The sequence below is a fragment of the Devosia lacusdianchii genome, from assembly GCF_022429625.1.
Lineage (GTDB): Bacteria > Pseudomonadota > Alphaproteobacteria > Rhizobiales > Devosiaceae > Devosia > Devosia lacusdianchii.
This window is the reverse complement of record NZ_CP092483.1, coordinates 4,102,299-4,156,866: the sequence shown is the minus strand read 5'-3', so window position 1 is coordinate 4,156,866 and position 54,568 is coordinate 4,102,299. Positions and strand designations below refer to the sequence as shown.

Genomic DNA, 54,568 nt, shown 5'->3' with positions numbered 1-54,568 from the left:
TCAGCAACCGTTCGGAACGGCTCGAAGGCGAATATGATGCCAGTTTCGGCATCGACATGATCCGGCTGGCGGTCAGCTCGGTGGCCGAGCTCGACGCGGTCCAGCTCGGGGCGTTTTCACACCAGGGTGTCGCCGAGGATCTCGACCAGCTCAACGACCGGATGAGCAGCCGGCTGGGGTCGCTGGCGGTGCTGAAGACGCAAATGGTGGCGAGCCACATTCCGGAGCGGGCGGCACGGCTGGTGCCGGTGCTGGTTGCCAATGATCATGGCGGCAATGGCATGCGGCCCGATCTGATGCGTCCGCTGCGCCTGTTGCCGGTTCCCGAACCCGTGGCCATCAATGCCGAAGTGCCGCATGGCCTGCCGGCCTCGATGATCTGGCGGCGCGACAACTACCGGTTGCTCAAGGCATCGGGGCCCGAACGCCTGGGAGCCGAATGGTGGCGTACCGGCCAGCGCCTGCAATTGGTGCCGCCCGAGCCGCCCCGGAAGGACGAACCACCGCCCTATATCCCCAAGCTACCGCTCTTTGATGCCGATGCGGTGACGCGCGACTATTACATGGTCGAGGATGCGGAAGGCCGCAGGTTCTGGATCTATCGGCAGGGCTTCCATCGCGACGATGAACCGGCGAGCTGGTACCTGCATGGGGTTTTCTCATGAACCAGGTTGTCCAGCTGATCCAGCCGGCCAGGCCCCGCGCCCAGCCGCCGCCATCGACAGTCGCTTATGCGGAACTGGTATCGACCACCAATTTTTCCTTTCTGCGCGGCGGTTCCCACCCCGAGGAAATGGTCACTGCAGCCATGCATATGGGGCTGACAGCCTTCGGCGTCACCGACCGCAACAGCTTTGCCGGGGTGGTGCGCGGCTATGTGGTGGCGCGGGACCGGGACACGTCGCTTTTCCCCGATTTCCGTTATCTGGTCGGTGTCCGGCTCTGCTTTGCCGACGGCACGCCTGACATCATTGCCTATCCAACCAACCGGGTGGCGTACGGCCGGCTGTGCAAGCTGCTCACCGTGGGCAATCAGCGCGGCGAGAAGGGCAGTCCAAAACTGTTCTTCAACGATCTCTTCGGCTCAGGCGACCCTGCATCGGAAACCGAGCAGGGGCCGCCGGAAAATTATGCGCAGGACCAGCTGTTCATCCTCATGCCCGACGAGGCCGATTGGGGCCTGACTGAACGGACGCTGGATATGCTTGCCACCAAGGCGCCAGATCGCGTCTGGGTTGCCGCTGCGCCGCGCTTCGACGGGCAGGATCGGGCCCGGCTCAATCGACTCGACGGGCTAGCCAAGCGCCACCGCGCCGCACTGCTTGCCACCAATGATGTGCTTTACCACGAGCCGGACCGGCGCATCGTGCAGGACGTGGTGACCTGCATCCGCGAGCATCTCACGCTTGAAGCCGCCGGCTGGCAACTTGCCGCCAATGCCGAGCGCCACCTCAAGCCGGCAGCGGAAATGGCTGACCTGTTCAAGGACTATCCCAATGCCATCAGCGAAACCCAGGGCTTCATCGCCCGCATCGGCTTTTCGCTCGATCAGCTCAAATACAATTATCCCGAAGAGACCATCGGCAATGGTGAGACGGCGCAGCAGACGTTGGAGCGGCTGACCTGGGCGGGGGCGGTGAAACGGTTTCCCGAAGGGGTGCCGGACGCGATCAAACGCTCGATCTGGTCCGAACTCTGCCTCATTGGTTACAAGGGTTATGCGGCCTATTTTCTGACGGTGCATGACATCGTCATGTATGCACGCCATGAGCGCAAGATCATGTGTCAGGGTCGCGGGTCGGCCGCCAATTCGACGGTCTGCTTCTGCCTCGAGATCACCGAAGTCAATCCAACGACGGCCAACCTGGTCTTCGGCCGGTTCATCTCGACCGAACGTGACGAGCCGCCCGATATCGACGTCGATTTCGAGCATGAGCGGCGCGAAGAGGTGATGCAATATGTCTACAAAAAATACGGCGGCAAACGCACCGGGTTGACGGCCAACGTCATCTCCTATCGCTCAAAGAGCGCCATTCGCGAGACGGCCAAGGTGTTCGGCGTGTCGGACGACACCGTAGCCGCGCTTAACCAGCTGCACTGGGGTTGGGGTTCAAAACTGGGCCTCGCCGAAATGACCAAGATCAAGCTGAGCCCGGACGACCCCGTCCTGGCGCAAATGTTCGAAGTGATCAAAGTCCTGCGCGGTTTTCCCCGTCACCTTTCACAGCATGTCGGTGGCTTCGTCATTACCCGCGACTCGCTGGAAAGTCTGGTGCCCATTGGCAAGACAGCCATGGATAGCCGCATGATTATCGAATGGAACAAGGACGATATCGACGCCTTGGCCATCCTCAAGGTCGACGTGCTGGCGCTGGGCATGCTGAGCTGCCTACGGCGTGCTTTCGAACTGATGCAGGTCCATTACGGCAAGAAACCCGTGCTGACCGAGCTTCTGGCTGAAGAGAATGGGGCGGGCCCGTTCGCCCGGGAACGCGTCTATGCCATGACGCATCGCGCTGACACGATCGGGGTCTTCCAGATCGAGAGCCGGGCGCAGATGTCGATGCTGCCTCGCCTCAAGCCCAAGGAATTTTATGACCTTGTCATCGAGGTCGCCATCGTGCGGCCCGGCCCGATCCAAGGTGGCATGGTGCATCCCTATCTGAAGCGGCGCGATGGATCGGAGCCATGGAAGGCAAAACCCGGAGACCGGCTTGATGCCGTGCTTGAGCGGACCCTCGGTATCCCGTTGTTCCAGGAGCAGGCCATGCAGATGGCCATAGTGGGCGCAGGGTTTTCGGCTGGTGAGGCCGATCAACTTCGGCGCGCCATGGCGGCCTGGCGGCGGACCGGAAAGATCGAAATCTTCGAGAAGCGCTTCATCGAAGGCATGACCGCCAACGGCAAATATCCGCTCGAATTCGCCCAACGCTGCTTTGCCCAGATCAAGGGCTTTGCCGAATACGGTTTTCCCGAAAGTCACGCGGCATCATTTGCGCTGCTCGTCTACGCCTCCTGCTGGCTTAAATGCCATTATCCAGATGTGTTCGCCTGTGCGCTGCTCAACAGCCAGCCAATGGGCTTTTATGCACCCAGCCAGATCATCCGCGATGCCATCGAGCACGGGGTGGAGGTGCGGTCGATTGACGTCAACCTGTCCGATCTCGAATGCGTGCTCGAAAACAGCCTAAGCGAAGACGGCGAGACGCGCATGGCGCGCGACCACCTATGGCCGCAGCATTTCGAGATGGCGGACGACATCCATTCCAACAAGGCAATGCGCCTGGGGTTTTCCCAAGCCGTCGGCCTGCCGGAGGCCGATATCAACGTCATCGTCGCCCGGCGTGGGCACGGTTACGATTCAGTGCGCGATCTGTGGCTGCGCACCGGCATATCCATCGCCACGCTCGAAAAGCTGGCTCGGGCAGATGCCTTTGCCTCGCTCGGCCTCTCCCGGCGCGAGGCGCTGTGGGCGGTCAAGGGTCTGATCGGCACGCATGGGGCCGATACCTTGCCGCTGTTCGAGGCGGCCGGACGGGTCAAGACCGAGGCCGATATCGAGGCCGATTTGCCCAGAATGCTGCCGGGCGAAGAGGTCATCCACGATTATTCGACCCTGTCCTTTTCGCTCAAGGGGCACCCGCTGCAATTCATCCGGCCACTGCTCGATGCTCGCCGCACTACGCGGTCGGATCAGCTCATGGCAGTCAAGCCAGGCAGTCGCATCGAGGTGGCCGGGCTGGTGCTGGTGCGGCAGCGGCCGGGCACGGCAAGCGGGGTGATCTTTGCCACGCTCGAGGATGAAATGGGCATTGCCAATATTGTCATCTGGCCGAAAGTGTTCGAAGCCAATCGCAAGACCATTCTGGGCTCCCGCATGCTGGCGGTGCGTGGTCAGTTGCAGCGCGAGGGTCTGGTCATCCACATCATTGCCGAGCAATTGACCGACATGACCGGCCATCTGCTCGATCTGGCGCATGGCCATGATATCGGGGAACGGATACTGGCGCGCGGCGACGAGGGACGATCGGACCCAGAGCCGGGGCGCGACCGGCAGGCGTTGCGCGAAATCGAAAGAGCCCGCCGGCAGGCCTATGCGGCTTTGCCGGGCGGGCGCAATTTCCACTAAGGGGTTAGACTAGAATCTTGTCGATGGTCTGGGCCAGCGCAATATCCTTGCTGCTCAACCCCTTGGCATCATGGGTGGTGAGCCGGATGGTGACCGTGTTGTAGACATTGGACCATTCGGGGTGGTGCGCTGCCTTTTCGGCTGCCAGTGCGACGCGGGTCATGAAGGCAAACGCCTCGGAAAAATTCTTGAACTTGAAAACGTGGCCGATGGCGTCCGCAGCTTCGTCGTAGACCCAGCCATTGAGGCCGGCCAGCCCCGTTTCGCGTTCTTTAGCGCTCAGCTTCTCAACCATTTGGCACCTGTTCAATCACTTCTGAAAGCCTCTTGCCTAGCCCGGCAAAGCGACGCTTCCGTGGCGGGTTCATCTGCCGAACCACCCATAGCGATCCGATAATTTCCGGCCTCCGTTAAGTCCATGTTTACCTTCCGGGAGAGAAGCTTATCGCCATACGGACTGTTTCCGTCACCCGGCAAGGCGTTCTTAATGCCTCGCGCGCTTCTATCGGGTGTAAAACTGAGGACTTGCGGGTGTTCACCTCGGCCCGAAAAACTATGCCAGCCATCGACTATGTGTCGATTATCCGTTCGGTCTATGCCGACCGGCGGGCGATGCTGGCTGCCGCCAGCGGCACGGCGCTTGCCGCAGGTCTCAGCGCCTACAAATCCCAGTCCTTGCCCCTGCTTGCCATTGCCGTGGCCTTCATCCTTATCGGCATGCTGCGCTACGCTGATGCACGTGCCTTCCTGCGCGCCGCCATCGACAGCGACGATGCCGAGGCTGCCGAGCATTGGGAAAACCGCGCGGTGGTCAGCGGCGCCATGGCGGGCACCGTCTACGGTGCCTGGTGTTTCATCTCCATGGTCATCGTCAAGGACCCTTTTGCCGAGCTGACCAGCGCCACGCTGACGACGGCCGCCATGGTCGGCGTGGTCGCGCGCAATTTTGGGCTGGATCGCCTCGTCACCATTCAGATGGTGCTGGTCATCATCCCCTTGTCGCTCGGCTATGCGCTGCATGGCGATCTCTACCATATCGTGCTGGCCGCCTTGCTCGGGGTCATGCTCGCCAGCTTTCGTAAGCTGGCCGCTGATACCCGCTCCATCCTGCTTAGCGCCGTGCATGGCCGCGTCGAGGCGTCGCGGCTTGCCGCCGAACTGGATATAGCGCTGACCACGCTCGAGCATGGCCTGTGCATGCTCGACGAACGGGGTGTGATATCGATCGCCAACGAGCGGGCCGTACGGCTTTTCGCCTTGCTGGGACTGACCAATCTGATTGGAATGCCGTTGGCCACGGTCCTCAACACCCTGGGCGACGAGGGGCATCTGCCCAGAACCTCGGTCGATCGTTTGCTCGATATGGTCGGGCGGGGCACTTCAGGCAAAGTTCTGCTCTGCCTGCCTGCGGGGCGCTATTACGAAGTGACAGTCAGCTCGCGACAAGAGCGCAGCGTCCTCCTGTTCGAAGATATCAGCGAGCGCGTCGCATCCGAAGAGCGCATCAATTTCATGGCGCGGCACGATACGCTGACGGGCCTGCCCAACCGAACCTATTTCGGCGAACTTGCTGTAGAAGATCTCGAGGCGCGAGCGGGCCAGGCCAACGAGCGCACCGTGTCGCTGATGATCATCGACGTCGACGACTTCAAGCATGTGAATGACACGTTCGGGCACATTGTGGGGGACGAACTGCTGATGCAGGTTGCCCTGCGCCTGCGCCGGACGCTGCCGCCCGAAGCGGTGCTGGCGCGGCTGGGCGGCGACGAATTCATCATCTATCGGGGCGCGGTCGAGAATGCCCAGCAGGCTGAGGCCGACGCGGAAATCATCTTGGGCGCGTTCACCGCCCCGTTCCTGCTGGATGGGTTGACCCTGGTCGCCAATGTCAGCATCGGGCTCGTTACCAGCACCGCGGCGCAGGATGGGCTCGACGATCTGATGACCAAGGCCGACCTGGCGCTGTATTCGGCCAAGGGCGATGGCAAGGCCAAAAGCCAGATCTTCCACGCGCAGATGGATATCGACTACCATTATCGCCAGCGGCTCAAGGCCGACCTGCGCGAAGCCGTGCGTCGGGGCGATCTCACGCTCGCCTTCCAGCCGCTGCTCGATATCGCCACGCGCAAGGTCGTGAGTTGCGAGGCGCTGGCGCGCTGGAATCATCCAGAGCTTGGCAGCATACCGCCCTCGACCTTCATTCCGCTCGCCGAGGAAATGGGTCTCATCTCCGACATCACCGCCTGGGTGATCGAGCAGGCGGCGCTCCATTGCAGCCGTTGGCCGGGCGATGTCAGCGTCGCCGTCAACGTTTCGGCGCGCGATTTCCGCGGCGCCGATCTCGTCGGGCTGGTCGAGGCGGCGCTGCTAGCGGCCAACCTTGCCCCGGATCGCTTCGAGGTTGAGGTCACCGAGACCGCTGTCATCGAGGAGCGCGAGATCGCCAATCGCGTGCTCGAAGCCCTGGCGGCCAAGGGCGTGGCCATCGCGCTTGATGACTTCGGCACCGGCTATTCGTCGCTGAGCTACCTGCACTCGCTGCCATTCGCCAAGCTCAAGATCGACCGGTCCTTCGTCAACGATATCGCCACCAGCCCGCGCGCCTTGCGGCTGCTGGCCAATGTGGCGCAGCTGGGCCGCGATCTCGACCTCACGGTTATCGCCGAAGGGGTGGAAACCGAGGATCAGCTCGACATCATGGTTGCCCATACCAAGGTGCAGCAGGTGCAGGGTTACTTCTTCAGCCGGCCGCTGCCGGAGCGGGATATTGCCGAGCTGATCGGCCGCCTCAACGCCAGACAGCCCCAAACTGCGGCAAATCGGCGGCATGGTTAATCAGCGTTAACCTATTCATCCTACGTGAAAATCCGACCCTGACGCGGATGCAGGCACCCGGGTGGCCCGCTTTTTTCAATGCCATATGCCTAACAAGAGGTTAATATCCCAATCGACTGCGGGGACCTTTTGTAATGAGTGCGGCAACCCAAACGAATGGCGCGACGTCACAATTTGCGCTGACTCTGATCGATTTGCTCGATCGGGTGCAATATCGTCGCGTGTCGGTGGATGAGCAATTCGATCCGGTTTACCGGCTGCGCTACGAGGCGTATCGGCGGGAAGAATTCATCCCCGCCAATTCTCAGCAAATCACGCGCGACATCTATGACGAGGCGCCGAACTGCTACTGCTTCGGCGTCTATATCGACGACAAGCTGGTGAGTTCTATCCGTCTGCACTACACCACATCCGAGCAGCGGACATCGCCCAGCCTGGGCATCTGGCCCGATGTGCTGGGCGGCATTCTGGATCGGGGCGATACCTATCTCGATCCCAGCCGCTTCACCGCCGACCGCGATGCGACGCTGGCATTTCCGGCTCTGCCCTACCTGACTCTTCGGATCGGCGTCATGGCCAGCAAGCATTTCGGCGCGAGCTATTGCCTTTCCTCCGTTCGACCCGAGCATGCCCCGTTCTACAAAAGGGTGTTCGGTTCGACCCAATTGGCGGGCGAGGGACGTTGGGGCGAACTGGCCTTCCCAGTCTGCCTCTACGCGACCTATCTGCCGGTCACTTATTCACGCATTGTCGAGCGCTACCCGTTCTTCATGTCGACACCCGAGGAACGCGAAAGCCTGTTCGGCGCAGAACCCCGCCCGATACGCGCCATAGCGCCGACCGCACGGCAGGCCCATCGCCTGCAACTCGTGGGCGAGCGCACCTATTATGGATCGGCAATGTCGGGAGATGGTGCCGCATAGGTGACTCGAACACCTGACCCCATCATTACGAATGATGTGCTCTACCAACTGAGCTAATGCGGCAACGGGTGGCCTTTTACGTGGGGTTTGGGGCCGGTGCAAGAGGCAAGGGGGCTTCGATGGGCAATTGTGGTTGACTTGGCTGGGCCTGACGAGCCGAGAGCGTCATCGGCACTTTCCATTCGAAGGCGTCAAGGCGACCGGTAACGGGCGAAATGGGCTCCCATTCGTCGCTGACGAGACCATCTGCCGTCCAGGCGGGGTCGCGCGCGGCGCGAACAGCACGAGCGAGCCATTCTCGCGCCTTGCCCTGGTCGCCGCTCTGGCCTTCCTCGATTTCGGCCATCAGGCTGGCGACACCCTGGGTCGCGTCGGCACCGGCAAACGGCGCCAGGGCGGCGCGCGCCAAGGGCCAGTCATAGGCATCGATGGCAGCGCGGGCCAGGGCCATGCCGGCGGCCCGATGCGGCGGCGGCGTCTCGATGATTTCGCCCAGGCGCTTGAGCCGGTCGACCGCTGAGGCTCCGGGTTGGGCGCGCGCATAGAGCGCGGCGACATCGGGATGGCCGGTAGCGCGCCAGATACGGCGCAAAAGGCTCATCGCCTTGCGCGTCTCGCCTCGATCGATATGGATGCGCGCCGCGATGAGCGCGGCCGGTACGAAATCGGGCAAGAGCTTCAATGCCGTAAGGGCATGGTCGAGTGCGGCCAGCGGTGTGGTGGTTTCGGCCTCGCGGGCGCGGGCGGTTTCGATTACTGCCTGGCGGCGGCGCTTGCGGGCGCGTTCCTCGCGGCTTGATGCCTGCTCCACATTGACCATGGCAACGGCATCGGCCCATTGCCCGCGCCGGGTCAGGTCGTCGAACACGGCGTCGGCGGCCCAGCCGCTATTGGGCGCCAGCGCCAGCGCCTTGCGGGCAAAGGTCAGCGCCGCTTCGGGCCGTTGCTGGGCGCGGGCCTGATCGTAAAGACCAGTCAAAGCCGCTACGGCGGTTTTCTCGCTGGCGATCAGCGCCCGGTAGTGTTCGCGGGCCGCCGGCATGTCGCCCAGGGCCAGATCGGCACGCGCCTCGAGCAGCTTGGCTGCGGCATTCGCGGGCAGCCGCGCCTGCGCTTCGCGCGCCAGCGAGCGGGCCCGGGCCGGATCGCCGGCCTGCAGCGCCACGATAGCATCGGACAGCGCCTCAACGCCCTGCTCGCGCCGGCGCTCGCGACCACGGCGCGCCATGGCGCGCGGGGCCGAAAGAACACGCCGGACGATTGCCCAGATAGCGATGACGACGATGGCGACGAGAATGAACAGGAAGATGGCGGCGCCCAGCCGCGGCTGCATGCGATAGCCCGCTGCCTCCAGGGTCAGCGTACCGGGCAACGAAATGAGCCAGGCCGCCAGGGCGGCGACAATGAGGCTGCCGGTTATCCAAGAGGCGAGGCGGATCATGGATTGACCTCGCCGGAGAGGGCCTCAACGCGCAGGGTTTCGAGGAAGCGTCCGGCTTCCGCCTGCGTCGCGACCAGGGCTGGCACATCCTCGGCAGCAGTCAGCATCGGGGCGGGAAGGGCGGCGAGCAGGGTTTCGGCCTCGGCGAAATCGCGGCGGGCAATGGCGCCCTCCAGCCGGGAGACTACGGCTTCAGGCGTATCGCCCTCGATTTCGCCGGTGGGGCGCAGCGCGATGGCGTTGCGGAACCAGTCCAGGGCTCCATCCTGCCATTGCGCGTCGGGATTGGCCGGACGACCAGCCAGAATGGCGGGCAGCACCGCCTCGAATCGGCGGGCGATGGCATCTGGGCGCACAATGCCGCCGGCCGCGCCATTGGCGATCGCGGTGGGAATGGCCGCATCGGGCGAGGCGGCCCTCAGGGCGGCCAATTCGGTTTCGTAGGGGCGGCCGGTGGCGAAGGCTGTTTCAAAGCCTGACAGGATCAGCGGCAATTGCAGGACGGCACCAATATCGCTGGGCTGTCCGGCCAGGGCGGCGCTGGTTTCGCCCACGGTGGTGTCGAGCGTGCGCAGCCCGGCCTCGGCAGTGCCAACGCGGGCCGCGAGTTCATCGAGCCGCGTAGTCAGGGCCACGAGTTCGGTGCGCAGGGCCTCGGCAGCGCCGGTATCGGCGGCCGGCGTGGGCTGGTCCGCCAGCGCTTCGATTCGCTCGCCAAGCGCGGCGATATCGGCCTCGACGCCGCTCAGGTCGGTCGGCTCAGCGCCTGCCGTAGCGGCGGGCGCGGCGGTTTCGAGGGCGCCGATGCGCTGGTTGAGGGCGGCGAGTTCGCTCTGCGTGGTCTGGGTAACGGTTTCGAGCTCGGGTATGGCGCTGGCGAATTGCGCCAGACGAGGGTCAGCCGGCGAGGGCGTGGTTGGTGGTGCCGGCCACAGGCCGAGCCAGGCGAGACCGTAGGCGGCCGCGAGGCCAAGCACGCCCCCGGCCAGAGTCGCAACATAGGGAAAGGCGGTGCTGGCGGTCGGAGCAGCCGCAGGCTTTTCAGCGGGTTTGAAGGTCTCGGCCGGCTTGGGCTTGGGTTCTGGCTTGGTGGGATCGGCAGCCGAATCGCGGGCCTTGAGATCGAGCACAGGCGGCCGGACGGCGCCGGATTTGGTCTCGCTCGTCTTGCCATCGGCAGGCTTGGGATCGGTGCCCTTGGTATCGGCCATTCCAGGGTTCCTCTTATTGGGGGCCGATCATGACCCAGTTTGCTCGCGCGCAAAAGCCAAAGCGAGCGCCATCATAGCCTCTTCGTCAGGGCGGTCGGCCAGGCTGATGCGATTGAAATGGGCCTCCAGCAGCGGTTCGGCCACTGCTTCGGAGAGGCACAGCATGGCGATGCGGCGGCGCTGGGCCGTGTCGAGCCCGGCCGCGAGGCGCGCAAAGATTTCGGCCGTACGGCGGGAATAGGCCAGCACGGCGGTGGTGCCGCCATTTGCCAGATTGGCTAATATTGGCTCCGGCAGAGCGTCGATGGCGACCATGTCGTAGATCTTGGCTGTCGCGACCATAATGCCAAGCGGCGCCAGCGCCTTGGCGAGATCTGCGCTCTGATGGCGCCCGGCTGGGTAGAAGACCGGCCCGCGCATGCGCGATATCGCCATGGCATTGACCAGGTCCTGCAAGGCGCCAGCGGCGCTGCTGACGCGGATGAACCCGGCCTCTTTCGCTTCGCGGGCGGTGCGGTCACCGACGGCAAAAACCGGCAGATGCAGATACTGCGCGGTCGCGCCGCGATCGGCCAGCGAGCGGATGGCGTTGGCACTGGTCACCACCATGGCGGTAAAGCCGTCAGGGGGCGGCAGGCTGGCCTGCAGCGTCTCGCGCGTCATCAGCGGCACCGCATCGGCGGTGATGTCGAGCGCGCGCAGCCGCGCCAAGGTCGATTGGCCGTCCGGCTCGGGACGTGTCACCAGCATGCGGGTCATGAATTGGCCGCCCATTGCGCCAGCCATTCGGTACCGGCCTGGGCGATTAGGTCATCGCCCACCTTCTTGCCCAGCGCTTCGGCGTCGCTGCCGCTGGCCATGCTGTCGAAGGCGGTTTTGCCGTCGAGGCTCAGGATCTGGCCGCGCAGGGTCAGCATGCCGTTTTCGAGGCGGCTCAGGGCCCCGACCGGGGTGCGGCAGGAACCATCGAGCACGGCCAGCATGGCGCGTTCGGCGGTGATGGCGGTGTGGGTCGGGGCATGGTCGAGCGCAGCGACCAAATCAGACGCCCGCGCATCGTCGGAGCGCACGGCGATGCCGATGGCGCCCTGGGCCGGCGCCGGCATGAAGATTTCGGGATCGAGCAGGGCGGTGGCGCGATGGCCCTCGCCCAGGCGATTGAGCCCGGCAATGGCCAACATGGTCGCGTCGGCGACGCCGTCGAGCAGCTTTTGCAGGCGCGTGCCGACATTGCCGCGGAAGGGCACGATCACCAAATCAGGGCGCTGGCGCAGAACCTGCGCGGCGCGGCGGATGGAGGAGGTGCCGAATTTGGCGCGCTCGGCCAGATGGTCGATACTCTGTACCTTCACCGACATGAACGCGTCGCGCACATCCTCGCGTTCGAGGAAAGCGGCGAGGCGCAGGCCGTCGGGCATGCGGGTGGCCACGTCCTTGCTGGAATGGACGCCGATATCGACCTCGCCGGCCAGCATGGCCTCGTCGATTTCCTTGGTGAACAGGCCCTTGCCGCCGATTTCGGTGAGGCTGGCATTGCTGGCCTGACTGCGGTCGCCGCCGGTGGCGATGACCGAGATGGCGATATCATCCTCTGCCACGCCATGCGCCTGGGCCAGGAGGCCGCGCACCAGTCTTGCCTGCGTCAGCGCCAGCGGGCTACCGCGTGTTCCGATCCGGGCGAAAGGGGCTGGCGATTGCAATCTGTAAACGTCCTATAGTAGGCAGAGCCACCCCTGAGGGAGTAACCAGTTCGTCGTGACCGGGCAAGCGCAAGCCACTATCCTTGGCATAGAGACCAGCTGCGACGAAACCGCGGCCGCCATCGTCGTGCGCGATCAATCCGGCAAATCCTCGATTCGTTCCAATGTGGTGCGAAGCCAGCTCGATGAACATGCGGCATTCGGCGGCGTAGTGCCCGAACTGGCCGCGCGGGCCCATGTTACCTATCTTGATCATATCATCGCGCAAGCCTGTCGCGAGGCGGGGGTAACGCTCGACGAGGTCGACGCCATTGCAGCGACGGCGGGACCGGGGCTGATCGGGGGCGTGCTGGTGGGGCTCACCACGGCCAAAGCGCTGTCGGCGGCGCTGGACAAGCCGTTGATCGCGGTCAACCACCTCGAAGCCCATGCCCTGACGGCGCGTCTTACCAATGGGGTCGCGTTTCCGTATCTGATGCTGCTGGTCTCGGGCGGGCACAGCCAGTTCGTGCTGGTCCGCGGGGTCGGCGATTATGAGCGGTGGGGCACGACGATCGACGACGCCTTGGGCGAGGCCTTCGACAAGGTCGCCAAGCTGCTGAGCCTCGGTCATCCGGGCGGCCCGGCGGTGGAACGGATCGCCATGTCGGGTGACCCCAAGCGGTTCAAATTTCCGCGCCCGCTGTTGCGCGAAGCGCGGCTCGATTTTTCCTTTTCCGGGCTCAAGACCGCGGTGCGGCTACAAGCCGAAGCGCTGGCACCGCTCAGCGACCAGGATGTGGCCGATATATCAGCCAGCTTTCAGGCTGCGGTGGCCGAGATCGTCGCGGTGCGCGCCGGGCAGGCGCTGGTGCGGTTCGCGGACGAATTGCCCGGCATTGTGCCGCAACTGGTGGTGGCGGGCGGTGTGGCCGCCAACCGGACCATAGCGACAGCATTGGAAGCGGTGTGCATCAAAGCCAGTGCCACGCTGGTCGTGCCGCCGATCGCGCTCTGCACCGATAATGGCGCCATGGTCGCCTGGGCTGGGGCCGAGCGGTTTGCGCTGGGTGCCACTGATAAGCTCGACTTCACCGCCCGGCCGCGCTGGCCGCTCGACCTTGAGGACATGAAGATTGCACCCGATGCCGCTTGAAACCGTCAGCGTCATTGGCGGCGGGGCCTGGGGAACGGCTCTCGCCCAAGCTGCGGCCATGGCGGGCCGTAGTGTATCGCTGGTGGCGCGCGATGCGGCGCAAGTGGACGAGATCAATGCCCGCCACACCAATGGCCGCTATCTCGGCGATCAGGCCCTGCATGCATCGATCCGGGCAAGCACCGCCGCGAGTGGCGCTGATTTCATCATCCTCGCTGTGCCCGCGCAGTCGAGCCGCGCTGCGCTCGGCGATATCGATCCGGCCCTGCTGGCCGGCCGGCCGGTGATCCTCTCGGCCAAGGGGCTCGAGACCGGCACGCTTGACCGGCAGAGCGAGATTCTTGCGGACATGGCGCCCGATGCCGTGCCGTTCGTGCTTTCCGGCCCCAGCTTTGCCGCCGATGTCGCAGCTGGAAGGCCGACGGCCGTGACGCTCGCCGGCGACGACGCCGAGGCGACCTCGGCGCTGGCTGCTGCGCTTGCCGGCCCCAGCTTCCGGCCCTATGCCGCCGATGACCGGATCGGCGTTGAGGTCGCCGGCGCGCTCAAGAATGTCTATGCGCTGGCTTGCGGCGCGGTGGAGGGCGCAGAGCTCGGTGCCTCGGCGCGCTCGGCGCTGATCGCGCGCGCCTATGCCGAAATGGCGCGCATGGTTTCGGCCATGGGTGGTTCGGCGACAACGCTTACGGGCCTTGCCGGGCTAGGCGACCTGACGCTGACCTGCACTTCGGTGCAGTCGCGCAATTATCAGTTCGGCATGGCGCTCGGGCGTGGCGAAACGGTCGAGGCCATCCTGGCTTCCGGCGCCAAGCTGGCCGAGGGCGTCGCCACGACGCCGGTGGCCGACGCGCTGGCCAGGAGCCTCCACGTCGAGGCGCCCCTCATCGCGGCAGTGCAGGCCGTTCTCAGCCGCAAAGCCGATATTGCCACAGTCGTGGCGGGACTGATGTCTCGCCCGCTCAAACGGGAGGACTAGACCCCATGCCGCTTTACGCCGTCATCGCCCAGGACCAGCCCAATGGGGTGGAGCACCGCATGGCCGTGCGTCCGGCCCATCTCGACCATCTCAAGACGCTGGGCGACAAGCTCGTTTTCGCCGGTCCCTTCCTGGGCGACGACGAAAAGCCAACCGGTTCACTTGTCGTGATCGAGGCAGCCAGCCTCGCCGATGCCCAGGCCATGGCGGCGGCCGATCCTTTCGTCAAGGAGAAGGTCTTTGCCTCCTACGAGGTCAAGCGGTGGAACTGGGGTATCAACAATCCGGAAAAGCGGGGGCAGTAAAATGGCCTATTGGCTGATGAAATCGGAGCCCGATGTCTTCTCGTTCGACGACATGGTGGCCAAGACCAAACGGGGCGAGCCCGAGCAGTGGCATGGCGTGCGCAATTACACGGCGCGCAACAATATGATGGCTATGCAGCTTGGCGATCTGGCCTTTTTCTACCACTCCAATATCGGCAAGGAGATCGTGGGCATCATCAAGGTGATCGCCCTGGCCCATCCTGATTCCACCGCCGAGCCCAACGATAACGGCAAGATCGTTTGGCAGTGCGTCGATGTCGAAGCGGTCAAGCCCCTGCCCAAGCCGGTGACGCTGGCAACGGTCAAGGCGACGCCCGAACTGGCCGAGCTGGAGCTGGTCAAGTATTCGCGCCTGTCGGTCTCCAAGGTCAGCGAAGACGAATGGAACCTGATCTGCAAGATGGGTGGGCTCTGATCCAGCTTCCGGCGCAGGCCGAGCAGCGCTAATCTCTCCCGGCGCATCCGCGCATGGGGGAGATTTGAGAATGTCGCACTTTGCCGTCAACTGGCTGGCCGTCGTGCTGGCAACCGTTGCCAGCTTCGCCTTTGGTGCCGCCTGGTACATGATCCTGTCCAAGCAATGGCTTGCCGCCATTGGCAAGACTAAGGAGACCATGAGCAGCGACTATACGCCGTTCATCTGGTCGGCTGTGCTGCTCTTCGTCATGGCCTATTTCATCGCCCTGCTGACGCCGGCCCTGTTGGGCGCCAACACGGTCGGCAATGGCCTACTGGTCGGCGCGCATATGTGGCTGGGCTTCGTCATCACGGCGATGATCATCAATCACCGCTATGAAGGCGCGCCATGGTCACGAACCGTGATCGATGGCGGCTACCTGCTCGGGGTGCTGCTGATCGACGGCGTCGTCATCGGGCTGTTCGGCTAGGCTAGCCTAGCTTTCCACGACGATCGGCGGCACGTGTTTGGGTTCGCCGGTCGCCGCATATTTGTTGAGCAGCGATACCTGGCTGATCGAGAAGAGCACGGTCAGGGGCATCACGCCCCAGACCTTGAAGTTGACCCAGATATCGGACGAAAAATTCCGCCATAGCACTTCGTTGATCACGGCCAGGACGAGGAAGAACACGCCCCAGTTCAGCGTCAGCTTGCTCCAGCCCTCTTCGCGCAGCTTGTAGACATCGCCGAAGACATATTTGAGCAGCGACTGCCGAAACAGCAGACCACCCAGCAGGGTCACGCCAAACAGCGTGTTGACGATGGTGGGCTTGACCATGAACAGCGTCTCGTCGCCATAGGCGATGGAGAGCCCGCCAAAGATCAGCGCGCCGATTAGGGTGACGATCGGCATGATGGCGACGCGGCGGAAGATGAACCAGCTGATCGCCAATGAAAGCGCCAGCACCGGCATGAACACGGCCGTCGCGAAAATCAGCGGTTTGCCGCTGAACCATTCGTTCAACATCGGGCTGGCCGCCAGGATCGCCTCGCCACGGAAATTGGCGATGAAGAAAACGATCAGCGGCGCGACCTCCAGGCCCATCTTGATGAGCTGGGGGCGCAGCTCGTCCCAATTGATCTCGGGTTCGGCGGCTTTCTCGGTCATGGCAATCGGTCTCAAAGCAGTATTGGCGCAATGTGAGCGCTAGCGCCCCCGCTTGCAAGGCCGGGATAGGCCGCAAGCGTGGTGAGATTGCGGCTGAGCTAGTCCTGACCGGCGATAGCCCTGGCGAAATCGCTGGCGGTGAAGGGTTCGAGATCGCCCACGCTTTCGCCGACGCCGATGAAATGCACAGGCAGGCCGAATTTTTTGGCGATGGCGACAAGGATGCCGCCACGCGCCGTGCCGTCGAGCTTGGTCATGACCAGCCCGGTGACGCCTGCGCGCTGGCCGAAGATTTCCACTTGCTTGAGCGCGTTCTGCCCCGTGGTGGCGTCGAGCGTCAGCAGCGTCGCATGTGGCGCTGAAGGGTCGACCTTCTTGATGACACGGATGACTTTCTCGAGTTCGTTCATCAGCTCGTCGCGGTTCTGCAGGCGGCCGGCGGTATCGATGATCAACACATCGCGAGCTTCCGCCGTTGCCTGGGTCACAGCATCGAAGGCGAGGCCAGACGCATCAGCGCCGGCCGGGCGCGAGATGACAGGCGCATTGGTGCGCTGGCCCCAGATCTGGAGCTGTTCGATCGCCGCAGCACGGAAAGTGTCGCCGGCCGCCAGCATGACCGACTTGCCCTCGGTTGCCAGCTTCTGCGCCAGCTTGCCGATGGTGGTGGTCTTGCCCGAGCCGTTGACGCCGATCATAAGGATGACGAAGGGTTTGTGCGCGCCATCGATCACCAGCGGTCGCGCCACGGGGCCAAGCACCTTTTCGACCTCGGCGGCCAGCACGGCGCGGACATCGTCGCCTGAGACGTCGCGATCGAAGCGATCGCGACGCAGTGTCTCGGTAATTGCCGTGGCCGTCTCGATGCCGAGATCGGCCTGGATCAATACGTCCTCGAGCTCGTCCAACGTGGCGTTGTCGAGCTTGCGCTTGGTGAACACCGAAGTGATCGAGCCGGTGAGCTGGTCCGACGAGCGCTTGAGGCCGGAGGCGAGGCGGGTGAACCAGCCCTGGCGCGGGGGCTCGGCAACGACTTCGACCACGGCCGGCGGATCGATCGGCAGAACGACGATTTCGGGCTCTGGTTTTGGCGCGACGTCGGCGAGAGCGGCCTGCTCCTCGATCTCCTCGACATAGTCCGGCGTGGTTTCAGGCGGGCCGGGCAGGGGCACGTCCTCGGGTTCCGGCTGCGGCGCTGGCACGGGTGGAACCGGGGTCGGCTCGACCGGCTGTGGCGGTGGAGCAGGCTGTTCCGGCACGGCCTCGGGCGGCGCCGGCGGCTGCACCACCGGCGTGTCGCCACCAAACAGGCGCTTGAAGAAACCCGGCTTCTTGTCGGTCATTTATTTGCCTTCAGGTCCATGCCACGACCTCGTCCTTCGACAAGCTCAGGATGAGGTCTACCGGGTGGCTCGCTATAAGAATAGCCGTCATGGTGAGCCTGTCGAAACACGAGGGCGTGGCCCGCTCAAGCCGCTTCACGCAACGCTTCGCCCACGAGGCCGTCGGCGGTGACACCATTGATGCGAACTGCCAGCAATTCGCTAGGTTGCGCGCCGGGCACGGCGACAGGCAGGAACTGTTCGGTGCGGCCGATGCCGTCATGCTCGATCAGGACGTTTTCGATATGGCCGACCCGGCTGGCCAGCAGCTTTTCCAGCTGCATGCTGCCAGCATGCCGCAGGATTGCTGCGCGATTTCTGGCCGTCTGCTTGTCGACCTGCGGCATGCGCGCGGCGGGCGTGCCCTGGCGCGGCGAATAGGGGAAGATGTGGAGGTAGGTGAGGTCGGCTTCGGTGACGATCCGCAGCGTGTTCTCGAACATGGCGTCGGTTTCGGTGGGGAAGCCGGCGATGATATCAGCGCCGAACACCATGTCGGGGCGCAGGGCGCGCAGCTTGGCGACGATGCCCAGCGCATCGTCGCGGCTGTGACGACGCTTCATGCGCTTGAGGACCATGTCGTCGCCCGATTGCAGGCTGAGATGCAGGTGCGGCATCAGCCGGCGATCGGTCGCCACCGCATCGTAGAGCGCTTCGTCGGCTTCGATCGAGTCGATCGAGGAAATACGCAGCCGGGGCAGGTCGGGCACGTGGCGCAGGATGGCCTGGGTCAGTTTGCCCAAAGTCGGGGTGCCGGGGAGGTCGGGGCCGTAGGAGGTGATGTCGACGCCGGTCAGCACCACTTCGCGGTAGCCATTGGCAACGAGCTTCTTAACCTGCTCGACCACCAGGCCCATCGGCACCGAGCGTGAGGGGCCACGGCCGAAGGGGATGATGCAGAAAGTGCAGCGGTGGTCGCAGCCGTTCTGCACCTGCACGAAGGCGCGAGCGCGCCCGTCCATGCCTTCGATCAGGTGCCCGGCGGTTTCCCGCACGCTCATGATGTCGTTGACTTGCACCTTATCGTTGAGCGGCGTGCCGAACACGACAGGGTTGTAGCTCTCGGCCTTGAGCTTATCGGCATTGCCGATGACGAGATCGACTTCGGGCATGTCGCCAAAACTGCGCGCCTCGGTCTGGGCGGCACAGCCGGTGACGATGATGCGGGCTTCCGGATTATCGCGCCGCGCTTTGCGCACCGCCTGCTTGGCCTGGCGCACGGCCTCTGATGTCACGGCGCAGGTGTTGACGATGATGGCGTTGTCGAGCCCGGCCTTGAGGGCCTCAACCTTCATCACCTCGGCTTCATAGGCGTTGAGCCGGCAGCCGAATGTCAGGGTCTCGACAGCCATCAGGCCGCGACCTCGTTGCGGGCCCAGAGGCCGGAGGCGGGGTCGAGTGTGCCGGTCCATTCGAGCTCGGAGGGGCCGGTGAGCACGACATGGTCGTCATCACGCCACTCGATGAAGAGATCGCCACCGGGCAGGGTAACGGTCGCGGCCCGGGCGGTGCGGCGGGTGCGGGCGCCGTTGACCACGGCGGCGCAGGCGGCGGTGCCGCAGGCTTCGGTGAGACCGGCGCCACGCTCCCACGTGCGCAGGATTATCTTGTCCGGCGCAAGCACCTGGGCCAGCGAGATATTTGCCCGTTCGGGGAAAATCGGATGGTTCTCCAGCAGCGGTCCAAAGCGGTCGAGGGCGTAGCTCCACACATCCTGGTTGACCCAGAAGGTGGCATGCGGATTGCCCATGGAGGCGACCGATGGCGAGTGCAGGACGGGGGCGTCGATCGGCCCGATCTGCAGCTCGATCTGGCGGGTATCGGCGAACTCCTCGGCGAGCGGGATGTCGTACCAGGCGAATTTGGGTGTGCCCATATCGACCTTGAACAGGCCATCGGCCAGCTCTTCGCCGGTCAGAATCCCCGCCATGGTCTCAAAGGTGAACGACTTCTGATCGCCTTCCGAACCGAGAAACTGGGTGACGCAGCGCATGCCATTGCCGCAGGCCTGGGCGCGGGTGCCGTCGGAATTGATGATCTCGATGTAGTTGGCAGTGCCCGGGGTCCGCGCGTCATGGATGGCCATGATCTGGTCGAACTTGGTGCCCGGGGTGGCATTGATGGCGATGGCGGCCGATGGCGTGACCCGATCGGCGCGGCCGCGCATATCGGCCACGATGATCTGGTTGCCCAGCCCGTTCATCTTGAGAAACGGCACGCCGCTCACAGTCTGCCTCGCCCGAAATTGGATAGGAGGCCCTCTATATGGAGGAAGCGGCCGAAAATTGCCAGAGCGGCCCAGCCATGAGCGGGACACTGCGATCTCGTGCGCTCATCGCGTTTTAACCAGGCTGGGAGGCAGTTGCCCACCCGCCGATCGTTCCCGGCTATGATCGCCGCGAAGTGTTTGGGAATGCATGACGTGAGCGGAACGACTATGGAAAGTGCGGGCGAATTGCCAGCCCTGGCCCCGATGGCGCCGGGTGTGCCCACGATCATGCCGCTCGCGCAGATTTCGCGTTCCGCCTGGGATGGCCTGGCCCAGACAGCCATCGAACCCAATGCGTTTTTTGCCGCTGGCTATGCCATGCCGGCCTTCGGATCCAGACCTGGTTCCCGCCCCCGCGTGCTGGTGGCGCATGCCGGCGCGGCCGGTCGGCCGTTGATCGGGCTTCTGCCGGTGGTTTCGGCCTGGTCGGCGCTGCGCCTGCCGGTGCCGGCGCTGGTGGCCCAGCAGCCCTATAGTCCGCTCACCGTGCCGCTGCTTTGCCACGATCACGCCGAGGCGGCGGCCGGCGCACTGATCGACGCCGCGGCCGCTTCTGGCGCGAGGCTCCTCTCCCTGCCGGCCATGACGCTCGACGGTCCAGGCTTCGAGGCGCTGCAGGCGGCGATGCGGAAGCGCGGTATTGCCCCCGTCATACACAATCGGCATGAGCGCGCGGCGCTCGATGCCAGCCAGGATGCCGAGGCCTATCTGCGTGGCGGCCTGGGCTCCAAGAAACTCAAGGAATTGCGCCGCCTGCGTCATCGCCTCGATGACGAGGGCAGCGTCGCCTTCACGGTCCATACCGAACCAGTCGCCGTCGCGGCCGCACTCGAGCGCTTCCTCGTGCTCGAGGCGCTGGGCTGGAAGGGGGCCGGCGGCACCGGGCTCGGCCAGCGCGAGGCCGACGCAGCCTTCGTGCGCGGCGCTGCCGAACAGGGCATGTTCGAGATTGCCGAACTCACCGTCGATGACAGGCTGATCGCTTCGGGCATCGTCATGCGGCAGGGCGACCGCGGCTTCTTCTTCAAGATTGCCTATGACGAGACGCTGTCGCGCTATTCGCCCGGGGTGCAGCTCACGCTGGAGCTGACCCGGCTGTTCGCCGCCGATCCCAGCATCGCACTGGTCGATTCCACCGCCGATGCCGGCCACCCCATGATCGACCATGTCTGGCGCGAACGGCTCAGCGTCGGCGACCTGCTCATCCCTACCCGCCCCAACGATCCCATCGCGGCCGCCATCGTGGCGCTCATGGCCGCCCGACGCGGCACGCGCCGGCAGCTCAAGGCGCTGTTGGCTCGCCGCAAGACAGTCAAGGAGAACCAGAAATGACCACCCCATTGCTGACCGCCGACGACCAGGCCTTCAAGGCACTGTTTCCGAACAAGCCGTTCCGCATCCAGCACGGCCTGGCCGGCGATGCCCGCCTGACGCTTCCGGCTATCCTGGAGCTGGTCAAGGCACTGCCGCGCGACCGCATCGAATACAATTCGGGTAAGGCCGCCGTCAGCCAGGACCCGTCCTCGACCCCGCTGGTCGATCTCGATCCGGAAGACGTCATCAAGCAGATCGAAACCGCCGGCGCCTGGATGGTGCTGAAGCGCGTCGAGCATCACCCGGTCTATAAAGCCTTGCTCGAAGAGGCGCTGGCCTCGGTGGCGATCGCCCAGGGTTTCAAGAATGCCAAGGATGCCAAGTTCACCGACATCCAGGGCTTCATGTTCGTGTCGTCGCCGAACTCGACCACGCCGTTCCATCTCGACAGCGAAGACAACTTCTTCGTGCAGATCCACGGCGACAAGCAGTTCGCCATCTATGACAATACCGACCGCTCCATCGCCACCGAAGACCAGATCGAACATGCGATCACCAAGCATCGCAACCTCAAGTTCGACGACGCCTATGCGACCAAGGGTACGGTCAATGAGCTGAAGCCCGGCGAAGGCGTGTTCGTGCCCTATATCTGGCCGCACTGGGTCAAGACCAAGGGCACCTATTCCATCTCGCTGGCCATCACCTGGAAGACCCCCGAGGTGAAGCGCCGCAACGATCTCTACGTGGCCAATTCCATGTTGCGCGATCGCGGCTTCCCGCAAAAGGCCCCTGGCGTCAGCCCGGGTTTCGATGGGCTCAAGGTTGCCGCCGTGCAGACCATGGCGCTGCTGGCTGCGCCGCTGCGCAAGAGCGAGGGCCTACGCAAGGTCATCCGCTCGCTGGTGCTGGGCAAGGACGCCAACTACTATTATCGCGATAAGGCCAAGCCCAAGCAGGTCGGCATGTAGGACTGCGACAGTCAGGAATGAACAAGCGGCCCGGGAAACCGGGCCGTTTTTTGCTTAGTCGGTGGCTCTCGGTCACACCGGGCCTGCGGACAAATGCGGACCTGGATCCCGGCCTCGCCGGGATGACACCGTGGTTTTGGATGGATTTTGTGGCCTAGCGCTGACGCAGCTTGAAGATGTGCCCGCGCGCCCATTTGGCGGCGTTCCACAGGGCGGGCGTCTGCTTGATGAGCCGCTTGAGGGCGGCGACCTGCTGGGTGACGCCAGCGGCGACCTGACCCTTGAGGGTGAGCGGGATGACGCTGTTGAACACTTGCTGCGGTTCGGTCCACTCGATCTTGTAGTCGAAGTCGCCCAGGCCCATGTCGAAGGTGGCTATGCCGGCCGGGGTCAGCTCGTCCATCAGCTCGGCGACCAGAATGCCCATCAGGCTATAGCGCCCCGCCGGGCCCGATGAGGTGGAGTTGATATATTGCGAATAGTGGTCGCCGGCCATGGCGCCCCAGCTGGTGGCGACGATGTCGTCGCCCGCCAGAAGTGCATGTGCGCATAGCGCCGGGCGTTCGCTGGCAAAGGCCTGGGTCGTCAGTTCGCGGAAGAATTGCGGAAAGGGCGGCTGGGCAAAGATGTTGTCGACGCCCATTTCATCGAAGCGTGCGCCGCGCTGCTCAATGAATACCGCCTGGACCCGCGCCAGGGTGGCGGCGTCAGTCACGCGAACCAACCGGACCGGTCCGAACTGTTCCTGCAGCCGGCGGCGGCCGCGATTGATATTGCTGCGTCGCTTGGTGGTGAAGCGATGCTCGATATAGGGCACGGGCGTGCCGCCGATGCTCGCGGTGTAGAGATTGGATGGCGCGGGAGCGTGCGGCAAAGCCAGCACCGGATTGGTCACACCCTGCCAGCTTGCCGGCTGGCTCAGCAGCTGGATGAGGTCAATGCCGCCGGCGGCGTGGGCGACGTGTTCGAAAATGTCGCGCAGTTCGTCTGGCGATGGCTGGAAATCGGGCGCGGAGAGAATCCAGTCGCTATTGGATTGGTGGGCGCCCAGCATGCGGGCGCGCACCGCGCCATACTGACGTTCGATCAGCAGTGGCAGGATGGCTACCGGAACGGTACCGCGATTGACGACGGCGATGGCCGCGCGCCCGTTTGGCTCGGCGCCGGCCTCGACCAGCGCTGCCACCCAATCATAGCGCTGGTAAGGCGTCAGCACGCCGGTCGCCTCAACAGCTCGCCAGGCGGCTTCGGCGTCGACCAGGCGTGCATGCACGACCACGTCGAGACGCGCATCGGCGCGCGCGCTTGCGGCGGGCGGCGGCGTCGCGGGATCGACCTGGAGCGCGGCGGTATGGGTCATTGTCGTCGTATTTCAAGATTTGTGCACGTGCAGGCACATTAACGGGCAATCCCCACTAATTCCTTAGTTGAAACCGGTGATGGTTACCGTCAGGCTTAGTCCCATGGCCATCGCCGCCCGACACACTGCCGCTCTTGCCGCACTCGCGCTTACGGGCGGCGAGTCCGTGCTCGAAATCGGTTCCGGGCACGGGGTGGCGGTGCGGCTGGTGCTGGAGCGGCTGACCACGGGCACCATTACCGCGCTCGACCGCTCGCAGAAGATGATCGATGCGGTGGCACAGGGCGCGCCCGAGGCCCTGGCGGCGGGCCGGCTCCGGACCCGGGCCGAGGCGCTTGAGGACGCAGATTTCGGTGACGAGCGCTTCGACGCGATCTTTGCCGTCAATGTCGACATGAACCTGCGGCTCGGCACGCGCTGGCCGGGCCTGCTGAAGGCGCTGCTCAAGCCGGGCGGACGTGTGGTGCTGGCCTTCGATCCGCCCCCCGATACCGGCAAGGGCCATGCCTTTGCCAGCAAGTCGCTGGATCGGTTGTCGGCCGCGGGGTTTGATGGCGTTCTGGTGCCGGCGCATGGCAAGGTGACGGTGATCAGGGCGGCGTTGCGCTAGGCGCGGACCTGCGGGCTTTCCCGCCCTTTCTTGACTCCGCCGTCCCTTTCCCCTACACCGCGCCCATTCATCAGGCCTTGTTCCTGACCCGCCGACCGGGGCGACCTATACCGATCCCGGAGGCCACCATCCGCCAGCGCGTTGCGCCCGCGGGTGGGTTTGGCGTTTGGACTGATGGATCCTATCTCTGCCGGATCAACCGGTGAGAACAAGGACGGACAATGTTTGAGAGCTTAAGCGACCGGCTTGGCAAAATCTTTGATGGCATTCGCGGCCGCGGCGCGCTGAGCGCCAGCGACGTCGACAATGCCACGCGCGAAATTCGCCGCGCGCTGATCGAGGCCGACGTTTCGCTTGAAGTGGTCAAGGCTTTCGTCGAGCAGGTCAAGGACCGTGCCGTTGGCGCCGAGGTCACCCGTTCGGTGACGCCGGGCCAGCAGGTGGTCAAGATCGTCCATGACGAGCTGGTCGCCGTGCTCGGCGACAGCGCCGTGGCTATCGATCTCAATGCTCCGGCGCCGGTCACGCTGCTGATGGTGGGTCTGCAGGGTTCGGGCAAGACCACGACCACGGCCAAGATCGCCAAGCGCCTCAAGGACCGGAACAAGAAGAAAGTCCTCCTCGCCTCGCTCGATACCCGCCGCCCGGCCGCCATGGAGCAGCTGCGGGTGCTGGGCGAGCAGGTGGGCGTCGATACGCTTGATATCGTCACCTCAGAAACACCGGTGCAGATCGCCCGCCGCGCCGAGCGCGAGGGCCGTCTGGGTGGCTATGACGTGCTTATTCTCGATACGGCGGGTCGCACGCATATCGACGAAGAGCTGATGGTCGAGACGACCGAAATCAAGGCCGTCGCCAAGCCGCACGAAATCCTGCTCGTCGTCGATGCGCTGACCGGCCAGGACGCGATCAATGTCGCGCGGTCGTTCGATAGCCGTCTGGATGTGACCGGCATCGTCATGACCCGCGTCGACGGCGATGGCCGTGGCGGTGCGGCCCTGTCGATGCGGGCCGCGACCGGCAAGCCGATCAAGCTGATCGGCATGGGCGAAAAGATGGATGCGCTCGAGGATTTCCATCCCTCGCGCATCGCCGACCGTATTCTGGGCATGGGCGACATCGTCTCGCTGGTCGAAAAGGCCGCCGAGCACGTTTCGGCCGAAGACGCGCAGAAGATGGCCAAGAAGCTCAAGAAGGGCTCCTTCGACCTCGACGACCTGCGCAACCAGCTCATCCAGATGAAGAAGATGGGCGGCATGGGTGGCCTCATGGGCCTGATGCCCGGCGCCGGCCAGCTCAAGAAGGCCATGGCCAATTCCAATGTCGATGAGAAGGTGTTCGATCGCCAGATCGCCATCATCAATTCGATGACCAAGAAAGAGCGCGCCGAACCCGACCTGCTCAATGCTTCGCGCCGCAAGCGCATTGCCGCCGGCGCGGGCGTCGAAGTTTCTGAGATCAACAAGCTGGCCAAGCAGCATCGCCAGATGTCCGACATGATGAAGAAGGTCGGCAAGGGTGGCATGGGTGCGCTGGGCGGCATGTTCGGCGGCAAGATGGGCAATATGCTCGGCGGCATGCCTGATTTGTCCAAGATGGACCCGGCGCAGCTCGAGCAGATGGCGCGGCAGGCGGGGATCGACCCCAGCCAGCTCAAGGGCCTGCCATCAGCCCCGGTGCCGCAACTTTCGGAAAAGCTGCCGACCGATGTCGGCGCCCTGTTCAAATCCGCCGGATCGGGTCTGCCCGGTCTCGGCGGTGCTCCCCGTTTCCCCGGTCTTCCTGGCCTGGGCAAGAAGAAATAGTCGTTTCAACATAAACTCAAGGATACCAAAATGGCCCTCAAGCTCCGTCTCGCCCGTGGTGGCACCAAGAAGCGTCCCTTCTACCATATCGTCGTTGCCGATGCCCGCTCGCCCCGCGATGGCCGCTTCATCGAGAAGCTGGGCACCTTCAATCCGCTCCTGGCCAAGGACAGCGAACAGCGCGTTGTGCTGAACAGCGAACGTGCCAAGCACTGGCTCGACGTCGGCGCCCAGCCGACCGACCGCGTGCTGCGTTTCCTCGACACGGCCGGCCTCACCAAGCGTGATGCCCGCAACAACCCCAACAAGGCCAAGCCAGGCGAAAAGGCGACCCAGCGCGCTGAAGAAAAGGCCGCCAAGGCCGCCGCTATCGAAGAAGCCAAGAACGCCCCCAAGGAAGCTCCGGCCGCTGAAGAAGCTGCTGCCGAGTAAGCTCGGGCATCATGCCAATGAAAAACCCCGGTGCGTGAGCGCCGGGGTTTTTTGTTGGTCAGATGCCACGCACGCCGGACACGCGGTAAGGCGTTTCGAGCTCGGCAATTTCATCCGGTGAAAGCGCGACATCGAGCGCGCCGAGTGCGTCTTCGAGATTGGATAGCCGGGACACGCCGAGAATGGGCGCTGATATGACCGGCTTGTGGAAGTGCCAGGCCAGCGCGATCTGCGCCATGGAGACGCCGCGTCGCTGCGCCAGCTGCTCGGTGGCGGCGACGATGGCCCGGTCGTTATTGTCGTTCTCGTCATACATGGTCTTGGCGAAGACGTCGCCGGAACTGCGCACGGTCTGCGCGCCCCAGGGCCGGGTCAGCTTGCCGGCGGCCAGCGGCGACCACGGAATGACGCCGATGCCGTCATCGGCGCAGAGCGGCAGCATTTCCCGCTCTTCTTCGCGATAGACCAGGCTGATGTAGTTCTGCATCGAGACGAAACGCGTCCAGCCGTTGCGCTCGGCAGCCCGCTGATACTTGAGGAATTCCCAGGCATACATTGAGGAGGCGCCGACATAGCGGACCTTGCCGGCCCGGACGAGGTCGTGCAGGGCCTCCATGGTTTCTTCGGCCGGTGTCTCGGGGTCGGCGCGATGAATCTGGTAGAGATCGACATAATCCGTGCCCAAGCGGCGCAGGCTTTCGTCGATTTCGTGCAGGATCGCCTTGCGCGAAAGGCCGGGACCGTTTGGCCCGGTGCGCCGGTTGTTGAAGCGGACCTTGGTGGCGAGGACGAAGTCTTCGCGCGGGGCGATTTCCTTGAGCAGAGCGCCCGTCACCTCCTCCGAGAGGCCATCGAGATAGACATTGGCGGTGTCGAAGAAATTGATACCGGCCTCCCAGGCGCGGCGGATGATCGGCCGGGCGTCCTCGGGGGTGAGGGCCCAGGGCCGTTCGGCGGTGGGTTGGCCGAAAGAAAGTGTGCCAAGGCAAAGCCTGCTCACCTTGAGGCCAGTGCGGCCCAAGCGCGTGTAGTGCATGGTCATGTCCAATTGTTGAATGAGACCAAGACCATAGCCCGGAGATTGCACCCCGGGGTACATCGCTGATTGCAAGGCTCTTTGCGGATATGAAAAATGCGGTGCGGTTCCACCGGGACATTCCGGCGCAGGCCGGAATCTGTGCGGGCGCTCTCACCGCACCGCGTGGGTGGTGACATGCGGACATGGATCCCGGCCTGCGCCGGGATGACATCGTGGTGGGGGAGCGTTTGGTGGTTACGCCCGTATGCCAACACCGGCGCTTCCCTCGGACTTGATCCGAGGGCCATTCGCCGCTTGTGCCGTGCTGGTAGTAGCCCTCGGGTCAAGCCCGAGGGAACGATGCGTGAGATGGTGCATGAGCCCGGTTATTTGGGCCAAACATCCCCACCCTTGATCCCTCCCCGCAAGGGGGAGGGAGACGACTGCGAGTGTTACGCCTTGAGCTTGGCCAAAATTGCCGCGCCCATTTCTTCGGTGCCAACCGTCTTGCGGTTGTCCTGGGCGATATCGCCGGTGCGGAGGCCATCGCTGAGTACGGCGGAGATGGCATTCTCGATGCGGGTAGCAAGCTCGATCTGACCGAACGAATAGCGCAGCGCCATGGCGACCGATGCAATCATGGCGATGGGGTTGGCAATGCCCTTGCCGGCAATGTCGGGGGCCGAGCCGTGTACGGGCTCGTAGAAAGCCTTGCGCTTGCCGGTGACCGGATCGGGGGCGCCGAGCGAGGCTGAGGGCAGCATGCCGAGTGAGCCGGTCAGCATGGCGGCGACGTCGGAGAGGATGTCGCCGAACAGGTTATCGGTGACCATGACGTCGAACTGCTTGGGATTGCGCACCAACTGCATGGCGGCGTTGTCGGCGAGGATGTGGTGCAACTCGACATCGGCATAGTCCTTGCCGACGCCCTTGACCACTTCGTCCCACAGGACACCCGACTTCATGACGTTCTTCTTGTCGGCCGAGTGCACCTTGTTGTTGCGGGTGCGGGCCAGGTCGAAGGCGACGCGGGCGATGCGGTCGATTTCGTAGGTCTCGTAGACCTGGGTATCGATGGCGCGTTTCTGGCCCTCGCCGAGATCGGTAATGGTCTTGGGCTCGCCGAAATAGACGCCGCCAGTCAGCTCGCGCACGATCAGGATATCGAGGCCTTCCACCAATTCGCGCTTGAGCGAGGAGGCATCGGCGAGCGCCGGGTAGCAGATGGCGGGGCGGAGATTGGCAAAGACGGCCATTTCCTTGCGCAGGCGCAGCAGGGCCGCTTCGGGGCGATGCTCATAGGGGACGTTATCCCACTTGGGCCCACCCACGGCGCCAAAGATCACCGCATCGGCGGCCTTGGCCTTTTCGGTGTCCTCGTCGGTGATGGCCAGCTGGTGCTTGTCATAGGCGGCACCGCCGGCGAGACCCGTATCCGTCGAGAAATCGGTGAGCTGCTCGCTATTGGTCCAGGCGATCAGCTTTTCGACCTCGACCATGATCTCGGTGCCGATGCCGTCGCCGGGCAACAGGAATAGGGAATGGGTGGCCATGTCGGTCCTCGCCGTACTGGTGGTTACGCCTCTGGCGGCACATAGAGGCATTTTGCGGCGCTGTGCAAGGGCACGGCAAGGAAAAGCCGGCCACTTGCGGCCGGCTTTTGCAGAATCGTTCAGGGCGGCAGCTTAGCCGACGAAGAAGGGCTGCGTGCCATGGGCCTCGATGGCGGTCGACAGCCGTCCCAGCGCGTGGATATAGGCGGCCGAGCGCACCGAGACGTTGCGGTCGCGGGCGATGTTCCAGACGGCGCGGCCTTCGCGATCCATCATCTTCTGCAGGCGGGCGTGGATTTCCTCGAGGTCCCAGTAGAAGCCCTGGCGGTTCTGCACCCACTCGAAATAGGAGACGGTCACGCCGCCGGCATTGGCGAGGATATCGGGCAGTACCACGACGCCCTTGTCGGCCAGGATCTTGTCGGCCTCCGCGGTCACCGGACCATTGGCGAGTTCGAGAACCACCTTGGCCTTGATGCCGGCGGCATTGGCGGCGGTGATCATTTCTTCGAGCGCCGCCGGGACCAGCACTTCGGCATCCACGGCAATCAGTTCGTCGGCAGTGATGACGGTGGCGCCCAGTTCGGCAGCGAGGTCGGTGACGCGCCTGCCGGCGTTCTTGCCTGCGATCAGCGCGGTGACGTCGAGACCATCGGGTTTGTGGATGGCACCGGCCGAGTCGGATACGGCGACGACCTTGTTGCCATCGTCGGCAGCGAGCTGGGCGAAATACTGCCCGGCATTACCGAAGCCCTGGATGGCCACGGTGCGCGCGCCGGACAGACCCAGTTCGGCGGCCAGGTGGCGCACCAGATAGAAACCGCCGCGCGCCGTGGCGTCATTGCGGCCGAGCGAACCGCCCAGGGCGATCGGCTTGCCGGTGATGACGGCGGGGGTCACGCTACCGGTGATCTGGTAATATTCGTCGGCCATCCAGCCCATGATCATGGCGTTGGTATAGACGTCGGGGGCCGGGATATCGCGATCGGGACCGACCGTGGTGGCAAAGGCCTGCATATAGGCACGCGACAGGCGTTCCAGCTCGGTTCTGGACAGGGTACGCGGATCGACGCGCACCGCGCCTTTGCCCCCGCCATAGGGCAGGTTCATCACGGCGCATTTGAAGGTCATCCAAAAGGCGAGCGTCTCGACTTCCTCGGCGGTGGAATTGGGATGGAAGCGGATGCCGCCCTTGGTGGGGCCGCGGGTATCGTCATAGCGGCAGCGCCAGGCGAGGAACGACTTGCGCGAGCCGTCATCCATACGGATCAGCAGGCGGGTCTTGGTGGTTTCGCGCGGATATTTGAGTTTTTCGATGACGTCCTGGTCGATGGCGAGGTGGCTGGCGGCCTCCTCAAGGCGAATGAGGGCACGATCAAGCAAGGTGTCATCGGTCATGGTAAACTCGTTTGCGCAGAAAATGAGCATTGCGCACAACAATGCGGCACATGTCTGCCATGGCCCGTTTCTTAGGTCAATGACGCTGACGCATAGTGCCTATCCTGTGTCCTTGATGCCTATTGACGGAGCATAGCGGCGGGGTACTATCGGCGCATCCACTCCGCTGCGGACTTTCCGATTGTTCCCCTCGCTGCCCCTGCCGGACATTCTCGTCAACTCGGACGACTATAATCGCGTGCTGCTGCTGGCTGAGCGGGTCAGCATGACCATGCCCTATGTCTCGGCCTATCTGGAGCGCGAGCTCAGTCGCGCTGAGGTGTGTCAGCCCTGGGATCCAGCCGGGGTATCAATGGGCCACCGGGTAATGTTCCGGCTCGATGACGAGCCGACGACGCGGCTGGGGCGGCTGACCTATCCGAACCGTCCCTTCGGCGAAAAAGGCAATGTCACCATTCTCGGGCCGGTCGGCGCGGCGCTGATCGGTATGCGGCGCCATTCCACCATCGAGTGGCTCGACGAGGGCCGCACCCGCACGCTGACAGTGCTCGATTACGGCTGGTAGGCGGCTCAGACGAAGCCGTTGCCGTCGAAGAACAGCCAGAATGTCAGGATGTTGGTCAGCACATGGGCGATGGTGACCCAGAACACCGAGCCGGTGCGCCAGGCGATCCAGCTCCAGACGAGGCCAAGTGCCGCCGCGCCGCCCAGTAATGCCGGCCAGCCGCCTGCGAAGACAATGCCGTGGCTGAGCAGCAGCGGCGCGTGCCAGGCGGTGAACAGCGCCCAGCCGAGCCAGAAGCCGAGGCGTGGCCGGGTTGCGAAGACCCGCATGAAGCCGCCGCGCCAGGCCAGCTCCTCGAGCGGGCCGTTGATCAGCGCGACGCCGGCCGCCAGCATGGCGCCGTGGGTGGTCAGCATGGTGGTGTTGGGTACGAAGGCGGCAATGGCGATGGCGCCGACTTGCAGCAGCAGGAGCCCGGGCACCCACCAGTCGCGCCAGGGCAGCTTTTCGCTGAACAGCGCGCCGCGCTGGCGCCAGACATGGATGGCGATAACGGGCAGGCAGAAGCCCAGCCAGTAGATTGTGAGTGTGAGGAGGTAGCCGGCTGGTCCGCCGAGATTGGCGGTGAGGGTGGGGACGATGAACCACATGGCCAGTGGAAGGGCCAGGGCGTGGAGGATGAGGGCAAGTTGCGGGCGGGTCAGCACGGTCTTTCCTCCCATCTCGGTCGCCTTCCGCGGACTTGATCCGCGGGTCACCCTCAAATGCGGCACAAGTGGCGAGAGACCCCGGATCAAGTCCGGGGGAAGCGCCGGTGAGTGGGGGCGATATGCGACAAAGCCCCGTCACGGCCAGGCCTCAGCTGTTAGCCGCGCCGATCCGGGCGGTGACTTCGATTTCGATCTTCATGCCGGCTTCGATCATCTGCACGATCAGCATGGAGGCGGCCGGGCGGATATCCTTGAACACGGGGCCGACGGCGGCGACGACGGCGTTCACGTCATTGCGGTCGCCGACATAGTAGACCACGCGCACCGTATCCTGGATGGACGAGCCGGCTTCCTTGAGGGCCTTGTCGATGGTGGCCAGGGCGTTGGCGGCCTGCTGGCCGACATCGTCGGGCATGGTCATGGTGGCATAGTCATAGCCGGTGGTGCCGGAGACGTAGACAGTGTCCTCGTGCCTGACAGCACGGGAATAGCCGAAGGTGGCTTCGAAGGGCGAACCGGTAGAGACGCGCTGAACCATTGTTAACTCAAGTGTTTTTGGAAAAAGAGCCGGCTGGAGCCGGGCGGCATATTGGCAATCTCACCAAAGGTAACGAAGCCGAGTTTTTCGTAGAAGCCGGGCGCCTGGAAGCTGAACGTGTCGAGCCAGATGCCGATGCAGCCATGCTCACGCGCCACGGTTTCCGCCTGCTGCATGAGCTGGCGGCCGACGCCCTGGCCACGCAGCCGATCAGGCACGAACAGCAGTTCGACGAACATCCAGCCAAAGCCGATGCGGGCGGTCAGACCACCATCGACGGCATCGGTCTCGGGATGCTTCAGCAAGAGGCCGATCGTGCCGAACCGGAGGCCGGCAAAGTTGCTGGTCTTGCTGCCGTTAAAGGCTCCCAGCCCGTCTGCGACGCCCGCCCGGCTTTCCGGCTTGAGCTCTGCCTCGTAGACGATGTCGACCATGACGCGTCAGAGCCAGGGGCGGTCGGCCGCCATCTTGTTTTCGAAGGTGGTGATCGAGGGATCGGACTTGAGCGTACCCGCGATATCGTCGAGGCCTTCGAGCAGGATCTGCTTGCGCGACGGGTCGATATCGAAATGGATGGTGCCGCCGTCGGGGCCCTGCACGGTCTGGGCTTCGAGGTCGATGGTCAGCGTGGCGTTGGAGCCGCGTTCGGCATCGTCGAGCAGCAGCTTGAGCTGCTCGGGCGTCACCACCAGCGGCAGAATGCCGTTCTTGAAGCAGTTATTGTAGAAAATGTCGGCGAAGCTGGTGGAGATGACGCAGCGCACGCCGAAATCGAGCAAGGCCCATGGCGCATGCTCGCGGCTCGAACCGCAGCCGAAATTGTCGCCGGCGACGATGATGGTCGCCTTGCGATAGCCCGGCTTGTTGAGCACGAAATCGGGGTTCTCGGTGCCATCCTCGTTGTAGCGCATCTCGCTGAACAGGGCGGTGCCCAGACCGGTCCGCTTGATGGTCTTGAGATATTGCTTGGGGATGATCATGTCGGTGTCGATATTAATGATCGGCAGGGGCGCCGCGACACCGGTCAGACGGGTGAACTTGTCCATGAGGAAACCTCGCTTTGGCAGTGGTCATCGCCCGAAGCTGGCTTGGGGTCAAGTCAGAACCGTACTGTTGGGTACGGTTGTGGCGATTTTCGACACGCCAATGAGGCTGGTGGGCGCGCGGCGTGGGTATCAGGCCGCGAGGCTCTCTTTCGCACTCACGCCCAGCATCAGGTTGAGATTCTGCACGGCAGCACCCGACGCGCCCTTGCCGAGATTGTCGTAGACCGCGACGAGCACCGCCTGAGCGCGCGCGTCATTGGCGAAGACGTGCAGGGTCATGGTGTTGGTGCCGTTATGCGCCTCGGGGTCCAACGCCGGGGTCTTGGCGAGTTCCTCGTAGGGTGCAACGGTGACGAAGCTGTCCTTGATGGCAGCAAAATGGTCGGCAATGGCAGCGTGAAGCTGGCGGCCCGTCGGCACTGTCGCGAGCTGGCCCAGTTGCAGCGGCACGAAGGTGGTCATGCCCTGGGCGAAGTCGCCGACGGTTGGCACGAAGAGCGGAGCGGATTTGGCGCCGGTATAGGTGGTCATCTCAGGCACATGCTTGTGCTGGAACGTCAGCCCATAGGGCATGAAGTGGCTGGCAGCGTCGCCTTCAGCCTCATACTCGGCAATCATCTGCTTGCCGCCGCCGGTATAGCCGGAAATGCCGTTATAGGTCAGCGGATGGTCTGACGGGATCAGGCCGGCCGCAATCAGCGGGCGGACATTGGCAATCAGCCCCTGCGGCCAGCAGCCGGGATTGGTGACGAAGCGTGCATTGGCGATGATTTCGGACTGGCTCTGGTCCATCTCGGCAAAACCATAGGCCCAGGCGGGATCGACGCGGAAAGCGGTCGAGGCGTCGATGACGCGGGTGGTGCCATTGTCGATCAGCGACACGCTCTCCCTGGCGGCATCGTCGGGCAGGCAGAGGATGGCGACATCGGCGGCGTTGAGCAGGCGCTTGCGCTCATCCTGGTCCTTGCGCTTGTCTGCCGAAATGGAGAGCACTTGGAGGTCGCGGCGGCCGGCCAGGCGCTCGCGGATCTGCAGACCCGTGGTTCCGGCTTCCCCGTCGATGAAAATCTTGGCGACCATTGCGGTGTTCTCCAGTGCGCTGCGTAAATGGACTGCGCATGTGGCAAGGTCAAGACATCACCCCCGGTGCAGGAGAACCTCGTCGATCCCCAGCAGCATCGAGGTCCAGCCCTTTTCGGTCTGCGGGATATACTCGGCCCATTGTGCGTCCATCTCGTGATAGAGGGTGACAACGGCACCCGATCCGTTCGGTTCGGGTTCGATAATGACGGTCACCACGGAGGGATCGTCTTCCTCACTGGGATCGGTAATCCAGGTGAAGGCGATCTTGCTGGGGCGATGCAGCGCCTTGAAGGTGCCCCAGTGGCGGGCTTCGCCATCCTCGCGCATGTCGGCATAAAGGAATTTACCACCGACGACCGGATCGATTTCGCAGGCGGTAATCTCGCCCTTAAGGCCAGATTGCTGCAACCAGGCGACCTGCCACTGCCGAACAGTGTCGGGATCGAGGAAGGCATCGTAGACGCGTTCGGGGCTGGCCTTGAAACGGTGGGTGACTTTGGCTTCGATCGTATCGGTCATCACTGGTCCTGTCGGTTGGTGAATACATCGTCGAGCGCGTCAAAGACGGTGGCCCAGGCGGCCTCGGCATCGGCGTCGCTGACGGCAGGGTCGAAGTTCTCTTCGGTCACGGTGACGGTCGTGCCGCTATCCGGCTCGGGCTGAAACAGGGCCGTCACCATCGGCGCATTGCTATTGTCGCCGTCGGGCCCGTTATCGCCCCAGCTCATTACCAGCTTCCGGTTGGGCACGATCTCGAAGAACTTGCCGTGGAGGATGGCGGTTGCGGTGCCGCCCTGGCCATCGGGATAGTCGGTCTCGAAAACGAAGCGACCACCGATGCGCGCATCGATGCGGGCACGGGTCACGCCCCAGAGCACGACTTTCTCCGGATTGAGCCAGGCGTCGAACACGCGCTCGACCGATGCGTTGAAGCGGTGCGTGACAGTGACGGAGGTCATTGCTTGGTTGCCCTGTCTGCGTCGTCCTGGGCCGTGAGCAGGTCGTCCAGCGCCTGCAGCCGGCTCTTCCAGTAGGTTTCCTGACGTTCGATCCATTCACGGGCATTGCGCAGCGGTTCAGGTTGGAAGCGCAGGATGTATTCGCGACCGGCCTTGCGACGGCTGACCAGCTCGGCGCGCTCAAGCAGTTTGATGTGCTTTGAGACCGAGTTGAGCGAAATAGTGAAGGGGGCCGCCAGTTCGGTAACCCGCGCCTCGCCCTGTGCCAGGCGCTTGAGAATGGCGCGGCGCGTCGGGTCGGCGAGGGCGATCAAGGTGTGATCGAGCTGGGCTTCGGAAGGCTGCATAATATTCATCCTTTAGGGTGAATATTGGCCGAGCGGTTGGTGTTGTCAACCCGTGCCGCCAATGGCATTGATTTGACCAAGCGGACAAAAAATCGAGGAGCAGCACATGACCCCCCATAACCACGCCAAGGCCGGTGACTATGCCGATGCCGTGCTGCTGCCGGGCGACCCGCTGCGCGCCAAGTGGATTGCCGAGACCTTTCTCGACGATGCCAAACTGGTCAATTCGGTGCGCAATTGCCTGGGCTATACCGGCACCTACAAGGGTAAGCGGGTCTCGGTGCAGGCGACGGGCATGGGGCAGCCGTCGCTGTCGATCTATGTGCATGAGCTGATCAATGTCTATGGCCTCAAGACGCTTATCCGCGTAGGCACCTGCGGCGGCCTCAACGCCAAGGTGAAGGTCCGCGACCTGATCCTGGCGCAAGCTGCGTCCACGGACAGCGCCATCGTGCGCGATCGCTTCGGGGCCTATAATTTCGCGCCGATCGCCGATTTCGGGCTGCTGCGTGCGGCCGCCGAAAAGGCCGAGGCCAAGGGCATGCGCTACCATGCCGGCAACATGCTGAGCTCTGATATTTTCTACCATGCCGACGGCTTTGCCGGTTACGACAAGCTGCCCGATCACGGCGTTATCGGCGTCGAGATGGAAGCGGCGGCGCTCTATACGCTGGCGGCGCGGTTCGGCGTCAAGGCGCTGACCATCTGCACCATGACCGATTGCCTCATCACCAAGGAAGAGATCGACGCCAATGAGCGGCAGACCTCGCTCAAGGAAATGGTGACAGTGGCGCTCGAGGTGGCGGTGGAAGCGTAAGGCGCGTCCCGCCAGCCCAGCCGCCCACGGCGTTCCCTCAGACCTGATCCAGGGGTCTTCCGCCCCTTGTGCCGGGTTGAGAGAGGCCCTCGGGTCAACCCCGAGGGAGCGCCGGTGGGTAGGAGAAATGGCGATCCATTTAGCTTTTGCGGCTGTGATGCAGTGCGCTAGAATGATCGCATGACCGTGCTCGACAAACTTGCTGGCGCCCTCGATCGCCGCGATGAACAGCCCAATGTGGACTTGGCCGAAGCCATCGTGGTGGCGAACGACAGTCCGGCGATCAAGGAACTGGCCGAGGCGGTGCGCTCGGGGCCGGCCCGGCAGGCCAGCGACGCGCTCAAGGTGCTCTATGAGGTCGGGGCGCGCCGGCCCGATTTGATCGGCGGGCAGTGCCCGGTGTTTCTCGAGGCGCTCAAGAGCAAGAACAATCGGCAGGTCTGGGGCGCGATGACGGCGCTGGACGCCGTCGCCGAGCAAAAGGCCGATCTGCTGGTGAGGGAGCTGCCGGCGATCATCGCCGCAGCCGATCGCGGTTCAGTCATCGCCAAGGATCATTGCAACTCGATCCTGATCAAGCTGGCGCGGGCCGGTTATGGTGACAAGGCCGTGCCGCTGCTGGTCGCTCGGCTCAAGGATGCCGCGCCCAACCAGCTTCCCACCTATGCCGAAGACATGGCCAGCGTCATTACGCCAGCGGCCAAGCCAGGCTTTCTCGCTGTGCTGAAGGCTCGACTGGCCGATATCGGGACCGACAGCAAGCGCAAGCGGGTCGAAAAGCTGCTGAAGAAGCTCAACGGCTGAGTTTACCTTTCGCTAACCCTATCTGTTCACCCCGGGCTAACGCCGCTGGCCAAAGCCGGGGGCCGGAAGCCGCTGTTTGGCCTATTCTAGGGGCCGAAGGTCTCGTGGGAACAGGACGGTGGCGTGGCAGCTCTGGCCGGTGCATTGAACAGAATTTGGCAAAAGCGGCCATCGCTGGGCGTGGTGGCGATCGTGATCATGGTTGGCATGATCGCGGCGATTGGCTCCGAATTCTATTACATGGCTCAGCAACAATCCACGATCAGCCGGGTGGGCGAGGAGACGCGGGCCAAACGGGTCGCCCGCCAGGCCTTGATGGAAACCAATGGTGCGGTGCTGCACGCGCTGGCAACCAGGACCTGGCAGGTCGACGCGGCACCATTCGTGCGGGCGATGGACAATGCACTCGCGCAACCGGCCAGCAGCTTTCCTGTGGAGGTGACACTCGACGGTGTCGCCGTTCAGGGTAGCGTCGCCGTCAATCTTCTCGTCGAGGGCTGGCGCGAGGTCGTCGGGCTGATCGAGGCCGGCGATTTCGAGCAGGCGCAGGCGCGTTACGAGGCACTGGCCCTGCTGACGACGTTGCGCAGCGTGGCAACCGCGTTTCACCGGGAACTGGCCGTCATCGAGCGGACCTATGAGGGGCTCAATCAGGGCATCGGGCGGTCGATGACCTTCGTGCTGTCCCTGCAGGTGCTGGCGGGGGTGGTGAGTGTGCTCGCTTTTCTCATTGCATTGCGTCGCAGCAACCGTGAGGCCAAGGCCCGAGCCACGGCCGTGGTGGCGTCCAACCAGACGCGGGTGCAGGTCGAGCGCCTGTTCGCCATGACCGATATGCTGCAGAGCGCGGGCGACCACACCGATGCCAATTCCGTACTGCGGGCAACCGCATCCGAGCTGCTGCCGCAATTCGGCATCGCGCTCTACGTCTTCAACAATTCACGCGACCGGCTGGTGCTGTCCACCGATTGGGGCGACCACGGCATAGACGAGCTGCCGACCACGGTGGCGCCGAGCCAGTGCTGGGCGCTCAAGCGCGGCAAGCCGCATATCAATGAGCCTGGCGATGGCAAGCTGTGCTGCGAGCACCATAGCGGCTCGGCGCATGTGCTGGAGCTGCCAATGGTGGCGCGCGGCGAAATTCTGGGCCTGCTGCAGGTCTATGCGGTGGGCGAGGATGGCATCGAGCGCCTGAACGAAATCTGGACGCTGGCAACAGCGCTGGGTGATGCCATGTCGCTGGCCCTGTCCAACATCATGCTGCGCGAAAAGCTCAGCAATCAGGCGCTGCGCGACGCGCTCACCGGTCTCTACAACCGCCGCTACATGGAAGACACGCTGCTCCGGTTCTCCCGCCTGGCTGAGCGCGAGAACAAGCCGCTATCGGCGATCATGATCGATCTCGACCACTTCAAGCGGCTCAATGACGAGCATGGCCATGCCATGGGCGACGCCGTGCTGCGCGATGTGGCGTCGACGCTGATCGGTTGCCTGCGCGAGAGCGACGTCGCCTGCCGCTATGGTGGCGAGGAGCTGATCGTGCTGCTGCCAAGCTGCGATATCGAGGACGCGGCCGAAAAGGCCGAGGTCATCCGCTCCCGGATCGCGGCGCTGTCGCAGACCCACAATGTGCCCGTCTCGGCCTCGCTGGGTGTCGCCACCATTCCGGTGACCTCGGCGTCGCCGGCCGAGCTGGTTGCCGCGGCCGACGCGGCGCTATATCGGGCGAAGCAGGCCGGCCGCAACCAGGTCATGTTGGCGCCCCGGCGTGGGGCGCGGACAGGTAAGACCCGCCAGGTCGACGCCGCTGCCGAAATCGTGAAGCTGGACGCGGCCGAGTAGGCAATTCGCCACCGTTCCGCCGAAAACGCCGTGCTAGTCTCCGGCTGACATCGGGGCCCGTCCGCACATGCAGCTCAAGCCGAACGCTTACCGCCTCAACGAGACCGTCAAGGGCGTCGAGACGATGACCCGCTTTGCCCTTGCCGTGCTGGCCCTGGCGTCGGGCGTCTATACCTATCTGGGGGTGCGCGGCATTCTCGATGGTTCGGCGACCTTCGTGTTTTTCGCTGCCATCATCTATTCGGCAGCGGTGTCGGTCGCCATCTACGCGTTCTGGAGCTTCATGCTCCGCTTCGCGCCGCTGGTGACGTCGGGCGTGCAGCGCATCGGGCTGTTCGTCGTCATGGCTATTGGCTGCGCCATGATCATGGCGATGAGCTCGTGGCTCAATGCCGCGGCCCTGGCCGGCTCGGCAGCCACTGAGCAGCATATGGCGGTGACGCTGCAGGGCTATGCCGAAGATCTCGACAATGCCCATGCCAATGCGCTCTCGGCGCAGAGCCTGCTCCCCGACGTGCAGCGAGCGGCCGAGCGCTTTTCGGGTCTTGCCGCCGACGAGCGGGAATCCGGCGCGCTGACCGGCACGACTGGCTCGGGCAGCGTCGTGCAATTGCTGACCCAGATGGGTACGCAGATGAACCAGCTCGCCGCCACGATTACCGGTAGCCGCGAGGACGTGGCTGCCCAGTTCGAGCAGGGCTCGGCGCGGCTGGCGACCATGCGTGAGCTGGTCTCGACGCCGGGCGCCATCGAGCCGCGCGCCGATGCCTTCCAGGCGGAGGCCGTGCAATTGACCGCCGTCATCGCCTCGCTGCAGCAGACCGGCGTCGCCGCGTCGGTGAAGCGCGCCTCGGCCGATCTCAGCGCCGGCTTCATTGCGCCGGTGGCTGATGGCAGTTCGGCCGACCTGGCCAACCGGCAGGACCAGGTGATGGAGACGGTGCGCGCTTCGGTCGCCGCCCAGTCGGCGGCGCTGAGCGCGGCGGCGGACGAGATTCTGGCGGCCCCTGCCGTCGAGCAGCGCCGCTTTGTGCCGCTCAGCAGCGCCGAAGCGGTGTTGCGCTATTGGCAGGATTTCATTCCAAGCTGGGCCGGCGCCATTTCCATCGACCTGTTGCCAGTGGTTCTGGTGCTGGTGCTGATGATCGTCAACGACGCCATGCGCAAGGATTCGGAATCGCTGGAGGAGGCCGAGAATATCACTGCGGCCGAAATGCTGCGGGCCATGGCGCTCTATCGCAAGATGGAAGCGGCGGGCATCGACGTCGCCACCGGCCAGCCAAAGCCAGCCATCGAAGCCGAGCCGGTCGACCTGCCTGAGGTGGCCGAATTGCCGCCTGAGGATGATGGGACGGTGACGCCGATCAACGCTGCGCAGCGCCAGCGGACCGATGGTCCGCGCCCGGCATGAAGAGCGATGCCAATGCCAGGGCCGATACCGATGACGGCCCGTTCTATCGCGGGGCCATCCGATGGCTGGCCGAGCTCGAAGACGGCGCCATCCTTCGCGTCGCTTTCTTTGCGCTGCTGATCGGCACCGCCTCGGTGCTCTATGTCGATTTTCGCGAGCTCACCGCCAATGAGGGCGCGGCTCTGGCCATGCCCATGCAGCCCATTTTGCCGCCGGCCTTCGACAGTCCGTCGCAAGGTCCGATGCCAAATGTAACAACTGCCCCCGATGTGCTTGACCAGCCTCTGGAAATCACGCTGGGGTCCGGTGGACAACTCATGCTAACCGGCACGTTTGACCCCGGTTCGGCCGAGCGTTTTGCCGCCGAGATTGAAGCGCGTGGTGAATACGTCCAAACTATAGTTCTCGATTCGCCCGGAGGATCGGTCGTGGATGCGCTCGCCATAGGCAGTCTGATCCATGAAAAGGGCCTTGCCACCAAGGTCGCTTCCGGGTCCCTTTGTGCCTCGTCCTGCCCTATCGTCTTTGCCTCGGGCAAGACGCGTATCGCCAGTCCGGCAGCGGCGATCGGGGTGCATCAGATCTATGCGGCGGCGCTGTCAGGCGATCCGCAAAGCGCCCTGCGTGTTGCGGGCACGGCGATGAGCGATGCGCAATCGACTACGGCGGACATCATGAGCCACCTCACCCAGACCGGCGTCGATCCGGCATTGTGGCTGCATGCGCTCGAGACCCCGCCCGACCAGCTCTATTACTTCACAGCAGAGGAGATGCAGCGTCTCAAGCTTGTTACCGAATTTGCGGAGAATTAGCCCTGACGGGCGGAACCGGTGGAGGACCGGCGCCGTTCGACTTGGTTAGAGAAGACTCTTGGAGGAGAGGCCGAATGACCCAAATTCATACCCTCACGCGCCATCGCGACATCCAGAACTGGGTGACCGATCGCCATGGTATTCCGGCAATTGCGCGGGTGCGCAACCGGTTCGGTGAGGAACGCGCCCAGCTCAAGCTGAGCTTCCAGAAACGCAGCAAGGCCCGGATGGAAAGCCAGGATGACGGCATGAGCCCATGCTCGTGGACGGCCTGGTTGGCCGAACTCGACCGGCAGCAACTGGCGCTCAAGGTCGATCTGGCGGCCGACGATTTCGAGCTGGTGGAGCGGCGCGAGGCCAACTGATAGCGGGCGGAATCCCTTCTGGGATGCCGCCAATTCAATGATCTCGGGATGGACCCGGGCCTTTGCCGGGGTGACGTCGTGCTTGTGAAGCGCTCAATTTGAGCGCCCCTCTCAAGGGCGCGCAGACCCTTGTATAAGCGTAATGCAATCCAATCGCCCCCGGTGCTCGACCGCTAGCCGCGTGGCTCCAGTCCGAAGGCTTCGGCCACCAGGGCGTAGGAGCGGCGCCGCAGTTCGTAGCTGTGGATAGTGGTGGTGATCATCACTTCGTCGGCGTCGCAGCTTTCGGCCTTTTCGGCGATGGCGGCGCGCACCGTTTCGGGCGAGCCGATGATCCAGAGCGGGGATTGATGATCGATCACCGCCTGCTGCTGGGCGGTGAGCACGCGGGCATGGGCTTCCTCGGGGCTCATCAGCTTGCGCTGCTCGCCCGTGGTGAACAGCGCCCAGCTCACCGCCTGCGACCGCGACAGGTACTGGGCTTCTTCGTCAGTGGGCGCGCAGATGACCGAGACGCAGAGCATGGTTCGTGGCTTGGGGAAGGCGTCGCTGGCCTTGAAGCCGTAGCGATAGGCCTCGAAGGCCGGGGCAGGGGGCGTGTGGCTGAAATGGGCAGCAAAGGCGTAGCCAATGCCCAATTGGCCGGCCGCCTGGGCGCTGGCGCCGGAGGAGCCGAGCAGCCACATGGGCGGCAGGCGGATGCCGCCGGGGGAGACCGGTACGCGCGAAAACGGGTGATCGGGCGGAAAGCCGTCCTCGTCGAAGGCCATCAGTTCGGCCAGGTAGGCGGAAAATTCCTCGCCGCCGCCACTGCGCAGGGCGCGCATGGCATAGCCGTCGCCGCCCGGTGCGCGGCCGAGGCCCAGATCGATGCGGCCAGGATGCAGCGCTTCGAGCGTGCGATAGGCCTCGGCGATGCGCAAAGGCGCGTGGTTGAGCAGCATGACGCCGCCGGAGCCGACGCGGATATTGCGCGTATGCGATGCAGCGCTGCCGATGAGGATTTCGGGCACTGACGAGGCGATTGAGGGCATGCCGTGATGCTCGGCATACCAGAGGCGGGTATAGCCCAGCCGGTCGGCTTCCTGTGCGAGCAGGATGGTTTCGGCCATGGCCTGGGCGGTCGAGGTGCCTTCGGCGATGGGGGCGAGATCCTGCAGGGAAAGGGCGAAGGGAGCGGCCATGGCAACGACTCTGTCTCAAGGAATTTCTTGCTGCGTTCTATCGGCAAATTGCGATGAAAGCGAGACCCGAAGCGGGATGCGGTAAGACCTCGTTCATTGCAATTTGATTCAAATCTTGCGCACGGCCGGACTGACGCCCCTCAATCGAAGATTGACGGTCCGGAGAAACAGCCATGCCCAGAATCATCGCCCGCCTTTGCATTGGCATCATGCTGCTTCTTGCCCACGCGAGCGCAGTTCAGGCACAGATGAATTTCCTGCCCGAGATCCGGGCTGGCATTTCGGCCCGCGGCGTGGATGGCGGCGGCAACCTGCTCGATCCGGGGCGGATCGGGGATGCCAATGTGGAATTGCTGTTCACCGCGCCCGACCTCAATGCCTGGACTGTCATCGGCGAGCTACGCCCGCATCTGGGCGCCACGGTGAGTTTCCGGGGGCAGGACAGCTATGCCTATGCCGGGCTGAGCTGGACCGTACAGGCGCCGGTGCTGCCTGTGTTTGTCGAGGCCAGCCTTGGTGGCGTGGCGCGCAGCGCATTGATCTCCGCGCCGCAGAACGATCCGTCGCGCAATTTCGGCTGCGCCATCGGCGTGCGCGCGGCGGGCAGCGTGGGATTGAACCTGCCGGCCGGGGCGTCGCTGATCGCCACGGTCGAGCATATGCCCGATTTTGGGGCGTGCGGGGTGGCGCGGGCCAATACCAATGTCGGGGTCAGGCTGGGGCTGCGGTTTTAGCCACTTCGCCTTGGCAACCACAATCGCTTCCCGCGGACTTGATCCGCGGGTCACTATCAGCGCGGCATGCATCCTGAGAGACCCCCGGATCAAGTCCGGGGGACGCGATTGTGGTGTGGGCAGATAGGTACCGTGAGGCCCCCTCACCCGCCTTGCTGCGCAAGTCGACCTCTCCCCCAAAGGGAGAGGTGAAGATCAGGCCGCCTGTCCGGCCGCCCAGCCCGAGGCCCAGGCCCATTGGAAATTGTAGCCGCCGAGCCAGCCGGTGACGTCGACGACTTCGCCGATGAAATAGAGCCCGGGTACCTCCCGCGCCGCCATAGTCTTGGCGTCGAGGTCGCGGGTGTCGACGCCGCCCAGTGTCACTTCGGCGGTGCGGTATCCCTCCGAGCCCACCGGTTTCAGCGTCCAGTTCTTGAGCATGGCCTCAACCGTGGCCAGTTTCTTGTCGGAAAAGTCGCCGATCATGCCGGGCATATCGAGTTCGTCGCCCAAAAGCTGTGCCAGTTTCTTGGGCAGCATGTTGCCGATCACCGTCTGGACCTGCAGCTTGGGCGTGGTCCGGCGAGCCTCGCGCAGCAGGGTGCCGGCATCCTGATTGGGCAGCAGGTCGATGCTGATGGCGTCGCCCTCGCGCCAATAGGACGAGATCTGCAGAATGGCCGGGCCGGACAATCCGCGATGGGTGAAGAGCAGCGCCTCCTCGAAGGCCGTCTTGCCGTGGCGAACGACGGCGTCGGCGGCGATGCCAGAGAGGAGCTTGAGCTTTTCCAGTGCCCCGGTCTCGAAGGTCAGCGGCACGAGGGCCGGGCGCGTTTCGGTCAGGCGCAGGCCGAATTGGGTGGCGAGCTGATAGCCGAGCCCGGTGGCGCCCATTTTGGGGATCGACTTGCCGCCGGTCGCGACGATCAGGCTCTCTGAGGTGATCGAGCTGGTCGAGAGCTGGATGGCAAAGCCGCTCTCCTCGCGGGCGACGCTCTCGACGGCCGTTTCGAGCACCAGCGTCACCCCGGCCTGGCGCATTTCGCCCAGGAGCATGGTGTTGATCTGGGTGGCGGGGCCATCGCAGAACAGTTGGCCCAGAGTCTTTTCGTGGAAGGTGATGCCGTGGCGCTGTACCAGCGCGATGAACATTTCGGGCGTGTAGCGGCTCAGGGCCGAGAGCGCGTAGCGCGGGTTGGCGCTGAGAAAGCGGTCGCGGCCCTTATCAACAGTGGCATTGATATTGGTGAAGTTGCAGCGCCCGCCGCCGGAGATGCGGATCTTCTCGCCGGCATATTTGGCGTGGTCGACAACCAGCACCGAACGGCCACGCTTGCCGGCCTCGATGGCAGCCATCATGCCGGCGGCGCCAGCGCCGAGAACGACGACGTCATAATGGGGCATGGTGGTTCCTAAATGAGCGGCGGCCGATCTCTGAGCAGACCTCACTCTGGGCTTGTCGAAGGGCGAGGTCGTTGCACCATGCGGCACGACCTCGTGGTTCGACAAGCTCACCATGAGGTCTACTGGACGTTCACGGCTCTTAGTCGAAGTGCCAGACCGTGCCAATGGTGACTTTCGAGCTGCTTGGCCCTGCAACGCCGGTCAGGCCCGGCTGACCGTCGAGACGGCCGAGCAGCAGCGCTTCGCCGCGCAGGCTCGCCTGACCCCAGAGCGCATATTCGACGCCGCCGCCAAAGGCATAGGTGCCGTCGCCCTCGGCCAGGCCGATACCGCCCGCGGCATAGGCCATGAGCCCCTGCATCGGCACGATGCCGATCCGGCCGAGCGCCAAGAGGTCCATGCCCGCATCGCCCGACGTGTCATAGTTGACGCCGACCTGGGCCTCGATACCGGCGCGGATAAAGTCGGTGGGGGCGAAATTGTAGCCGGCAAAGCCGCCCATCTCGAACCGGCTCAGATGCCAGCCCCAGCCGTAATCGTCGAAGACGTTGAAGTTGGGGTCGGTCAGCCCGCCGATATTGATACCGGCATAGAGGCCGGAGAAATTGGTGACCGGACCGGTATTGAAACTGGTGCTGGCCGGCGGGCCATCGAGCTGCCAGATGGCGCCCGAAGTGATGCGCATGGCCGAAATGGCCGGAATGTTGTTGCCGTTAGGGACCGGGCCGATCTGGCCGATGCCGGCCGCTTCGAGGCGCAGGGCCATATTGTCGGTGACCATGACTTCGGCGCCGATGCCGGCCTCGAAGGCAGTTGAATTGCCGAGATAGCCGATGCCGCCCAGGGCATAGATCAGGGTATTGTCGCCAGCCGCAAAGCCGAGCCGCGCCAGGGCCATGACGCGCACATAGGCTGAGCCGGAAAAGTCGGTGGCCAGCAGCGCCTGCACTTCGCCGCCGGCGACGACGCCTGATATGACCGGCTGATTCCAGCCGATGACGCCGCCGAATTCGGGGCGGATATCCTCGCCGCCGACATTGAAATTGTTCTTGCGGGAGGAGATGGCGCCGAGCAGCACGCCGGCATAAAGCCCCTCGAAAGCGCTGGGCGCGGTGAGTTCACTGGTCAGCTGGGGGCTGAAATAGAGTGCACTATCCTGGGCCATGGCGCCGCCGGTAAGGGCAGCCGCCATTCCAAATACAAGCAAGGATTTTGAAACACGCATCGCCAATTCCCCCGGGCACGCAGCCATTCCGGCGCGGAAGCCCTAATACCGCAACAATTTTGTCCGTTAATAGTCTCTTAGCACAAGCCTTGTTGCAAAGGCGCATCACGCTTGCGGTCCAAATTCATTGACTCTTTCCTATTTGGGCGTATGACTTCGCCTGCTTTTCAACCAAAGCAGTCATCGATGCGCAGCGTTTTCGACATTGCGGCTCTCGCAACCACCCGGCTGATGGCCGGTGGCGTCGCTATGCTCATGACCAAAACCACCAAAACCGCCTGACGCTTTTCCCCGGGTCAACTCCCCGACGGGGAGAGGCTTCAAACCGGATGGCCGCGATGGATCATCGCGCGGGGGCGGAAATGGTAAGGGACTGGAGTTCCAAAATGGGTTATCGCGTCGCTGTCGTCGGTGCCACGGGCAATGTGGGCCGGGAAGTTCTCAACATTCTGGCCGAACGCAAGTTCCCTGCCGATGAAGTCATCGCACTGGCCTCGTCCAAGTCGACCGGTCGCGAAATTTCGTATGGCGACAAGATTCTGAAGTGCAAGAATCTCGACGATTTCGATTTCAAGGGCGTCGATTTTGCCATCATGTCGGCCGGTTCGTCGGTGTCGCGCGATCTCGCGCCCCGCATTGGCGCCTCCGGCTGCATCGTCATCGATAATTCGAGCTTCTGGCGCTACGATTCGAATGTGCCGCTGATCGTGCCTGAGGTGAACGGGCATGTGCTCGATGGCTGGCTGGCCAATCCCAAGCGCACCAATATCATTGCCAATCCCAACTGCTCGACGGCGCAGCTCGTGGTGGCGCTGAAGCCCCTGCATGACTTCGCCAAGATCAAGCGCGTCGTCGTCGCCACCTACCAGTCGGTCTCCGGCGCGGGCAAGGAAGGCATTGACGAGCTGTGGAACCAGACCAAGGGCATTTTCGTCAATGACAGCCCGGGCCAGGGCAACAAGTTCCCCAAGCAGATCGCCTTCAACGTCATTCCGCATATCGACGTCTTCATGGAAGACGGCTCGACCAAGGAAGAGTGGAAGGTGATGGCCGAGACCAAGAAGATTCTCGATCCCAAGATCAAGGTGACCTGCACCGCCGTGCGCGTGCCGGTCTTTGTCGGCCATTCCGAAGCGGTCAATATCGAGTTCGAGAACCCGATTACGGCCGACGAGGCGCGCGACATCCTGCGCGAGGCGCCGGGCATTTCGGTGATCGACAAGCGCGAGCCCGGTGGCTACGCGACGCCAGTCGAGAGCGTGGGCGAATATGACACCTTCGTCAGCCGCATCCGCGAAGACAATACGATCGAGAACGGCCTCAATATCTGGGTCGTGTCGGACAATCTGCGCAAGGGCGCGGCGCTGAATACGATCCAGATCGCCGAAGAACTGATCGCCCGCGGGCTGACGGCACGCAAGGCGGCCTAGCTCGCCCTCTCCGCATTCACGGTGTCACCCCGGCGCAGGCCGGGGTCCATCCTGAGATCATCGAAAGTGGCACGATCTCAGGATGGCTTCCGGCCTGCGCCGGAATGAGAGCGCGTTTTGGCCGCATCGCTGCTGACTGGTAATCCCATGCTTTCCCTCCGCGACCTTTTCCTGGCGCTGCTCGTGGTCCTCGTCTGGGGGGTGAATTTCGTCTTCATCAAATGGGGCGTCGAAGAGGTGCCGCCGTTGCTGCTGACCGGGCTGCGCTATCTTTGCGCGGCGCTGCCGGCGGTGTTCTTCATCAGGCGGCCGCAGGTCAGGATCGGGGTTCTGGTGGTCTATGGGCTCGCCATCGGCTTTGCCCAGTTCGGCCTGCTGTTTTCGGCCATCAAGCTGGGCATGCCGGCGGGGCTGGCCTCGCTGCTCATGCAGGTGCAGGCGTTTTTCACCATTGCCCTGGCCATGGTGTTTCTCGGGGAGAAGCTCAACCGCTTCCAGGCGCTGGGCGCGCTCATCGCCATTGCCGGGATCAGCGTCATCGCCACCGAGCGCTTTGAAATCACCGCGCTGGTGCCGCTGCTGATGGTGATCCTGGCGGCATTCTTCTGGGGCGTGGCCAACATCGCCTCCAAGCGGGCCGGGCAGATCGACATGCTGAGCTTCGTTGTCTGGAGCAGCCTCGTGCCGATCGTGCCACTGTTCGCCCTGTCGCTGGTGGTCGAGGGGCCCGCCGCCATCGGCGCGGCGCTCGGCGCCATCAGCCCACGCACCATCAGCGTCGTGTTCTTCAACGCCTATATGGCGACGCTGCTTGGCTTCGGGTTGTGGAGCTATCTGCTCAAGCGCTACCCGGCCAGCCTGATCGCGCCATTTTCGCTGCTGGTGCCGGTAGCCGGCATTGCCTCGACCTACGTGCTGCTCGGCGAAGTCATCACTGCGGTGGAGGTGATCGGCAGCGTGCTGGTGTTTGCCGGGTTGATGCTCAACGTGTTCGGGCCGCGCCTATTGACCCGACGAGTGGCCTGATGCCGCTCCGCCATGTGCTGCTGGCGCTGCTGGTCGTCGCCATCTGGGGCTTCAACTTCGTCGTCATCAAGCTCAGCGTCGATGCGCTGCCGCCCTTGCTGGCGGCCGCCTTGCGGTTTTTGTGCGCCGCAGTGCCACTGGTGTTCTTCGTCAAGCCGCCGAAGATCGCCTGGCAGCTGGTCATCGCCTATGGCTTCGCCTTTGGCGTCGGACTCTATGCCTTTCTCAACCTGGCGCTGGCCTGGGGCATGCCGGCCGGCTTGAGTTCGCTGGTGCTGCAGGTGCAGGCGTTTTTCACCATGGCGCTGGCCTTCGCGCTGCTGGGTGAGCGGCCCAGCCGCTTCCAGGTCATCGGGGCGGCCATTGCCTTTGCCGGCATTGCCGTCATCGGTTCGGAGCGGCTGGGTGGGGCGGCGTGGCTGCCGCTGGTGCTGACGCTGCTGGCGGCGCTGAGCTGGGGCATGGCCAATGTGCTGACCAAGAAGGCGGGCAAGGTCGATCCGGTATCGCTGACCGTCTGGGGCGCGCTGGTGGTGCCGGTGCCCATGCTGGCCTTGTCGCTGATTTTCGAGGGGCCGCAGGCCATCGGCGCGGCTTTGGCCGGGTTCGACTGGCGCGATGCCGGGCTCATCGCCTTCCTCGCCTATCCGGCAACGCTGCTGGGCATGGCGATATGGAGTTGGCTGCTTGGCCGGCATCCGGCCTCGGTTGTGGCGCCGTTCACGCTGCTGGTGCCGATCACCGGGCTGCTATCGGGGCATCTGGTGCTGGGGGAGACCATCACGCCGGTGGAAATCGCCGGGGGTCTATTGGTCATAGCCGGGCTGGTGGTGACGCTGCTGCGCGGTAGGCCGGTGGCTAGCGGAGCTCTCTAGACGAAAAGGCCGCCCCAATGGGACGGCCCAGAATGCTGTCAGCCGCCGCTGGGGCTGGCTTCTTCGGCAGGTGCATCCGGGGTCGCCGGCAGGGCCGACGGCTGGAGGCTGTTGAGTTCGTCGGTGCTGAGACCGCCGCTCTTGTCGATATCGGCAGTGTCGAATTCGGCCTGGGTCAGGTCGGGCCAGGCCACCTGCAGCTCGACAAAGCTCAGCTCGCCATTGGCGTCGGTATCGACATCGGCAAAGCTGGTGGGTGTCTGGGCGAAGGCGGCGGTGGCGGAAAGGCCGAGGACGGCAAGGCTCAAGGCAATCTTTTGCATCAATGGCTCCAATGGAATGTGGCCTGATCGGCCGTATAAAAAGCCACCCCAGGAGGCATGGGGTGGCTTCCGGGACGCCCGGATATGTCGGGCGCGTCGAAGGCTTAGCTGGCCGGGGCAGCCGCGGCTGCGGTCAGCGCGGTATATTCGTCGGTCGAGAGCTCGCCATTGGCATCAACGTCAGCTGCCGTGAAGGCCTCTTCGGTCAGATCTGGCCAGGCAACCTGGGCTTCGGCCAGCGACACGCCGCCGCTGGCATCGGCATCGACCGTAGCGAAGTCGGTAGCGGCCTGGGCGAATGCAGCGGTCGAAAGGCCGAGCACGACGAGCGACGAAAGGATGATCTTCTTCATGGGAGGTGGGCTCCAATGTTGGGGAGATGAAAGCGGCAGCCGGTTAGCCGGTCACCGACGGGCTGCTCTCCTGCAACCCATGAGAAGGACAATGGATTGGCAATGTGTCCCGTGATGGTTCGAAAATCGGCACGCATCGGGAAATTATTGGGCAAAAAGCGGGCAGTATTTTTTGACGAAAGATAGAGTGTTATTTGCAAACACGTATTTCTTTGGCGTTTCTAGACTGAAGTATAACTGCAGGTTTGGCTTACCAATTCTGTTGCATTTTCGCCGCTGCGCCGAATTTGCCAAGTTTGTCCGCGCGGGACTTTCTTCACGCGGACGTGAACAGCCCGATACGACACTTGCATCGTGGTTAACGGCAAGTCTAACGGCCGATGAGATCAGATTTCGGGACGGACGAAATCGCCGCTCTCGCTATCCATCACCCAGAGCTCGCCGGTCGAAATGTCGAACCAGGCGCCATGCACGGCCAGCTTGCCCTGGGCCTCGAGGTCGGCCACGTAGGGGAAGGTGCGCAGATTGCGGATGGAATTGCGGATGGAGATGCGTTCGAGTGCGGTCTGACGCTCGCCCGGTGTCATCAGGTCGTTCTGGACGATCTGGTCGGGCAATTCGCCCAGCATGCTCATCCACTTGCCGATGAAGTCGCCCTTGTCGAGCGGGCTCGCTTCGGGGCTCAGCGCAGCCTTGATGCCACCACAGCGGCCATGGCCCATGATGACGATATTGGCGATGGCCAGCGCCTTGACGGCGAATTCGATGGCCGCCGAGGTGCCGTGCTGGCCGCCATCGGGCTGGTAGGTCGGCACCAGATTGGCGACGTTGCGCAGGACGAACAGTTCGCCCGGGCCGGAATCGAAGATCATTTCGGGCGCGGCGCGGCTGTCGCAGCAGGCGATGATCATGGTGGTCGGGGTCTGGCCTTCGGCCGCCAGATCCCGAATCCGGTCTTTTTCGCGTGCGTAGCGGCCGGCCATGAAATTGGCGTGGCCCTTCAGCAAATGATCAGGAAACCGATGCATGATGTCTCGATTAGCGGTAAGACGCGAGAAGATCAACTGAGGGCGCGATGCGCCCGTGCATTGGGGCTATGCATGCTTATCTACCGCTTCCTTACTGGCGAAGACGATGCCGCCTTCTGCCACCGCGTCACCAAGGCGCTCAGCGAGGGCTGGGAACTCTATGGTCCGCCGACTTATGCCTATGATGGGCACAACAAGAAAATGAAGGCTGGGCAGGCCGTGACGCGGGTCGCCAAGGACCAGCCCTATGACCCGGACAAGAAGCTGGTGGACTTTTAGAGGGCGCTTTCAGCGCGCTTGGCAAAGACCTCCCTGGCGGCGAACAGGCCATTGAGCGCCGCCGGAAAGCCGGCATAGACGGCCATCTGCATGATGATTTCGATGATCTCGTCACGGGTGAGGCCGACATTGAGGCCAGCCTCGATGTGGACCTTCAACTGTGGAGCCGCATTGCCCATCGCCGTCAGCGCGGCGATGGTTGCGATCTCCCGGGCCCGCAGGTCCAGGCCAGGGCGGTTATAGATATCGCCAAATGGGAACTCCAACACATAGGTCGCGAAGTCAGGCGCGATATCGGCAAGCGCAGCGATAACCTGCTCGCCGGCATGGCCGTCTATTGCGGCGAGGGCTCGCCGGCCGCGCTCAAGGCGACTTTCGTTGGCGTCGGGGTGGTGAAGCGTCATTGGTATTGATCCTCGGTTCGGCGCCGGCATAGCCGGCAATCTTGCTGTCGAGGACGAGAAGGTTGGCCTGGAGTTCGGCAACATGGACGCGCAGTTGCGCGCGATGCCGTTCCAGCAGTTGACGACGCTCCGCCTCCGTGCCGACGCCGCGCTCCCGCAAGGCCGCATAGCGCAGCATGTCCCGGATCGGCATGCCGGTCGTTTTCAGGCGGCCGAGGAATTCGATCCAGGTCAGGATTGATGCGTCGTAGTCACGCTGGCGCGATCGGTCGCGGTCGGCATAGGGAAGCAGCCCGATCCGCTCGTAATAGCGGATGGTGTGAGCCGACAGTCCGCACCGCTTTGCCAATTCCCCGATCTTCATCTGCACCGTTCTTTCGCCACGACACAGTTGAGGCTACGGCTTCGAGCGCACTCTAAGTCAAGCCCACATCGCCGAGGCGGGGCGGTGAGCCGTGGCGGGCTAGACCTGCGCCAGCCGCAGGGCCAGGGCCTGCAGCATTAGAATGGTCTTGGCATCGGTGATCTCGCCGCTGCCGATCATCCCGAGCGCCGCCTCGAATTGCAGTTCGAACACTTCGATATCCTCGCCTTCGCTGGCGAGGCCGCCGCCTTGGCCGACCGTTTCGCCCGGCGTGTACTCGGCCAGGTAGCAGGCGCATTTCTCGGTGACGGCGCCGGGGCTCATATAGGCGTCGAACAGAAACAGCAGATGGCGCGGCTCGTAGCCGGTTTCCTCGATGGCCTCGCGGCGGGCGGCGACAGCGGGCGGTTCGCCATCGAGCAGGCCGGCTGGGGCTTCGATCAGCCAGGCCGGGTCGCCGTTGAGATGGGGCGGCAGGCGGAACTGGCGCGTCAGGATCACCGTGCCCGGGCCGGGCGCATAGAGCAGCACGGCGGCGGCACTACCATGGTCATAGACCTCGCGGCGCACCGTCTGGCGGGTGCCGTCGCGCCTGACATGGTTCACCTGATAGTCGTCGAACCGCCCCCAGTTATGGGCCAGCTTGGTGACGCTTTCTATGCGGATGTCGTCGGTCATCGGGGCTCCCTGCGCTGCCCGAGCTATGGCCCAAACCGGCCGTGCGAACCAGTGCCGATCCTGAATGCCAGCTAAACGAGCAGTTCACGGCAGGGTGAAGTCGGCTTGGCTAGAAGGCCGCCACTCGCGGTCAAGCCATAACGGCGCCGCCCCAATTGAGGGAGTACCCCATGTCTAAGACTTTTGCTTTCGCCTTCGCTATCGCCACCCTTGCCGGCCTCGCCGCCAGCGTTCCGACCCAGGCGGCCACCCGCGCCGTCGATTTCGGCCCCACCAGCTTTGCCAACCGCTGTGCGGCGCAGGGCGGGGTCATCGCCGATGCCAGCCCCACCTTCGCCTGCCAGACCCCGGTCGTCGAAGTGGTGTGCAGCTTCGTCCGCATCAACCTGGCCCATTGCGAATGGCCGGGGATCGACAACCAGATCGCGGTCAACCGCATTATCGGCCTGCCTTCCAGCTATAGCCTCAGCTCCGGTGGCGGCGCGGGCGCTGCACTCGGTGGCGGCGGTGGTGGGTTCAAGAACGACCTGCCGCTCGACAATGGCGGCGGGGGTGGCGGCATCGACCTGCCCGACCTGCCGATCGACAATGGTGGCGGTGGCGGCGGGATCGACCTCCCCGACCTGCCGATCAGCAACTAGATCGCCGATTTCGCTAAAGCGTCTGATTGGTGAAGATGCCAGCCCTGTTCCTCCCGCGCGGAGGGGCAGGGTATTTTTCATGCGCCCCGTGCTCACTGCTTGGTGGGCAGATGGATAGCCCGCAACGCCGCCATTTGCGCCTCCGCAGCGCCCGGTCCGGCCTTGTCGCGCGCCTCGCCGGTCGCGGCCAGCGCCGGGTCGACCGGCATGTAGCTGCGGCTCCAGCGGCTGATCTGGGCGATGATGGGCAGCAGGTCGATGCCCTTTTCGGTCAGCGAATAGATCGCCTTGAGCTTGTGGCCGGGGTCTTCGGCGCGGGTGAGGATGCCGTTTTCGACCAACATGGCGAGCCGATCGGACAGGATATTGCTGGATATGCCTTCGGCCGAGGCCAGGAATTCGCGAAAATGGCGCTTACCGGCAAACATCATGTCGCGGATGATCAGCAGGGTCCATTTGTCGCCAAAGACCTCGAGGCCGAGATTGATGGGGCAGCCGGAGCGGAAGGTGTTCGATGTCATGGCTTGACTCTAGTGCATATGGTTGTAAAAAGCAATCACTTGCATTTTGCAATCATAGGAGGACGCGATGACGACATACGTGCTGATACATGGAGCTTGGGCCGGCGCCTGGGGGTGGGATAAGGTGGCCGAGCGCCTGCGGACCAAGGGGCATCGCGTGCATGCGCCGACGTTGAGCGGCCTGGGCGAACGGTCCCACCTCGCCAATCTGCCGATCACGCTGACCACCCATATCGACGACATCGTCAATGAAATGGTCTGGCACGACCTGACCGATGTGGTTCTGGTGGCCCATTCCTATGGCGGCTTTGTCGGCACGGGTGTGGCCGAGCGTGCTGCCGAGCGCATTGCGTCCATCGTCTATCTCGACGCCTTCATTCCGGAGGATGGCCAGTCCTTCGCCGACATTATGGGCGAGACGCCGGATGGCCCGGTCGTTCCCGCTCCCGAGATCGGCAATAATGAATATCCGACCGAGCAAGAGCGCATGCGCGTCGCCGCGCTGGCGACGCCACAGCCGTCAGGCAC

59 protein-coding genes and 1 tRNA gene (2 of these 60 only partly in view) are annotated in these 54,568 nt (G+C 63.9%); 28 read left to right on the top strand and 32 right to left on the bottom strand.

The features are described 5' to 3' along the window. Positions 1-665, top strand: partial view of a Y-family DNA polymerase gene (locus tag MF606_RS20505; protein WP_240231176.1) — the end only. The gene continues 991 nt to the left of window position 1, outside the view; 665 of the gene's 1,656 nt are visible here — the last part of the coding sequence; the start codon falls outside the window, past its left edge; its stop codon occupies positions 663-665. Next, the gene (locus tag MF606_RS20500) at positions 662-4,129 is read left to right on the top strand and encodes an error-prone DNA polymerase (RefSeq protein WP_240231175.1); all 3,468 of its coding nucleotides are present in this window, start codon (positions 662-664) and stop codon (positions 4,127-4,129) included. Before MF606_RS20505 ends, MF606_RS20500 begins: the two co-directional genes overlap by 4 nt. 4 nt (positions 4,130-4,133) lie before the next feature. On the opposite strand, the gene MF606_RS20495 is transcribed toward MF606_RS20500, so the two are convergent. Then, positions 4,134-4,424 carry a 4a-hydroxytetrahydrobiopterin dehydratase gene (locus MF606_RS20495; protein WP_240231174.1) on the bottom strand — a complete coding sequence of 97 codons (291 nt, stop codon included), beginning with the start codon at positions 4,422-4,424 and terminating at the stop codon, positions 4,134-4,136. A 260-nt stretch (positions 4,425-4,684) separates the two neighbouring features. Between MF606_RS20495 and MF606_RS20490 the strand changes: the two genes are divergently transcribed. Together MF606_RS20490 and MF606_RS20485 are read left to right on the top strand one after the other, a co-directional pair. After that, the gene (locus MF606_RS20490) at positions 4,685-6,964 is read left to right on the top strand and encodes a putative bifunctional diguanylate cyclase/phosphodiesterase (RefSeq protein WP_240231173.1); all 2,280 of its coding nucleotides are present in this window, start codon (positions 4,685-4,687) and stop codon (positions 6,962-6,964) included. Between the two features lie 134 nt (positions 6,965-7,098). Continuing rightward, positions 7,099-7,887, top strand: a complete 789-nt coding sequence (locus MF606_RS20485) for an N-acyl amino acid synthase FeeM domain-containing protein (RefSeq protein ID WP_240231172.1) — start codon at positions 7,099-7,101, stop codon at positions 7,885-7,887. Here the strand turns inward: MF606_RS20485 and MF606_RS20480 are convergent. From MF606_RS20480 to hemC, 5 genes are all read right to left on the bottom strand, one after another. Further along, a tRNA-Thr gene (locus MF606_RS20480) sits at positions 7,875-7,950 on the bottom strand. The two genes, MF606_RS20485 and MF606_RS20480, sit on opposite strands and share 13 nt — an antisense overlap. Positions 7,951-7,963: 13 nt before the next feature. Beyond that, positions 7,964-9,328 (bottom strand): heme biosynthesis protein HemY, encoded by a 1,365-nt coding sequence (locus MF606_RS20475; RefSeq protein WP_240231171.1) that lies wholly within the window; start codon positions 9,326-9,328, stop codon positions 7,964-7,966. After that, the gene (locus MF606_RS20470; RefSeq protein ID WP_240231170.1) at positions 9,325-10,539 is read right to left on the bottom strand and encodes a COG4223 family protein; all 1,215 of its coding nucleotides are present in this window, start codon (positions 10,537-10,539) and stop codon (positions 9,325-9,327) included. The genes MF606_RS20475 and MF606_RS20470 overlap by 4 nt, the downstream gene beginning before the upstream one ends. 27 nt (positions 10,540-10,566) lie before the next feature. After that, positions 10,567-11,298: a uroporphyrinogen-III synthase gene (locus MF606_RS20465; protein ID WP_240231169.1), complete on the bottom strand. Its 732-nt coding sequence runs from the start codon at positions 11,296-11,298 to the stop codon at positions 10,567-10,569. Further along, positions 11,295-12,239 carry a hydroxymethylbilane synthase gene (gene hemC / locus MF606_RS20460; RefSeq protein ID WP_240231168.1) on the bottom strand — a complete coding sequence of 315 codons (945 nt, stop codon included), beginning with the start codon at positions 12,237-12,239 and terminating at the stop codon, positions 11,295-11,297. Before hemC ends, MF606_RS20465 begins: the two co-directional genes overlap by 4 nt. A gap of 79 nt (positions 12,240-12,318) precedes the next feature. Between hemC and tsaD the strand changes: the two genes are divergently transcribed. The 5 genes from tsaD to MF606_RS20435 all read left to right on the top strand — a co-directional run bounded on the left by tsaD (position 12,319) and on the right by MF606_RS20435 (position 15,563). After that, a complete protein-coding gene (tsaD, locus tag MF606_RS20455) occupies positions 12,319-13,374 on the top strand; it encodes a tRNA (adenosine(37)-N6)-threonylcarbamoyltransferase complex transferase subunit TsaD (RefSeq protein WP_240233903.1) in 1,056 nt (351 codons plus the stop codon). Beyond that, on the top strand, positions 13,364-14,350 hold the full coding sequence (locus MF606_RS20450; protein ID WP_240231167.1) for an NAD(P)H-dependent glycerol-3-phosphate dehydrogenase: 987 nt from the start codon (positions 13,364-13,366) through the stop codon (positions 14,348-14,350). Before tsaD ends, MF606_RS20450 begins: the two co-directional genes overlap by 11 nt. A gap of 5 nt (positions 14,351-14,355) precedes the next feature. Then, entirely contained in the window at positions 14,356-14,655 is a 300-nt protein-coding gene (locus MF606_RS20445; protein WP_240231166.1) for a YciI family protein, read from the top strand. Position 14,656: 1 nt separating this feature from the next. After that, the gene (locus MF606_RS20440) at positions 14,657-15,091 is read left to right on the top strand and encodes an EVE domain-containing protein (protein ID WP_240231165.1); all 435 of its coding nucleotides are present in this window, start codon (positions 14,657-14,659) and stop codon (positions 15,089-15,091) included. A gap of 70 nt (positions 15,092-15,161) precedes the next feature. Next, entirely contained in the window at positions 15,162-15,563 is a 402-nt protein-coding gene (locus MF606_RS20435) for a DUF1761 domain-containing protein (protein ID WP_240231164.1), read from the top strand. Positions 15,564-15,569: 6 nt separating this feature from the next. Here MF606_RS20435 and MF606_RS20430 read toward each other — a convergent pair whose 3' ends face one another. The 4 genes from MF606_RS20430 to dapF form a co-directional block, all read right to left on the bottom strand. Beyond that, the gene (locus MF606_RS20430) at positions 15,570-16,241 is read right to left on the bottom strand and encodes a septation protein A (RefSeq protein WP_240231163.1); all 672 of its coding nucleotides are present in this window, start codon (positions 16,239-16,241) and stop codon (positions 15,570-15,572) included. A gap of 98 nt (positions 16,242-16,339) precedes the next feature. Then, entirely contained in the window at positions 16,340-17,584 is a 1,245-nt protein-coding gene (ftsY, locus tag MF606_RS20425; protein WP_240231162.1) for a signal recognition particle-docking protein FtsY, read from the bottom strand. Between the two features lie 125 nt (positions 17,585-17,709). Then, a complete protein-coding gene (gene mtaB, locus MF606_RS20420) occupies positions 17,710-18,975 on the bottom strand; it encodes a tRNA (N(6)-L-threonylcarbamoyladenosine(37)-C(2))-methylthiotransferase MtaB (protein WP_240231161.1) in 1,266 nt (421 codons plus the stop codon). Next, positions 18,975-19,826: a diaminopimelate epimerase gene (gene dapF / locus MF606_RS20415; RefSeq protein ID WP_240233902.1), complete on the bottom strand. Its 852-nt coding sequence runs from the start codon at positions 19,824-19,826 to the stop codon at positions 18,975-18,977. Before dapF ends, mtaB begins: the two co-directional genes overlap by 1 nt. Positions 19,827-20,045: 219 nt before the next feature. On the opposite strand from dapF, the gene MF606_RS20410 reads away from it, so the two are divergent. Together MF606_RS20410 and MF606_RS20405 are read left to right on the top strand one after the other, a co-directional pair. Then, complete coding sequence (locus MF606_RS20410) at positions 20,046-21,224, top strand: GNAT family N-acetyltransferase (protein WP_240231160.1); 1,179 nt, start codon at positions 20,046-20,048, stop codon at positions 21,222-21,224. Further along, positions 21,221-22,174: a cupin-like domain-containing protein gene (locus MF606_RS20405; RefSeq protein ID WP_240231159.1), complete on the top strand. Its 954-nt coding sequence runs from the start codon at positions 21,221-21,223 to the stop codon at positions 22,172-22,174. The genes MF606_RS20410 and MF606_RS20405 overlap by 4 nt, the downstream gene beginning before the upstream one ends. 154 nt (positions 22,175-22,328) lie before the next feature. Here MF606_RS20405 and MF606_RS20400 read toward each other — a convergent pair whose 3' ends face one another. Beyond that, positions 22,329-23,534 carry a GNAT family N-acetyltransferase gene (locus MF606_RS20400; RefSeq protein ID WP_240231158.1) on the bottom strand — a complete coding sequence of 402 codons (1,206 nt, stop codon included), beginning with the start codon at positions 23,532-23,534 and terminating at the stop codon, positions 22,329-22,331. A 79-nt stretch (positions 23,535-23,613) separates the two neighbouring features. Between MF606_RS20400 and MF606_RS20395 the strand changes: the two genes are divergently transcribed. The 3 genes from MF606_RS20395 (at position 23,614) to rpsP (ending at position 26,381) form a co-directional block, all read left to right on the top strand. Next, the gene (locus MF606_RS20395) at positions 23,614-24,144 is read left to right on the top strand and encodes a class I SAM-dependent methyltransferase (RefSeq protein WP_240231157.1); all 531 of its coding nucleotides are present in this window, start codon (positions 23,614-23,616) and stop codon (positions 24,142-24,144) included. A 221-nt stretch (positions 24,145-24,365) separates the two neighbouring features. Next, positions 24,366-25,949, top strand: coding sequence for a signal recognition particle protein (ffh, locus tag MF606_RS20390; protein WP_240231156.1), 1,584 nt, complete (start codon positions 24,366-24,368; stop codon positions 25,947-25,949). Positions 25,950-25,979: 30 nt separating this feature from the next. Further along, positions 25,980-26,381 (top strand): 30S ribosomal protein S16, encoded by a 402-nt coding sequence (gene rpsP / locus MF606_RS20385; RefSeq protein WP_240231155.1) that lies wholly within the window; start codon positions 25,980-25,982, stop codon positions 26,379-26,381. 58 nt (positions 26,382-26,439) lie between these two features. Here rpsP and MF606_RS20380 read toward each other — a convergent pair whose 3' ends face one another. The 3 genes from MF606_RS20380 to MF606_RS20370 form a co-directional block, all read right to left on the bottom strand. Beyond that, complete coding sequence (locus MF606_RS20380) at positions 26,440-27,417, bottom strand: aldo/keto reductase (RefSeq protein WP_240231154.1); 978 nt, start codon at positions 27,415-27,417, stop codon at positions 26,440-26,442. Positions 27,418-27,851: 434 nt separating this feature from the next. After that, entirely contained in the window at positions 27,852-28,952 is a 1,101-nt protein-coding gene (leuB, locus tag MF606_RS20375) for a 3-isopropylmalate dehydrogenase (protein ID WP_240231153.1), read from the bottom strand. A 132-nt stretch (positions 28,953-29,084) separates the two neighbouring features. Then, positions 29,085-30,350 (bottom strand): Glu/Leu/Phe/Val family dehydrogenase, encoded by a 1,266-nt coding sequence (locus MF606_RS20370; RefSeq protein ID WP_240231152.1) that lies wholly within the window; start codon positions 30,348-30,350, stop codon positions 29,085-29,087. 181 nt (positions 30,351-30,531) lie between these two features. On the opposite strand from MF606_RS20370, the gene MF606_RS20365 reads away from it, so the two are divergent. Continuing rightward, positions 30,532-30,915, top strand: a complete 384-nt coding sequence (locus tag MF606_RS20365; protein ID WP_240231151.1) for a GreA/GreB family elongation factor — start codon at positions 30,532-30,534, stop codon at positions 30,913-30,915. A 5-nt stretch (positions 30,916-30,920) separates the two neighbouring features. Here MF606_RS20365 and MF606_RS20360 read toward each other — a convergent pair whose 3' ends face one another. The 8 genes from MF606_RS20360 to MF606_RS20325 form a co-directional block, all read right to left on the bottom strand. Continuing rightward, positions 30,921-31,577, bottom strand: coding sequence for a CPBP family intramembrane glutamic endopeptidase (locus tag MF606_RS20360; RefSeq protein ID WP_240231150.1), 657 nt, complete (start codon positions 31,575-31,577; stop codon positions 30,921-30,923). A gap of 136 nt (positions 31,578-31,713) precedes the next feature. Further along, positions 31,714-32,103 (bottom strand): RidA family protein, encoded by a 390-nt coding sequence (locus MF606_RS20355; protein WP_240231149.1) that lies wholly within the window; start codon positions 32,101-32,103, stop codon positions 31,714-31,716. 2 nt (positions 32,104-32,105) lie between these two features. Then, positions 32,106-32,537, bottom strand: a complete 432-nt coding sequence (locus MF606_RS20350) for a GNAT family N-acetyltransferase (RefSeq protein ID WP_240231148.1) — start codon at positions 32,535-32,537, stop codon at positions 32,106-32,108. A 6-nt stretch (positions 32,538-32,543) separates the two neighbouring features. Beyond that, positions 32,544-33,149: a 3-isopropylmalate dehydratase small subunit gene (gene leuD / locus MF606_RS20345; protein WP_240231147.1), complete on the bottom strand. Its 606-nt coding sequence runs from the start codon at positions 33,147-33,149 to the stop codon at positions 32,544-32,546. A gap of 129 nt (positions 33,150-33,278) precedes the next feature. Next, positions 33,279-34,229, bottom strand: a complete 951-nt coding sequence (gene argC, locus MF606_RS20340) for an N-acetyl-gamma-glutamyl-phosphate reductase (protein WP_240231146.1) — start codon at positions 34,227-34,229, stop codon at positions 33,279-33,281. Between the two features lie 57 nt (positions 34,230-34,286). Then, positions 34,287-34,751 carry an SRPBCC family protein gene (locus tag MF606_RS20335; RefSeq protein ID WP_240231145.1) on the bottom strand — a complete coding sequence of 155 codons (465 nt, stop codon included), beginning with the start codon at positions 34,749-34,751 and terminating at the stop codon, positions 34,287-34,289. Then, complete coding sequence (locus tag MF606_RS20330; protein ID WP_240231144.1) at positions 34,751-35,191, bottom strand: SRPBCC family protein; 441 nt, start codon at positions 35,189-35,191, stop codon at positions 34,751-34,753. The genes MF606_RS20335 and MF606_RS20330 overlap by 1 nt, the downstream gene beginning before the upstream one ends. Next, on the bottom strand, positions 35,188-35,538 hold the full coding sequence (locus tag MF606_RS20325) for an ArsR/SmtB family transcription factor (protein WP_240231143.1): 351 nt from the start codon (positions 35,536-35,538) through the stop codon (positions 35,188-35,190). Before MF606_RS20325 ends, MF606_RS20330 begins: the two co-directional genes overlap by 4 nt. A gap of 106 nt (positions 35,539-35,644) precedes the next feature. Here MF606_RS20325 and deoD point away from each other — a divergent pair, with 106 nt between their 5' ends. The 6 genes from deoD to MF606_RS20295 all read left to right on the top strand — a co-directional run bounded on the left by deoD (position 35,645) and on the right by MF606_RS20295 (position 41,589). Next, positions 35,645-36,355, top strand: coding sequence for a purine-nucleoside phosphorylase (gene deoD, locus MF606_RS20320; RefSeq protein ID WP_240231142.1), 711 nt, complete (start codon positions 35,645-35,647; stop codon positions 36,353-36,355). A gap of 180 nt (positions 36,356-36,535) precedes the next feature. Next, entirely contained in the window at positions 36,536-37,159 is a 624-nt protein-coding gene (locus tag MF606_RS20315; RefSeq protein ID WP_240231141.1) for a hypothetical protein, read from the top strand. Positions 37,160-37,282: 123 nt separating this feature from the next. Next, positions 37,283-39,001: a sensor domain-containing diguanylate cyclase gene (locus MF606_RS20310; protein ID WP_240231140.1), complete on the top strand. Its 1,719-nt coding sequence runs from the start codon at positions 37,283-37,285 to the stop codon at positions 38,999-39,001. 67 nt (positions 39,002-39,068) lie between these two features. Beyond that, on the top strand, positions 39,069-40,412 hold the full coding sequence (locus MF606_RS20305; protein WP_240231139.1) for a hypothetical protein: 1,344 nt from the start codon (positions 39,069-39,071) through the stop codon (positions 40,410-40,412). Then, positions 40,409-41,224, top strand: a complete 816-nt coding sequence (locus tag MF606_RS20300; RefSeq protein WP_240231138.1) for a COG3904 family protein — start codon at positions 40,409-40,411, stop codon at positions 41,222-41,224. Before MF606_RS20305 ends, MF606_RS20300 begins: the two co-directional genes overlap by 4 nt. A 74-nt stretch (positions 41,225-41,298) precedes the next feature. Continuing rightward, positions 41,299-41,589, top strand: coding sequence for a hypothetical protein (locus MF606_RS20295; protein WP_240231137.1), 291 nt, complete (start codon positions 41,299-41,301; stop codon positions 41,587-41,589). A gap of 173 nt (positions 41,590-41,762) precedes the next feature. Here MF606_RS20295 and MF606_RS20290 read toward each other — a convergent pair whose 3' ends face one another. Beyond that, positions 41,763-42,773 carry an LLM class flavin-dependent oxidoreductase gene (locus MF606_RS20290; protein WP_240231136.1) on the bottom strand — a complete coding sequence of 337 codons (1,011 nt, stop codon included), beginning with the start codon at positions 42,771-42,773 and terminating at the stop codon, positions 41,763-41,765. Positions 42,774-42,946: 173 nt separating this feature from the next. Here MF606_RS20290 and MF606_RS20285 point away from each other — a divergent pair, with 173 nt between their 5' ends. Beyond that, positions 42,947-43,507, top strand: coding sequence for a hypothetical protein (locus MF606_RS20285; protein ID WP_240231135.1), 561 nt, complete (start codon positions 42,947-42,949; stop codon positions 43,505-43,507). Between the two features lie 195 nt (positions 43,508-43,702). On the opposite strand, the gene MF606_RS20280 is transcribed toward MF606_RS20285, so the two are convergent. Further along, positions 43,703-44,893 (bottom strand): BaiN/RdsA family NAD(P)/FAD-dependent oxidoreductase, encoded by a 1,191-nt coding sequence (locus MF606_RS20280; RefSeq protein WP_240231134.1) that lies wholly within the window; start codon positions 44,891-44,893, stop codon positions 43,703-43,705. 139 nt (positions 44,894-45,032) lie between these two features. After that, the gene (locus tag MF606_RS20275; RefSeq protein WP_240231133.1) at positions 45,033-46,118 is read right to left on the bottom strand and encodes an outer membrane protein; all 1,086 of its coding nucleotides are present in this window, start codon (positions 46,116-46,118) and stop codon (positions 45,033-45,035) included. A 386-nt stretch (positions 46,119-46,504) separates the two neighbouring features. Here MF606_RS20275 and MF606_RS20270 point away from each other — a divergent pair, with 386 nt between their 5' ends. The 3 genes from MF606_RS20270 (at position 46,505) to MF606_RS20260 (ending at position 49,449) form a co-directional block, all read left to right on the top strand. Further along, complete coding sequence (locus tag MF606_RS20270) at positions 46,505-47,548, top strand: aspartate-semialdehyde dehydrogenase (protein ID WP_240231132.1); 1,044 nt, start codon at positions 46,505-46,507, stop codon at positions 47,546-47,548. Between the two features lie 147 nt (positions 47,549-47,695). Next, complete coding sequence (locus MF606_RS20265; protein ID WP_240233901.1) at positions 47,696-48,574, top strand: EamA family transporter; 879 nt, start codon at positions 47,696-47,698, stop codon at positions 48,572-48,574. Next, positions 48,574-49,449, top strand: coding sequence for an EamA family transporter (locus MF606_RS20260; RefSeq protein WP_240231131.1), 876 nt, complete (start codon positions 48,574-48,576; stop codon positions 49,447-49,449). The genes MF606_RS20265 and MF606_RS20260 overlap by 1 nt, the downstream gene beginning before the upstream one ends. A 38-nt stretch (positions 49,450-49,487) precedes the next feature. On the opposite strand, the gene MF606_RS20255 is transcribed toward MF606_RS20260, so the two are convergent. The 3 genes from MF606_RS20255 to MF606_RS20245 form a co-directional block, all read right to left on the bottom strand. Continuing rightward, positions 49,488-49,772 carry an EF-hand domain-containing protein gene (locus tag MF606_RS20255; protein ID WP_240231130.1) on the bottom strand — a complete coding sequence of 95 codons (285 nt, stop codon included), beginning with the start codon at positions 49,770-49,772 and terminating at the stop codon, positions 49,488-49,490. Between the two features lie 104 nt (positions 49,773-49,876). Then, the gene (locus MF606_RS20250; protein ID WP_240231129.1) at positions 49,877-50,125 is read right to left on the bottom strand and encodes an EF-hand domain-containing protein; all 249 of its coding nucleotides are present in this window, start codon (positions 50,123-50,125) and stop codon (positions 49,877-49,879) included. Positions 50,126-50,511: 386 nt separating this feature from the next. Further along, a complete protein-coding gene (locus tag MF606_RS20245; protein WP_240231128.1) occupies positions 50,512-51,153 on the bottom strand; it encodes a carbonic anhydrase in 642 nt (213 codons plus the stop codon). Between the two features lie 72 nt (positions 51,154-51,225). Here MF606_RS20245 and MF606_RS20240 point away from each other — a divergent pair, with 72 nt between their 5' ends. Beyond that, positions 51,226-51,432 carry a DUF1737 domain-containing protein gene (locus MF606_RS20240; protein ID WP_240231127.1) on the top strand — a complete coding sequence of 69 codons (207 nt, stop codon included), beginning with the start codon at positions 51,226-51,228 and terminating at the stop codon, positions 51,430-51,432. Here MF606_RS20240 and MF606_RS20235 read toward each other — a convergent pair. From MF606_RS20235 to MF606_RS20225, 3 genes are all read right to left on the bottom strand, one after another. After that, positions 51,429-51,836 (bottom strand): carboxymuconolactone decarboxylase family protein, encoded by a 408-nt coding sequence (locus MF606_RS20235; protein WP_240231126.1) that lies wholly within the window; start codon positions 51,834-51,836, stop codon positions 51,429-51,431. The genes MF606_RS20240 and MF606_RS20235 overlap by 4 nt on opposite strands. Continuing rightward, a complete protein-coding gene (locus tag MF606_RS20230; RefSeq protein ID WP_240233900.1) occupies positions 51,796-52,200 on the bottom strand; it encodes a MerR family transcriptional regulator in 405 nt (134 codons plus the stop codon). Before MF606_RS20230 ends, MF606_RS20235 begins: the two co-directional genes overlap by 41 nt. 99 nt (positions 52,201-52,299) lie before the next feature. Further along, positions 52,300-52,878 (bottom strand): NUDIX domain-containing protein, encoded by a 579-nt coding sequence (locus MF606_RS20225; RefSeq protein WP_240231125.1) that lies wholly within the window; start codon positions 52,876-52,878, stop codon positions 52,300-52,302. Between the two features lie 170 nt (positions 52,879-53,048). On the opposite strand from MF606_RS20225, the gene MF606_RS20220 reads away from it, so the two are divergent. Beyond that, positions 53,049-53,519 (top strand): hypothetical protein, encoded by a 471-nt coding sequence (locus tag MF606_RS20220; protein WP_240231124.1) that lies wholly within the window; start codon positions 53,049-53,051, stop codon positions 53,517-53,519. Between the two features lie 92 nt (positions 53,520-53,611). Here MF606_RS20220 and MF606_RS20215 read toward each other — a convergent pair whose 3' ends face one another. Beyond that, complete coding sequence (locus MF606_RS20215; protein ID WP_240231123.1) at positions 53,612-54,040, bottom strand: winged helix-turn-helix transcriptional regulator; 429 nt, start codon at positions 54,038-54,040, stop codon at positions 53,612-53,614. Between the two features lie 67 nt (positions 54,041-54,107). Here MF606_RS20215 and MF606_RS20210 point away from each other — a divergent pair, with 67 nt between their 5' ends. After that, a protein-coding gene (locus tag MF606_RS20210) for an alpha/beta fold hydrolase (protein WP_240231122.1) crosses the window boundary here: on the top strand, positions 54,108-54,568 show its 5' portion. The gene runs 205 nt beyond the window's last position; 461 of the gene's 666 nt are visible here — the first part of the coding sequence; it begins with the start codon at positions 54,108-54,110; its stop codon lies beyond the right edge, outside the window.

Coding starts and splice junctions, on each gene's coding strand:
- MF606_RS20495 (WP_240231174.1), bottom strand. CDS start 4,424: ATGGTTGAGAAGCTGAGCGCTAAAGAACGCGAAACGGGGCTGGCCGGC.
- MF606_RS20215 (WP_240231123.1), bottom strand. CDS start 54,040: ATGACATCGAACACCTTCCGCTCCGGCTGCCCCATCAATCTCGGCCTC.
- MF606_RS20325 (WP_240231143.1), bottom strand. CDS start 35,538: ATGCAGCCTTCCGAAGCCCAGCTCGATCACACCTTGATCGCCCTCGCC.
- leuB (WP_240231153.1), bottom strand. CDS start 28,952: ATGGCCACCCATTCCCTATTCCTGTTGCCCGGCGACGGCATCGGCACC.
- ffh (WP_240231156.1), top strand. CDS start 24,366: ATGTTTGAGAGCTTAAGCGACCGGCTTGGCAAAATCTTTGATGGCATT.
- MF606_RS20265 (WP_240233901.1), top strand. CDS start 47,696: ATGCTTTCCCTCCGCGACCTTTTCCTGGCGCTGCTCGTGGTCCTCGTC.
- MF606_RS20315 (WP_240231141.1), top strand. CDS start 36,536: ATGACCGTGCTCGACAAACTTGCTGGCGCCCTCGATCGCCGCGATGAA.
- MF606_RS20300 (WP_240231138.1), top strand. CDS start 40,409: ATGAAGAGCGATGCCAATGCCAGGGCCGATACCGATGACGGCCCGTTC.
- MF606_RS20295 (WP_240231137.1), top strand. CDS start 41,299: ATGACCCAAATTCATACCCTCACGCGCCATCGCGACATCCAGAACTGG.
- MF606_RS20450 (WP_240231167.1), top strand. CDS start 13,364: ATGCCGCTTGAAACCGTCAGCGTCATTGGCGGCGGGGCCTGGGGAACG.
- deoD (WP_240231142.1), top strand. CDS start 35,645: ATGACCCCCCATAACCACGCCAAGGCCGGTGACTATGCCGATGCCGTG.
- MF606_RS20400 (WP_240231158.1), bottom strand. CDS start 23,534: ATGACCCATACCGCCGCGCTCCAGGTCGATCCCGCGACGCCGCCGCCC.
- MF606_RS20430 (WP_240231163.1), bottom strand. CDS start 16,241: ATGACCGAGAAAGCCGCCGAACCCGAGATCAATTGGGACGAGCTGCGC.
- MF606_RS20270 (WP_240231132.1), top strand. CDS start 46,505: ATGGGTTATCGCGTCGCTGTCGTCGGTGCCACGGGCAATGTGGGCCGG.
- MF606_RS20360 (WP_240231150.1), bottom strand. CDS start 31,577: ATGGGAGGAAAGACCGTGCTGACCCGCCCGCAACTTGCCCTCATCCTC.
- MF606_RS20445 (WP_240231166.1), top strand. CDS start 14,356: ATGCCGCTTTACGCCGTCATCGCCCAGGACCAGCCCAATGGGGTGGAG.
- MF606_RS20485 (WP_240231172.1), top strand. CDS start 7,099: ATGAGTGCGGCAACCCAAACGAATGGCGCGACGTCACAATTTGCGCTG.
- ftsY (WP_240231162.1), bottom strand. CDS start 17,584: ATGACCGACAAGAAGCCGGGTTTCTTCAAGCGCCTGTTTGGTGGCGAC.
- MF606_RS20370 (WP_240231152.1), bottom strand. CDS start 30,350: ATGACCGATGACACCTTGCTTGATCGTGCCCTCATTCGCCTTGAGGAG.
- MF606_RS20405 (WP_240231159.1), top strand. CDS start 21,221: ATGACCACCCCATTGCTGACCGCCGACGACCAGGCCTTCAAGGCACTG.
- MF606_RS20490 (WP_240231173.1), top strand. CDS start 4,685: ATGCCAGCCATCGACTATGTGTCGATTATCCGTTCGGTCTATGCCGAC.
- MF606_RS20355 (WP_240231149.1), bottom strand. CDS start 32,103: ATGGTTCAGCGCGTCTCTACCGGTTCGCCCTTCGAAGCCACCTTCGGC.
- MF606_RS20240 (WP_240231127.1), top strand. CDS start 51,226: ATGCTTATCTACCGCTTCCTTACTGGCGAAGACGATGCCGCCTTCTGC.
- mtaB (WP_240231161.1), bottom strand. CDS start 18,975: ATGGCTGTCGAGACCCTGACATTCGGCTGCCGGCTCAACGCCTATGAA.
- MF606_RS20440 (WP_240231165.1), top strand. CDS start 14,657: ATGGCCTATTGGCTGATGAAATCGGAGCCCGATGTCTTCTCGTTCGAC.
- MF606_RS20260 (WP_240231131.1), top strand. CDS start 48,574: ATGCCGCTCCGCCATGTGCTGCTGGCGCTGCTGGTCGTCGCCATCTGG.
- MF606_RS20275 (WP_240231133.1), bottom strand. CDS start 46,118: ATGCGTGTTTCAAAATCCTTGCTTGTATTTGGAATGGCGGCTGCCCTT.
- MF606_RS20230 (WP_240233900.1), bottom strand. CDS start 52,200: ATGAAGATCGGGGAATTGGCAAAGCGGTGCGGACTGTCGGCTCACACC.
- MF606_RS20465 (WP_240231169.1), bottom strand. CDS start 11,298: ATGACCCGCATGCTGGTGACACGTCCCGAGCCGGACGGCCAATCGACC.
- MF606_RS20305 (WP_240231139.1), top strand. CDS start 39,069: ATGCAGCTCAAGCCGAACGCTTACCGCCTCAACGAGACCGTCAAGGGC.
- MF606_RS20225 (WP_240231125.1), bottom strand. CDS start 52,878: ATGACCGACGACATCCGCATAGAAAGCGTCACCAAGCTGGCCCATAAC.
- MF606_RS20435 (WP_240231164.1), top strand. CDS start 15,162: ATGTCGCACTTTGCCGTCAACTGGCTGGCCGTCGTGCTGGCAACCGTT.
- rpsP (WP_240231155.1), top strand. CDS start 25,980: ATGGCCCTCAAGCTCCGTCTCGCCCGTGGTGGCACCAAGAAGCGTCCC.
- MF606_RS20475 (WP_240231171.1), bottom strand. CDS start 9,328: ATGATCCGCCTCGCCTCTTGGATAACCGGCAGCCTCATTGTCGCCGCC.
- MF606_RS20255 (WP_240231130.1), bottom strand. CDS start 49,772: ATGCAAAAGATTGCCTTGAGCCTTGCCGTCCTCGGCCTTTCCGCCACC.
- dapF (WP_240233902.1), bottom strand. CDS start 19,826: ATGAACGGGCTGGGCAACCAGATCATCGTGGCCGATATGCGCGGCCGC.
- MF606_RS20350 (WP_240231148.1), bottom strand. CDS start 32,537: ATGGTCGACATCGTCTACGAGGCAGAGCTCAAGCCGGAAAGCCGGGCG.
- MF606_RS20220 (WP_240231124.1), top strand. CDS start 53,049: ATGTCTAAGACTTTTGCTTTCGCCTTCGCTATCGCCACCCTTGCCGGC.
- MF606_RS20250 (WP_240231129.1), bottom strand. CDS start 50,125: ATGAAGAAGATCATCCTTTCGTCGCTCGTCGTGCTCGGCCTTTCGACC.
- MF606_RS20290 (WP_240231136.1), bottom strand. CDS start 42,773: ATGGCCGCTCCCTTCGCCCTTTCCCTGCAGGATCTCGCCCCCATCGCC.
- argC (WP_240231146.1), bottom strand. CDS start 34,229: ATGGTCGCCAAGATTTTCATCGACGGGGAAGCCGGAACCACGGGTCTG.
- MF606_RS20235 (WP_240231126.1), bottom strand. CDS start 51,836: ATGACGCTTCACCACCCCGACGCCAACGAAAGTCGCCTTGAGCGCGGC.
- MF606_RS20395 (WP_240231157.1), top strand. CDS start 23,614: ATGGTTACCGTCAGGCTTAGTCCCATGGCCATCGCCGCCCGACACACT.
- leuD (WP_240231147.1), bottom strand. CDS start 33,149: ATGGACAAGTTCACCCGTCTGACCGGTGTCGCGGCGCCCCTGCCGATC.
- MF606_RS20330 (WP_240231144.1), bottom strand. CDS start 35,191: ATGACCTCCGTCACTGTCACGCACCGCTTCAACGCATCGGTCGAGCGC.
- MF606_RS20470 (WP_240231170.1), bottom strand. CDS start 10,539: ATGGCCGATACCAAGGGCACCGATCCCAAGCCTGCCGATGGCAAGACG.
- MF606_RS20335 (WP_240231145.1), bottom strand. CDS start 34,751: ATGACCGATACGATCGAAGCCAAAGTCACCCACCGTTTCAAGGCCAGC.
- MF606_RS20500 (WP_240231175.1), top strand. CDS start 662: ATGAACCAGGTTGTCCAGCTGATCCAGCCGGCCAGGCCCCGCGCCCAG.
- MF606_RS20245 (WP_240231128.1), bottom strand. CDS start 51,153: ATGCATCGGTTTCCTGATCATTTGCTGAAGGGCCACGCCAATTTCATG.
- MF606_RS20280 (WP_240231134.1), bottom strand. CDS start 44,893: ATGCCCCATTATGACGTCGTCGTTCTCGGCGCTGGCGCCGCCGGCATG.
- MF606_RS20285 (WP_240231135.1), top strand. CDS start 42,947: ATGCCCAGAATCATCGCCCGCCTTTGCATTGGCATCATGCTGCTTCTT.
- MF606_RS20380 (WP_240231154.1), bottom strand. CDS start 27,417: ATGCACTACACGCGCTTGGGCCGCACTGGCCTCAAGGTGAGCAGGCTT.